Annotated in this window: 56 protein-coding genes and 1 tRNA gene (2 of these 57 only partly in view); 12 read left to right on the plus strand and 45 right to left on the minus strand. The window is 59.4% G+C overall.

The window, feature by feature from the left end; genetic code table 11:
* The 8 genes from Q1A71_RS03030 to Q1A71_RS03065 form a co-directional block, all read left to right on the plus strand.
* A protein-coding gene (locus tag Q1A71_RS03030) for a TrgA family protein (protein WP_299671613.1) crosses the window boundary here: on the plus strand, positions 1-134 show its end. It extends 307 nt beyond the left edge of the window; the window shows 134 of its 441 coding nt (coding positions 308-441); its start codon lies beyond the left edge, outside the window; its stop codon occupies positions 132-134.
* 4 nt (positions 135-138) lie between these two features.
* A complete protein-coding gene (locus Q1A71_RS03035) occupies positions 139-1,254 on the plus strand; it encodes an NUDIX domain-containing protein (protein WP_299671615.1) in 1,116 nt (371 codons plus the stop codon).
* A gap of 54 nt (positions 1,255-1,308) precedes the next feature.
* Complete coding sequence (locus Q1A71_RS03040; RefSeq protein ID WP_299671617.1) at positions 1,309-2,346, plus strand: cysteine synthase A; 1,038 nt, start codon at positions 1,309-1,311, stop codon at positions 2,344-2,346.
* Positions 2,343-4,688 (plus strand): DUF3772 domain-containing protein, encoded by a 2,346-nt coding sequence (locus Q1A71_RS03045; protein ID WP_299671619.1) that lies wholly within the window; start codon positions 2,343-2,345, stop codon positions 4,686-4,688. Before Q1A71_RS03040 ends, Q1A71_RS03045 begins: the two co-directional genes overlap by 4 nt.
* 93 nt (positions 4,689-4,781) lie before the next feature.
* A tRNA-Ser gene (locus tag Q1A71_RS03050) sits at positions 4,782-4,871 on the plus strand.
* A gap of 118 nt (positions 4,872-4,989) precedes the next feature.
* Positions 4,990-5,196 (plus strand): hypothetical protein, encoded by a 207-nt coding sequence (locus Q1A71_RS03055; protein ID WP_299671621.1) that lies wholly within the window; start codon positions 4,990-4,992, stop codon positions 5,194-5,196.
* Entirely contained in the window at positions 5,193-5,420 is a 228-nt protein-coding gene (locus tag Q1A71_RS03060) for a hypothetical protein (protein WP_299671623.1), read from the plus strand. Before Q1A71_RS03055 ends, Q1A71_RS03060 begins: the two co-directional genes overlap by 4 nt.
* Before the next feature lie 16 nt (positions 5,421-5,436).
* Positions 5,437-5,745: a hypothetical protein gene (locus Q1A71_RS03065; protein ID WP_299671625.1), complete on the plus strand. Its 309-nt coding sequence runs from the start codon at positions 5,437-5,439 to the stop codon at positions 5,743-5,745.
* Positions 5,746-6,311: 566 nt separating this feature from the next.
* Here Q1A71_RS03065 and Q1A71_RS03070 read toward each other — a convergent pair.
* The 45 genes from Q1A71_RS03070 to Q1A71_RS03290 form a co-directional block, all read right to left on the minus strand.
* A complete protein-coding gene (locus Q1A71_RS03070; protein WP_299671627.1) occupies positions 6,312-10,451 on the minus strand; it encodes a hypothetical protein in 4,140 nt (1,379 codons plus the stop codon).
* Positions 10,451-12,457, minus strand: coding sequence for a hypothetical protein (locus tag Q1A71_RS03075; RefSeq protein WP_299671629.1), 2,007 nt, complete (start codon positions 12,455-12,457; stop codon positions 10,451-10,453). The genes Q1A71_RS03070 and Q1A71_RS03075 overlap by 1 nt, the downstream gene beginning before the upstream one ends.
* A gap of 3 nt (positions 12,458-12,460) precedes the next feature.
* Positions 12,461-12,733: a hypothetical protein gene (locus tag Q1A71_RS03080; protein WP_299671631.1), complete on the minus strand. Its 273-nt coding sequence runs from the start codon at positions 12,731-12,733 to the stop codon at positions 12,461-12,463.
* A 190-nt stretch (positions 12,734-12,923) separates the two neighbouring features.
* A complete protein-coding gene (locus Q1A71_RS03085) occupies positions 12,924-13,181 on the minus strand; it encodes a hypothetical protein (protein WP_299671633.1) in 258 nt (85 codons plus the stop codon).
* Between the two features lie 3 nt (positions 13,182-13,184).
* Positions 13,185-13,910, minus strand: a complete 726-nt coding sequence (locus Q1A71_RS03090) for a TIGR02594 family protein (protein ID WP_299671635.1) — start codon at positions 13,908-13,910, stop codon at positions 13,185-13,187.
* Positions 13,907-14,401 (minus strand): hypothetical protein, encoded by a 495-nt coding sequence (locus Q1A71_RS03095; protein ID WP_299671637.1) that lies wholly within the window; start codon positions 14,399-14,401, stop codon positions 13,907-13,909. The genes Q1A71_RS03090 and Q1A71_RS03095 overlap by 4 nt, the downstream gene beginning before the upstream one ends.
* A complete protein-coding gene (locus tag Q1A71_RS03100) occupies positions 14,398-14,733 on the minus strand; it encodes a hypothetical protein (protein WP_299671639.1) in 336 nt (111 codons plus the stop codon). The genes Q1A71_RS03095 and Q1A71_RS03100 overlap by 4 nt, the downstream gene beginning before the upstream one ends.
* The gene (locus tag Q1A71_RS03105; protein ID WP_299671641.1) at positions 14,723-15,094 is read right to left on the minus strand and encodes a hypothetical protein; all 372 of its coding nucleotides are present in this window, start codon (positions 15,092-15,094) and stop codon (positions 14,723-14,725) included. The genes Q1A71_RS03100 and Q1A71_RS03105 overlap by 11 nt, the downstream gene beginning before the upstream one ends.
* On the minus strand, positions 15,091-15,417 hold the full coding sequence (locus Q1A71_RS03110; protein WP_299671643.1) for a hypothetical protein: 327 nt from the start codon (positions 15,415-15,417) through the stop codon (positions 15,091-15,093). Before Q1A71_RS03110 ends, Q1A71_RS03105 begins: the two co-directional genes overlap by 4 nt.
* Before the next feature lie 176 nt (positions 15,418-15,593).
* Complete coding sequence (locus tag Q1A71_RS03115) at positions 15,594-16,601, minus strand: hypothetical protein (protein ID WP_299671645.1); 1,008 nt, start codon at positions 16,599-16,601, stop codon at positions 15,594-15,596.
* Between the two features lie 120 nt (positions 16,602-16,721).
* Positions 16,722-29,303, minus strand: coding sequence for a PLxRFG domain-containing protein (locus Q1A71_RS03120; protein WP_299671647.1), 12,582 nt, complete (start codon positions 29,301-29,303; stop codon positions 16,722-16,724).
* Positions 29,304-29,561: 258 nt separating this feature from the next.
* Positions 29,562-29,816, minus strand: coding sequence for a hypothetical protein (locus tag Q1A71_RS03125; protein WP_299671649.1), 255 nt, complete (start codon positions 29,814-29,816; stop codon positions 29,562-29,564).
* Positions 29,816-31,696 (minus strand): hypothetical protein, encoded by a 1,881-nt coding sequence (locus tag Q1A71_RS03130; protein ID WP_299671651.1) that lies wholly within the window; start codon positions 31,694-31,696, stop codon positions 29,816-29,818. Before Q1A71_RS03130 ends, Q1A71_RS03125 begins: the two co-directional genes overlap by 1 nt.
* Positions 31,693-32,037: a hypothetical protein gene (locus Q1A71_RS03135; protein ID WP_299671653.1), complete on the minus strand. Its 345-nt coding sequence runs from the start codon at positions 32,035-32,037 to the stop codon at positions 31,693-31,695. The genes Q1A71_RS03130 and Q1A71_RS03135 overlap by 4 nt, the downstream gene beginning before the upstream one ends.
* A gap of 14 nt (positions 32,038-32,051) precedes the next feature.
* Positions 32,052-32,801: a hypothetical protein gene (locus Q1A71_RS03140; RefSeq protein WP_299671655.1), complete on the minus strand. Its 750-nt coding sequence runs from the start codon at positions 32,799-32,801 to the stop codon at positions 32,052-32,054.
* The gene (locus Q1A71_RS03145; protein ID WP_299671657.1) at positions 32,798-33,745 is read right to left on the minus strand and encodes a tail fiber domain-containing protein; all 948 of its coding nucleotides are present in this window, start codon (positions 33,743-33,745) and stop codon (positions 32,798-32,800) included. The genes Q1A71_RS03140 and Q1A71_RS03145 overlap by 4 nt, the downstream gene beginning before the upstream one ends.
* Positions 33,746-33,747: 2 nt before the next feature.
* On the minus strand, positions 33,748-34,227 hold the full coding sequence (locus tag Q1A71_RS03150) for a hypothetical protein (RefSeq protein WP_299671660.1): 480 nt from the start codon (positions 34,225-34,227) through the stop codon (positions 33,748-33,750).
* 16 nt (positions 34,228-34,243) lie between these two features.
* Positions 34,244-34,903, minus strand: a complete 660-nt coding sequence (locus Q1A71_RS03155; protein WP_299671662.1) for a hypothetical protein — start codon at positions 34,901-34,903, stop codon at positions 34,244-34,246.
* Positions 34,903-36,501: a hypothetical protein gene (locus tag Q1A71_RS03160; RefSeq protein WP_299671664.1), complete on the minus strand. Its 1,599-nt coding sequence runs from the start codon at positions 36,499-36,501 to the stop codon at positions 34,903-34,905. Before Q1A71_RS03160 ends, Q1A71_RS03155 begins: the two co-directional genes overlap by 1 nt.
* Positions 36,501-37,157: a hypothetical protein gene (locus Q1A71_RS03165; RefSeq protein ID WP_299671666.1), complete on the minus strand. Its 657-nt coding sequence runs from the start codon at positions 37,155-37,157 to the stop codon at positions 36,501-36,503. Before Q1A71_RS03165 ends, Q1A71_RS03160 begins: the two co-directional genes overlap by 1 nt.
* Position 37,158: 1 nt before the next feature.
* Positions 37,159-37,947 carry a DUF6682 family protein gene (locus Q1A71_RS03170; RefSeq protein WP_299671668.1) on the minus strand — a complete coding sequence of 263 codons (789 nt, stop codon included), beginning with the start codon at positions 37,945-37,947 and terminating at the stop codon, positions 37,159-37,161.
* A gap of 36 nt (positions 37,948-37,983) precedes the next feature.
* Positions 37,984-38,667, minus strand: coding sequence for a hypothetical protein (locus Q1A71_RS03175; protein WP_299671670.1), 684 nt, complete (start codon positions 38,665-38,667; stop codon positions 37,984-37,986).
* Between the two features lie 92 nt (positions 38,668-38,759).
* Positions 38,760-39,194, minus strand: coding sequence for a hypothetical protein (locus Q1A71_RS03180; RefSeq protein WP_299671672.1), 435 nt, complete (start codon positions 39,192-39,194; stop codon positions 38,760-38,762).
* Between the two features lie 84 nt (positions 39,195-39,278).
* Positions 39,279-40,394, minus strand: a complete 1,116-nt coding sequence (locus Q1A71_RS03185; protein ID WP_299671674.1) for a N4-gp56 family major capsid protein — start codon at positions 40,392-40,394, stop codon at positions 39,279-39,281.
* A 95-nt stretch (positions 40,395-40,489) separates the two neighbouring features.
* On the minus strand, positions 40,490-40,720 hold the full coding sequence (locus Q1A71_RS03190; RefSeq protein ID WP_299671676.1) for a hypothetical protein: 231 nt from the start codon (positions 40,718-40,720) through the stop codon (positions 40,490-40,492).
* A 4-nt stretch (positions 40,721-40,724) separates the two neighbouring features.
* On the minus strand, positions 40,725-41,747 hold the full coding sequence (locus Q1A71_RS03195; RefSeq protein ID WP_299671678.1) for a hypothetical protein: 1,023 nt from the start codon (positions 41,745-41,747) through the stop codon (positions 40,725-40,727).
* 12 nt (positions 41,748-41,759) lie between these two features.
* Positions 41,760-43,979: a hypothetical protein gene (locus tag Q1A71_RS03200; protein WP_299671680.1), complete on the minus strand. Its 2,220-nt coding sequence runs from the start codon at positions 43,977-43,979 to the stop codon at positions 41,760-41,762.
* Entirely contained in the window at positions 43,969-44,517 is a 549-nt protein-coding gene (locus Q1A71_RS03205) for a hypothetical protein (protein WP_299671682.1), read from the minus strand. Before Q1A71_RS03205 ends, Q1A71_RS03200 begins: the two co-directional genes overlap by 11 nt.
* Positions 44,514-44,699: a hypothetical protein gene (locus tag Q1A71_RS03210; RefSeq protein WP_299671684.1), complete on the minus strand. Its 186-nt coding sequence runs from the start codon at positions 44,697-44,699 to the stop codon at positions 44,514-44,516. Before Q1A71_RS03210 ends, Q1A71_RS03205 begins: the two co-directional genes overlap by 4 nt.
* Entirely contained in the window at positions 44,696-46,342 is a 1,647-nt protein-coding gene (locus tag Q1A71_RS03215) for a hypothetical protein (protein WP_299671686.1), read from the minus strand. Before Q1A71_RS03215 ends, Q1A71_RS03210 begins: the two co-directional genes overlap by 4 nt.
* Before the next feature lies 1 nt (position 46,343).
* The gene (locus Q1A71_RS03220) at positions 46,344-46,724 is read right to left on the minus strand and encodes a hypothetical protein (protein ID WP_299671688.1); all 381 of its coding nucleotides are present in this window, start codon (positions 46,722-46,724) and stop codon (positions 46,344-46,346) included.
* On the minus strand, positions 46,721-47,008 hold the full coding sequence (locus Q1A71_RS03225) for a hypothetical protein (protein WP_299671690.1): 288 nt from the start codon (positions 47,006-47,008) through the stop codon (positions 46,721-46,723). The genes Q1A71_RS03220 and Q1A71_RS03225 overlap by 4 nt, the downstream gene beginning before the upstream one ends.
* Positions 47,005-47,763, minus strand: coding sequence for a terminase small subunit (locus Q1A71_RS03230; protein ID WP_299671692.1), 759 nt, complete (start codon positions 47,761-47,763; stop codon positions 47,005-47,007). The genes Q1A71_RS03225 and Q1A71_RS03230 overlap by 4 nt, the downstream gene beginning before the upstream one ends.
* A gap of 187 nt (positions 47,764-47,950) precedes the next feature.
* A complete protein-coding gene (locus tag Q1A71_RS03235) occupies positions 47,951-48,346 on the minus strand; it encodes a hypothetical protein (protein ID WP_299671694.1) in 396 nt (131 codons plus the stop codon).
* A 225-nt stretch (positions 48,347-48,571) separates the two neighbouring features.
* Entirely contained in the window at positions 48,572-49,291 is a 720-nt protein-coding gene (locus Q1A71_RS03240; RefSeq protein ID WP_299671696.1) for a hypothetical protein, read from the minus strand.
* 1 nt (position 49,292) lies between these two features.
* Positions 49,293-49,613, minus strand: coding sequence for a hypothetical protein (locus Q1A71_RS03245; protein ID WP_299671698.1), 321 nt, complete (start codon positions 49,611-49,613; stop codon positions 49,293-49,295).
* A gap of 2 nt (positions 49,614-49,615) precedes the next feature.
* Entirely contained in the window at positions 49,616-49,948 is a 333-nt protein-coding gene (locus Q1A71_RS03250) for a hypothetical protein (protein ID WP_299671700.1), read from the minus strand.
* Positions 49,945-50,277, minus strand: a complete 333-nt coding sequence (locus tag Q1A71_RS03255) for a hypothetical protein (RefSeq protein ID WP_299671702.1) — start codon at positions 50,275-50,277, stop codon at positions 49,945-49,947. The genes Q1A71_RS03250 and Q1A71_RS03255 overlap by 4 nt, the downstream gene beginning before the upstream one ends.
* A gap of 118 nt (positions 50,278-50,395) precedes the next feature.
* Positions 50,396-50,566: a hypothetical protein gene (locus Q1A71_RS03260; protein WP_299671704.1), complete on the minus strand. Its 171-nt coding sequence runs from the start codon at positions 50,564-50,566 to the stop codon at positions 50,396-50,398.
* A 61-nt stretch (positions 50,567-50,627) separates the two neighbouring features.
* The gene (locus Q1A71_RS03265) at positions 50,628-51,692 is read right to left on the minus strand and encodes a hypothetical protein (RefSeq protein WP_299671706.1); all 1,065 of its coding nucleotides are present in this window, start codon (positions 51,690-51,692) and stop codon (positions 50,628-50,630) included.
* Positions 51,689-51,901, minus strand: a complete 213-nt coding sequence (locus tag Q1A71_RS03270) for a hypothetical protein (RefSeq protein ID WP_299671708.1) — start codon at positions 51,899-51,901, stop codon at positions 51,689-51,691. Before Q1A71_RS03270 ends, Q1A71_RS03265 begins: the two co-directional genes overlap by 4 nt.
* A complete protein-coding gene (locus Q1A71_RS03275) occupies positions 51,898-53,079 on the minus strand; it encodes a site-specific DNA-methyltransferase (protein ID WP_299671711.1) in 1,182 nt (393 codons plus the stop codon). Before Q1A71_RS03275 ends, Q1A71_RS03270 begins: the two co-directional genes overlap by 4 nt.
* Complete coding sequence (locus tag Q1A71_RS03280) at positions 53,076-53,276, minus strand: hypothetical protein (RefSeq protein ID WP_299671713.1); 201 nt, start codon at positions 53,274-53,276, stop codon at positions 53,076-53,078. The genes Q1A71_RS03275 and Q1A71_RS03280 overlap by 4 nt, the downstream gene beginning before the upstream one ends.
* Positions 53,273-53,863, minus strand: a complete 591-nt coding sequence (locus Q1A71_RS03285; RefSeq protein ID WP_299671715.1) for a hypothetical protein — start codon at positions 53,861-53,863, stop codon at positions 53,273-53,275. The genes Q1A71_RS03280 and Q1A71_RS03285 overlap by 4 nt, the downstream gene beginning before the upstream one ends.
* Positions 53,864-54,055: 192 nt before the next feature.
* Positions 54,056-54,337: a hypothetical protein gene (locus Q1A71_RS03290; protein ID WP_299671717.1), complete on the minus strand. Its 282-nt coding sequence runs from the start codon at positions 54,335-54,337 to the stop codon at positions 54,056-54,058.
* 88 nt (positions 54,338-54,425) lie between these two features.
* Here Q1A71_RS03290 and Q1A71_RS03295 point away from each other — a divergent pair, with 88 nt between their 5' ends.
* From Q1A71_RS03295 to Q1A71_RS03310, 4 genes are all read left to right on the plus strand, one after another.
* Positions 54,426-54,755, plus strand: coding sequence for a helix-turn-helix transcriptional regulator (locus Q1A71_RS03295; protein WP_299671719.1), 330 nt, complete (start codon positions 54,426-54,428; stop codon positions 54,753-54,755).
* A gap of 437 nt (positions 54,756-55,192) precedes the next feature.
* Positions 55,193-55,567: a hypothetical protein gene (locus Q1A71_RS03300; RefSeq protein WP_299671721.1), complete on the plus strand. Its 375-nt coding sequence runs from the start codon at positions 55,193-55,195 to the stop codon at positions 55,565-55,567.
* A gap of 183 nt (positions 55,568-55,750) precedes the next feature.
* Positions 55,751-56,071, plus strand: a complete 321-nt coding sequence (locus Q1A71_RS03305) for a hypothetical protein (RefSeq protein WP_299671723.1) — start codon at positions 55,751-55,753, stop codon at positions 56,069-56,071.
* Positions 56,071-57,169, plus strand: partial view of an AAA family ATPase gene (locus tag Q1A71_RS03310; RefSeq protein ID WP_299671725.1) — the 5' portion only. The gene runs 29 nt beyond the window's last position; the window shows 1,099 of its 1,128 coding nt (coding positions 1-1,099); its start codon is at positions 56,071-56,073; its stop codon lies off the right edge, out of view. The genes Q1A71_RS03305 and Q1A71_RS03310 overlap by 1 nt, the downstream gene beginning before the upstream one ends.

Consider the following 57,169-nt stretch of genomic DNA (forward strand, 5'->3'; position numbering starts at 1 on the left):
CGCTGCTGGCGATTGTGAAGTTCATGGCGGAATACGGGCTGGTGCTGATCAACCCGCTGGTGATCTTCACGCTGATTGCGGGTGGGGTGCTGTCGGGGCTGTTCACCGAATATGCGTGGCGCACGTGGCGGTAGTCGCATGGGGTTGACGACCCCGCTCTTCTTTTTTGGCACGCTGCAGCATCCGCCGTTGCTTGCTGCGGTGCTGGGTGACATCGGCCACGTGACGCTGGCCGAGGCCGCCTTGCCGGGATACCGCACCAGCGCCGCGCGCGAAGGCCCGTTTCCGGTCATCACGGTGCAGCCGGGTGCCGTCACCTCGGGCCTTCGGGCCGAGGGCCTGCGCCCGGAAGATGTGGCGAAGCTCGACTATTACGAGCAGGCCTTCGGCTACCGGCTCATCGACGCGCCGCTCGCCGACGGGCGCACGGCCCGCGTCTACATCCCGCTGCAGGGGCTGTGGACGCCTGATGGGCCCTGGTCTCTGGAGGCCTGGGCGCGCGACTGGGGGGCGTTGAGCGTGGAAGCCGCGCGCGAGGTGATGCGCTACCGCGGTCGCAAGACACCCGAAGAGGTGGGGGTCATGTTCCCGCGTATCCGCGCGCGGGCCTGGTCGCGGATCAACGCTGCGCGGAGCCGTCACGGCGCCGGCACCTTCCCGGGCGAGATCGACCTGATCGACCAGCGCCGCGTCTATGCAGGGTTCTTTGCGCTCGATGAGATCGATCTGCGCCATACCCGCTTTGACGGCGACCTGAGCGATGAGATGACGCGGGGCGTCTTCGTGGTCTCCGATGCGGCGCTGGTTCTGCCCTATGATCCGATGCGGGACCGGGTCCTGGTGGTTGAGCAGATGCGGGTGGGCCCGCTGGCCCGTGGCGACGCCACCTGCTGGCAGTTCGAGCCCGTCGCGGGCCTGATCGATCCGGGCGAGACGCCCGAGGAGACCGCCCGCCGCGAGGCCATGGAAGAAGCCGGGGTGACGCTGGGGGCCTTGCATCCCGTCGGCGAAAGCTATGCCTCGCCCGGAAATTCGACCGAGTTTTACTATACCTTCGTCGGGATCGCCGATTTGCCAGACGCGGCGGCGGGCCTGGGCGGTCTGGAGGCCGAGCAGGAGGATATCCGCGCCCATTTGATGTCCTTCGAGGACCTGATGCGGCTCTGTGACACGCTGCAGGCGGCGAACACGCCGCTGGTGATGCTGGCCTATTGGCTGGCGCGGCACAGGGAGCGATTGCGCAGCGCCTCTTGAGGTCGCGCGACCGCACGGCTAGGTGTGGTGGACCATATCAAGGGAACGACCCCGATGCATGTTGCAAGCGATCTGGCTGCGGCCATTGGAAACACGCCACTCATTCGGCTGAAACAGGCCAGCGAGGCCACGGGCTGCGAAATCCTCGGCAAGGCGGAATTCATGAACCCCGGCCAGTCGGTGAAGGATCGCGCGGCGCTCTTCATCATCAAGGATGCGGTGGAGAAAGGGCTGTTGCGACCGGGTGGCACCATCGTGGAGGGCACCGCCGGAAACACCGGAATCGGGCTGGCGCTGGTCGGCGCCTCGATGGGCTTCAAGACCGTGATCGTGATCCCCGAGACCCAGAGCCAGGAAAAGAAGGACATGCTGCGGCTCGCGGGTGCGGAGCTGGTGCAGGTGCCTGCGGCGCCCTACCGCAACCCCAACAACTTCGTGCGCTATTCCGAACGGCTCGCCAATGAGATGGCGCGCAGCACCAATGAGGGCGTGATCTGGGCCAACCAGTTTGACAATGTGGCGAACCGGCAGGCGCATGTGGAGACGACGGGCCCCGAGATCTGGGCGCAGACCGGCGGTAAGGTGGATGGGTTCATCTGTGCTGTGGGCTCGGGGGGCACGCTCGCCGGTGTGGCGGAGGTGCTGCAACCCAAAGGGGTGAAGATCGGCCTTGCGGACCCGGATGGCGCCTCGCTTTACAATTACTACACCAAGGGACAGCTGGAGATGTCCGAGGGCTCCTCGATCAACGAGGGGATCGGGCAGATCCGGATCACCAAGAACCTCGAAGGGTTTACGCCGGATTACGCTTACAACATCCATGATGCCGAGGCTCTGCCGGTGGTGTTCGACCTGTTGCAGCAGGAGGGCCTGTGTCTGGGGGGCTCGTCGGGCGTGAATATCGCCGGCGCCATGCGCATGGCGCGCGACATGGGACCCGGGCACACAATTGTGACGATCCTTTGCGACTATGGCACGCGCTATCAGTCCAAGCTCTTCAACCCGGAGTTCCTCAAGAGCAAGGGGCTGCCGGTACCGGGCTGGCTCGACCAGGCTCCGGCGAGTATCCCGGGTGTGTTTGAAGACGTATGAGGCTGGCTCTGCACGCGCTTTGCGGTCTGCTGCTGATCGCGGTTCTGACCTGGTGCCTGCCGGCGATGGCGCAGCAGCCGCAGGCTGGCCCGAATTTCCAGGCCTGGGACAATGTCGCGCGGCTTGCCGAAGACGCCATCGCAGCGGAAACGGCGAGCAACGAACGCTTTGAAAGGCTGCGCGCGGAGCTGGCCGAATACCGCTCGGATTTCACCGCGGGCAGCCGGATCAATGCTGAGCGGATCGCCACGCTGCGCAGCCAGCTCGAGGCCCTTGGGCCGGTACCGGAGAGCGGTGAGGAGCCGGCGGATGTGGCTGGCCGACGGGCGGAACTGGAGGCGCAGCTGGAGACGCTGCGGGCGCCTGTTCGCGTTTCCGAAGAGGCGTTTCGCCGCGCCGATGGGCTGATCCGCGAGATTGATGCGATCATCCGGGAGCGGCAGGCCAGGCGGTTGCTGGCGCTGGGGCCCTCGCCGCTGAACCCGGTGCATTGGCCGCGGGCCGTGGAGGACAGCCTGTCCATCCTGCGGGGGCTGGCGCTGGAATTGGAGACGCTGGAAGATCCGGTGCGGCGCGCGCAGATGCGGGAGAACCTGCCGCTGGTGCTGCTGCTGCTGGCGGTTGCGCTGGCGCTCATCATCCGCGGGCGCGCCTGGGCCGGGTTCGGTCTGAGCTATCTGCGACGATGGGGCGGGCGCGGGTCAGGCGTCTGGCGGTTTCTGGTCTCGCTGTTGCGCATCTTCCTGCCGCTCACCGGGCTTTTCGTGCTGACCCATGCGCTGCGCATGACCGGGATGGCCGGAGAGCGGCTCGATCAGATTCTCGAGACGCTGCCGGTCTTCGGCTTTGTCCTGCTGGGCTTTCGCTGGCTGGCCGAGCGGCTCTTTGCCCGAGACGATGATGATGCGCTGATCCAGCTGCCGCCGGGCAAACGCTCGGCGGTGCGCTTCTACATGCTGCTGCTGTCGTTGCTGTTCGTGTCGCGCGGGGTGGTGGAACTGCTGGTGGGGTTCGAAGACGTGGCACCGGCCACGGATGCGGTGCTGGCCTTTCCCATCGTGGTGCTGATTGCCCTGGTGCTGGCGCCCATCGGGCTGACCCTGCGGCGCTACAAGGTCGAGGCCGACCCGGAGAGCGATGACGCGCCGCGCGGCGTGGGGCTGTCGCGGGTGGTGCGCACTGCGGGTTCGGCGCTTCTCCTGGTGTCGGTGGTCGCGCCGATCATGGCCGCGGTCGGTTATGCGGAAGCGGGGAACGCACTGCTCTACCCGACGCTGGTCAGCCTGCTGATCCTCGGGTTTGTCGTGACCCTGCAGCGCTTCTCGGTCGACGTCTATGGCCTGATCACGGGAGATACGGAGAGCGCGCGGGATGCGTTGATCCCGGTGCTGGTCGGCTTTGCGCTGGTGCTCCTCTCGCTGCCGCTGCTGGCGCTGGCCTGGGGCGCGCGGGTGGCGGATCTGACCGAGGTCTGGTCGATGTTCAGCCGGGGTTTTGCCATCGGCGACACGCGCATCTCCCCCGGCGATTTCATGACCTTCGTCGTGATCTTCGCGGTGGGCTTCGCGATCACCCGGCTGGTGCAGAGCACGATGCGGGTGAACGTGCTGCCCAAGACCCGGATGGATATCGGCGGCCAGAACGCCATTGTCTCGGGCCTTGGCTACGTGGGGATTTTCCTCGCTGCGGTGCTCGCCATCACGGGGGCGGGGATTGATCTGTCATCGCTCGCCATCGTGGCCGGTGCGCTCTCCGTCGGTATCGGTTTTGGTCTGCAGACCATCGTGTCGAACTTCGTCTCGGGCATCATTCTGCTCATCGAACGCCCGATTTCGGAAGGCGACTGGATCGAGGTTGGCGGGCAGATGGGCTATGTGAAGGACATCTCGGTGCGCGCCACCCGGATCGAGACCTTCGACCGCACCGATGTGATCGTGCCCAACGCTGATCTGGTCTCGGGCACGGTGACCAACTACACCCGTGGCAACAAGGTGGGGCGGCTGATCGTGCCCATTGGCGTGGCCTACGGCACCGACACGCGGCGGGTCGAGGCAATCCTGCGCGAGATTGCGGAAGACCAGCCCATGGTGCTGCGCAATCCGGCACCGATGATCCTGTTCAACAATTTCGGTGCGGACTCCCTGGAGTTCGAGATCCGCCTGATCCTGCGGGATGTAAACTGGATCATGGCGGTGAAGAACGACATCAACCACGCCATCGCCGAGCGCTTCGCCAAGGAGGGTATCGAGGTGCCCTTTGCGCAGCGTGATGTCTGGCTGCGCAACCCCGAGACCCTGCAGCCGCGCGGCGCGACACCGCCGCCGACCGCCGAGGAGAGCTGACCGCCTTGGGCCGGAAACGTTAAGGTTTCCAAGGCGGGAAAGGCGATTTTGGCTCTTGCAATGCGGCGGGTTGCCGGGCTACACCGCCGCAACGGAGCGGTGGCCGAGTGGTCGAAGGCGCACGCCTGGAAAGTGTGTAGGCGGGAGACCGTCTCCAGGGTTCGAATCCCTGTCGCTCCGCCAGACCTATCTAATCTATATAATTTTTCCCATAAAAACTTGACGGTTAGCGTCCCGCTGTTTAGCTATGCGTATAGAAAATTGTATAGAAATTTTCAACTCAAATTAGAGGATCGAGCCAATGACAGAGGCCCAAACAGCAGCCTTGAAATGGCTTAAAGACCGGGGCGGCGATGCCTGCTTTGACAAAAACGGCGTTGTGCTCGCGATGGGAGAAAGTGCGCCGCACACCAGGACAACGTGGAACGAGCTTTCAAAGCTTGGACACGTTGAGTTTTACAATCCGAGCGGCAAGGGGCGCGGTCGCATGCGCATTGCAACGGCGTGACCTGGTTCGCCGAGCATCGCCAACAATGGATTGCGGATATGCTGGCTGTGTACGGATTTATCAACCGCGCGCATCTGCAAAGAAAGTTCGGGGTCTCTTCCGCCCAAGCGGCCATCGACTTCCGCACTTTCAACGTAGCTCACCCCGACGCGATGACCTACGACAATCGCAAGAAGATATACCTCTCGACCACCGCCCCCAAGGCGCTGATCGACAAACTGTAATTGGAGGATCGACGCAATGTCACAGATGCACAACGTCACTGGGCCGGAGCGCCAAGAGCAAGCCGAGCAACTAGTTGGCGAGATGATACTGGCACTTGCTGACCACATGCACATGACGGTCCCTAGCGCCGTTTTCATGGTCCAGCAGATCACAGCCCGACACCTCGCACACTGGCATAAGCCATCCGCCATTAAGAACTTGAGGCTCACAGCGCGGTACTTCAACGGCGATCTGAAATACGCAGACTTCTTCAAGAAACAGGGCGCGCTGTTTGATCAGATCACCGCTGGATACGAAGCCGAAGAAGGTCCCGAAATTCACTAACACCGAGAAGGATCCCCAGTTGGTCGGGAGTGCGGCAGCGGCTCCGACCGGCAACACCCCAAAAATACAACCTTGGGCAATCTAGACGTAAGGGGTGACGCTAATTAGATACAGGTGAATTCTTTGAAAGAGGTGGCCGGAAGTGCTCGCAACACCCCCGGCCCGCCAAGACGCTCCCCTGACAGAGGACAACGAAATGGACAACCGCTCCCATACCACAAAGTTGATCTTACGGCGCATCGCTATTTGTGTTGGGCTATTTATTGCCTATACGGTCTTTGTATACCTGATTGGCAGCCGCGTTTCGCTACCACCTGGACCGTGATAGAAGGGCTGCACTGTCTGGAGGATCCCGCGCCTGATAAGCCCACTGCCTGCGAAATCATGGAGCGCGTCGGCGAAGAACGGCGGTGCATTAAGGAAGCTGCGCAGTATTTGCTTGACCATGCAGATTTAGTGCCCGGACGATGCCTCTGCACAGGCCCTCAGAACGGCGATCCGCTGCGTCCGTGCGCTATGCGTGCCGAGACGGTGAAAGTCCTGCAGCATTTGGCGGAGGGCGGCTCTTAAGCCGCTACGCTCTCCACAGCCCCTCTCGTGGGGTTCACCCGGTCCCTGACGGTATCAAAGCAATCCTCATACGGTAGGAGCGCCCCCGCATCGCTGCTGTTGTACGCCGGACTCGACTGTAGCGGAGCATAGGCATAAGTCGAAGCCAGCGTATGCGCGAACCTGGTGTCAGCAGTAACGTTCTGGTGGGTGCCTGGGCTCCAAGCTGTCACAACCGCGGAGTTTCCATTGCTCATGTTGATGGTTTCACCAACAATGAAGTCACCACTACCCTCGGCGTTCATGTAGACCGTGCCAGTCTTGGCATCCTTGTCAAAGTTTGATCGCTTGACGTATCCGGTTGCGCCACTGGTCGCACCAGTCACCAGAACATTGCTGTTTGAGCCCGGCAGTCCATTCTCCGCATTGGAAACGGACAGCTCATCATAGGAGTAGTAGTACGGCCCTTTATAGATCGGCGACCACATGGACGTCAGATCAAAAGGACCGCTGTCCACTCCGTTCGAATATCCCGGCGTGTGTACAAGGTTGTTCTGGTTTTCGATATTGGTATCAAGGCAGTTGCCGTAGTTCGAGTTGGACTCTTCGGTGATCCCATCGAACACGCTGGTTTCTTGATTGGCTCCGGTCTTGAGGCAGATCACGCTGCACGACCGCGCGGTGCGCGGGAAGTGGTCCATCTCGTAGTACAGAGGCTTATCGTCGTTGAGCTTGCCGAACAGAATACCGGCCTTGAACTTGGCCGAGCTTTCCGGCGGAATGTCCTCGGAGATCAGCAATCCGTTCTCCAGTTCGATCCCGGCCGCGCCGCTGGTGAACAGCGCAACGTCGCCATTCATGTCAGCGAAGATGAACTTCTTCATCATGAAGCGAGTAGGTTTCTCAATGGACCCGGAAGTTGTCGCCTGAACCGATATGCGGCTGCTCACGCCCACAATCTTGCTGACTCTGATCTTGTAGGGATGATCGGCCATCTGGCCAAACCAGCGAACAAGGTTCTGCACAGAGCCGTTGGACTGCCAACCAGTGTTCGAGACGACATAACACATATAGAAGCAACGGTCGCCGAAGTTGCGCGAGAACCGCCCTCCTGCATGGTTCGCGAGGTAGGGCGTCATACTGTCTTTCTTCTCGCCAGTGCCCGGGGGAGAGCGCTTGATCGCGTCGGGCTGGCTGTTCCAGCATCCGATGAAGTAGCAGATCCCTGCGTTATCCGCGAACCAGCCGAACTCTCCATAGTTCGTGGTTCGCACGTCAATCCCAAAGGTAATCGTGCCCGCGCCATTGCCCGGCTTGATGCAGGACGACACTCCGGACACAGACAGGTTGTAGAGCGTGGCGTAGGCGCAGTTCTGTGTGTCTATCCCGGTTCCGTAGAAGCTTTCCATGTCGTCGGGTGCCGTGCCATCATATGGCTTGGCGATATCGAATCCCTCAAGGGTGGCTCTGGTAGTATTGCCGAGAATGAGTTCTTCTGTCGCGTTGGCCTGATCCGCTGGGGCGAGGATCGCCGGATTGCCAAAGCCAAGCGTGTCGAGACAGTCCAGGCAGAACAGTTCGAAGTTTGAGAATTCCAAGTCGCTTGGCACATAAGTGTGGCCATTGGTCAAGAACAGCCGGCGACTTGTGCCGGACGATCCCGATTTGATAGCGGCGATAGCGGCGTTGATGTCGGTAAACTGGTTGTCGGACGCAGGTGCTCCCGAGTACACTCCATCGGGGTCAACCACGTAGGTATTTGCAGCAGAGAACGCCACCGACTTGGGTGTGACCATAACGCTGACCGCCGCAGTTTGACTGCCAGCACGATCATCGTGCTTAAAGACCTCGCATTGGTACTGAACCATTCCCGTGGTGAGAGGCCTATTGCCCCACATATCCATCTCACCGAGGGCCATGTTCTTATTCCATGGCATCGGGAAGTCATTGCGCGCAAAGTCCCGATCATTGCCGGGCGTCACAACTGACCATTTGAAGTTGCAATCAAACGCCGGGTTATCTGTATCGAACCCGTGCGCCACGGCGTGAAACCCGATTGCTTCTCCTTCTACAAAGACAGCCCGATTGTCTTCGACAATGATCTCAACTGTGGGTGTGCCGACACTGGTTGTCAGATTGACCGGCGTTTGCCATGTGCCTTCTAGCACCTCATTATCTGGTGCGGCCCACCGGTAATGTGCGTCGTTCTTGTTCAGCCGTGCAACACGAACTCCATTCAGTTCAAGCCAACCCTCCCCTTCGAGAAATCCGGTGCCACCGATATTGCTGACGTAAATGGTTCTGACCCCACCAGCATTGATCTCGAAGCCAGTGACTTCGCACGTGGTGCCGTTGTCATGGATGAGAGTATCGCCGACCTGGAATAGAACGTTTTCGGGGTCGTTCGTGTTGTTGCCGTTAACCGATGAAATCCATGTCTGACAGTAGGCGGAGGTGATCTTCTTATCGACTTGACGGATCTCGAGGGGGTTGCTCGCTGAAGTCAGGCCTCTGATGATAGAAATGATGTCCAGTGCCGCATTTCTGGTGCGCCCTGACAGATAACCGCCTTGGCCATTGGCAATGCGCCAATCGAAATAAGCAGGAAGCCAGTCAGGTCCGTTGTCTTCGTGCGCTGTCGGCTTGAATTCGATAATGTCGCCGGACACGCTGGGCGGTGCTGAAGCGTCGAAGGCGAGCGTGCCAGAGCCACCGGAAATGACCGGTGTTGTGTTGGTCAGGGTTGTGTTGATGTTCAGGGAAACGACAGTCGCGGAGATCGTCACACCCTCGATCACAAAGACGCCGGCCACATCGTTGCCCGCATCATCCGTTGCCGCCACACACAACTTATATCCGCCGGAGGTGAGCGACGAAGACAGTGCTGGAGTGTCGGTGGCACTTGGCCCCGTGACCGTCCAACTGGCGCTTTGCGTGGCCGCTCCGCTGGCGTCCGTGCCTGCCTTGACTTGCGGGACATCCGGGTTGGGCGCCGCCGCGGGCACAGCCACCATCCAGAAATTCACCGGCCTGCTGTCCCGCTCAGTACAACTCACGGTGAGCGGCAAAACGCCCCCGTTGTCGGCGTCGACCGTCCCGATGTCTATGACCGGGCGTATCGTGTCCGATGGCGTGACAACAGGGATGGTGTAGATGTCGGAGAATATGGATTCCGACCCATATTCGCTGGTGCTGGTCTGGCGGAACTGCAGAGTTTGACCGCCAACACCACTGGTAGGGATCTGATATATCTCGCCTGTCGCGACATCCGTGCCGTTCAAAAACCACTCAACCGTGGTCGTGATCGTGCCGCCGCCTGAAGGCTCGGCAAGGTTGGCGCTGACCGAGTTGCCTTGCGCAACCACCCCATCAACGGTGGGCTCGTCCTCATCATCGAAAGAAGGCGGATCGGTGTTGACTGTTGGCGTTGTAATGTTGGTGCCGCCATGAACCAAATCTGGCCATGACCCGGTGTTCGCACCAGTTTGCCAGGCATCCTCGCCACCGTTGATATCCACGATGGGTGTGCCAATCCGTCTCACACTGGTGCGCGGACCTGCCGACCGGCGACGGGACGCGAAGTAGTTACGGACCGCCGGGTCCGAGATGTCAGCAACGGGGGCGTTTGATGTGCCGCGCCATAGCGCGAAGCGGTTCACTGGCCCGCCAAAGTAGTGGTTGCCATCGGCGCGCCGGAACAGATCCCAGGGTGTTGTGCCAAGGTCGAGCGTCGAGCCAGGCGCAACGTTTCTGGTTTCGTTGATGACCTCGACCCAATCGGTGCCATCGAATATGTAGGCAAGCGCGTGCATCACATCACTGCCGTCGATCCAGATTGAAGCAATAGGTTGGTACTTACTACCATCGGGGACCGGCTGGGAGGTCACATTGATCCGGGTTCCGTCTGACGCCCTAACATCAATCCTGAGACCTGATGACCCATCGGTGTCCGACACCGCATAGAACCCATCTGTCGAACCGGTCCAGTTGGCAAAGGCAGCGCGCGATGAGATTGCCGCGCTCTTTGCCACACTCAGGTAAAGCAGAATTTCCGTCTCATCTCCTGCCATCGCCTGCGGGAAAGTCAGAAATGCTCCCGAGGGGATTGTGACGACTGGCTCGGAACGCAGCGCGGTATTGAGTTCAATTCTGCCCATCAGGTCGTGGCCCCTGTTATCGTGTAGGTTGCGCTGCCATCTTGGGTCGCAGCGTTGTAGTCAGCGGATGTGCCGTTGAAGTCGTAGATCGGAGTGCCGTATTCAGCTTGGGCGATGGCAGGATCAACGATGGCATCGCCGTCCGTGAAGCGATCCTGAACAGCCACAGTGGACACATCGGCGAGTGATGCCCCTGTTGGACTGAACCATGCTGCATTGCGGAACGCCCGACCTTGGAAGTCCTGGGCAAGACCTGCGCTCTCGTTGAACACCCTCGGCGCGCTTGCAACATCGACCGCGAGCGTAGCAACACCGGTAACACCGGTGTTGCTATCCGATACCACGGTGTAGGTTGCTCCGGTCTCATCTCGGACGGCCAACTGACCATAGAGACCGGTGCCATCGTTATGGGCGGCTGCGATGACGTGAAACCGGTCAGTAACGCCAGCGAACGGGATAAACAGCGCTATGGCGTTACCCAGGCTGTCCTCCATGTCGAAGCGGATATTTACCGTTCCTGCAGAAGAATTGTAATCAGCATGCAACGCGTTCGAAGACGAGTTGGCGCCCCAACCTGAGAGGCATTGCCGCGAACCGTTTTCGGTTACCTCAAAGGATGCCATGAAGACGGCGGAACGGATGTTGGACGGATAGGGGGCAGTTGCAGTGAAAAACGTCTGCCCGTCGAAATTCACCGCGTTTTCGGTGAAGCCACCCGCCGGCAGGTTGTTGGTGACGACTTGTCCCGAGATGTCGGTAATCGTATTGCCATCTTCATCCACCAAGTCGCCGCCAGAATAACTGGCAGTGAGTGCGTCCCCGGCCTCAGGCAGATCCCCGGACAGGTTCAGAACAACGGTTGTGGTGCCATTCACGATCACGCTGTCGATGGTCGGGCTATCACCCAAACTCGTGACTGCCCAATCCGCCGGATCACCTGTGCCATAGATCGGCTTGTCGAACGTCAGCGTCCATGTGCTGGCATCAACGATATCGGTGACTGCGGTCTGTACAGTCGCGGCGGTGAAGTTGATACCTGAGACCGCAAGCACCTCGATCAGAGAGGATTGCGGATTGGGGCCATCCTCCTCGATGAAATAGTGATGGCCGTCTGCGTCATTGGATATGCTCGTGAAACCGGACAGCTCAAGTCCGGTACTCGGCAGGGAGATCACCTGCGAATACGCCTCCAAGATGCCGCCGCCCGTTCCTGCGCGCAGTTGGGCTTTCGTAGGAGTTCCAACGCTGGAGTCTACGAACGCACCGTAGACGGTCAGAGTCCGCGCACCATCGTAGGTCAATTCGTGACTCAGGGACGGTGGGTTACCTCCGCTGGCTGGATCGAAAATTGCGCTGTCGATCAGGATCGGCGCGCTGAGTGGCAAGTCCGTGACGCTGAACGAAACAGTCTGAACAGCGGCGCCGCCGGAGTCCTCCGCAGTGACATCGAAACTTCCAGTTGTAACTTCAGTCGGGACGCCGGACACTTCACCAGATGCAAGCGCCACACCAGCCGCCGGAGATCCGCTTGTGATCGTATAGGCGACATCTTCCCCGGTAGAAAAATACGTGCTCAGGTTGATAGGCGTAATCGCTTGGTTCAGGAACCATTCCTGAAGCGGGATAACGCCATTGGCGGTTGGTGGGGCGTATCGGACCACGTAGGACGGTGACACAACCGGTTGCCCGTCGATGAGCCCCGTCATGCGGACCCGCGAGAGGTTAACCACACCATCGACGCCAATCGTTGGATTGTAGTCAAACGCCGTCGCCCCGGCGATGTCAGAAAACGAGCCGCTCGCGTTGGACTGCCACTGCGGGTTGGTGATGGTGTCGGTGCTCGTTCCGGTGAGTTGCACCCCCGTCTGCGCGGTCAGGCCATGCGTGGGGTTGTTGGTCAGGCCGTCGAGCGTAATCCGACCAACAACCTCCAGCACGCCAAATCGACCGCCGTTAAAACGGCTACCGGCAAACCGCCCTGCGCGAAACCGGCCCAGCGCGCCCATTGATCAGGACTCAAGCATTGCAAACAGCCCATCGGGGCCAATGAACCACAAGCGCTCGCCGAGAAGGAGCGTGAATGGCACGCGCTCAAGCGGCTTGATCGGAGTCCACAGACGGGGATCAAGCGCTGGTTGCGTATCATTTGTGGTGCGCGCAAATCGAATGAGGGCACTTGCTCGCTCATATGGATTGACGAGCATCACATCTATATCGCTTGCAGCGGTGTAGTCGGGACCCGCCTTGGGCGTTTTGGTGAGTGGGAACGGCGTTGAGGCCATGAGCGATCTCCTTTTCGCTTATGCGGGCGCTTGGTCGGCGCTGGGTTCGGGCGGACATTCCCGCTCATGCGTCAGGTTGGTCTTAAAGTCCTTGCGCAGGTTCCAAGGTGCGTTCGCGGCTCGCCAATCGAGTTCGTCTTGCGTGAAGCGGCGCGGCTCCTCCACGTCGCAGAACTTCGCGTCTGGCGCCTCAACGATCACCGGGGGTGGGCGCAAGCAGCCACTCGTCAGGAACAAGACGCAGATCATCATCGGGAAGCAAATCAATCGTTTCATCGCTTTCTTTGTCCTCTATGAGGTTGGCAGCGCGCGCGGTGCAGCCGGTCAGTTTGACTTCCAGCGCGGATTTCTCGGCCGTCACAGTTTCAAGGTCAGCAAGGGTAAATTGCAGTTTGGCGCCAAGGCCTAAGACGGCGAGAAGAGCGACTGCGAGGGCATACTTGATCATCCGCTATGCCTCGTTGCTCAGGGTTCGCCCTGCCGCATCGACAAGGGGCAGGGTATCCATTCCGGTCTTCTCGGGAAGCGGGTAGCCGGTTGGGTAGTAGTAGCGAGCGTCGCGTGCAGTCGGTGAATACGGGTTGACGCCAACCCGGTTACCTTGATTGCCGCCCAGCCCGGCGATCATCCATTTGGACGTTCGGCCTGCCACGAAGGTCATATGGCCGGACCCCGGCTTTCCGGGGCGTTCCATGTCCATGATTGCGCCCAGCGCAGGCCCCGGTAGCCGAACGCCGTTGCCGGTCCAGCGCCAGCCCAGCGCGGCGGCGCGGTACTTGTCCGGGATTTGAAACCCGGCCTTCTGCACCATCCGATTGGCGAAACCGGCGCACCACGGGGTTTCATCGTCGCGGAAGGGCAGCTTGAGCGCCTCCCACCATCCGACGATAGCCGTGTTGTGGTCTGGGCCACGTATTTCCCGGAGCCCCATGTAGCCGTAGGCGAGGCGCAGCCATGGGGGCGCGTCAGCGGGAGCGCCTTGGCCGGTCGCGACGGCACCATCAAAAAGAGCAGCCAGTGTCAGAGGTCCGAGCAGTGGACGCGGCTTGTAGTTGATGGATTTCTTGAAAGCGACGATGGCCTTATCAGTCAGGGGACCGCGGATGCCGTCGAGAGGCCCCGGATCAAACCCTAGCGCCTTCAACCGCTTCTGAACCTGCAGAGTGGTCGGGGTCATTTCGGCCACTCCTCTGGGTTCGTGTAATCTGAGCAGAACACCGGCGTTTCATCATACACGCCGGTATCGCGCGCCTCGATGATATAGCGGACGCAGACCTTGAATACCTGGTCGGGGACACGAGGGCTTGGCGCGCCGCGCTCATTGTCGAAAAACGTCTCCCACGGCCAAGGCTTCGGATTGTCGATGTTTGCGTTGTAGGACCCTGGTCCGCGCCGCGTGAAAAGCCTTTGGCCGTTCTCGGCGTGAATGGTGGCAATCCAAACGCCATCGACCGGCTGCGTTGCATCGGCGTCATACATGATGACGGGCGGCACATCAGCAAACACTGGCCGGATTTCGAGGTGAGCAGATACAAATGGCCGCTCCGCAAAGCGCTTATCCCACAAGACCTGCAACTGATCTTTGGCGATGATCACACCGAACATCATGAAGAGCACTGCCGCCCATCGGCCCTGCATCTTGTGGCCCATATACAGACGTTGCATCACCGGCCTCCTCCAAAGCGCTTTTCGAGAATTTTGCTGATGAACTGCGGGCGCATAAGCTCGCGGGCGACGTGCTCACCGGCAAAAGCGAGAAACACCGCTGACATCCACGTGCCGGTCTCTGGGTTGATCGAGAAGAACTCCATGAACGGCACGTGACCGGCATATGCGAACAAGCCGCCCGCCAAGAGCCCACCAACAGTCTTGCGCTTCCGCGCGCGGCGCTGGGCATCGGTTTCATCTTCGGGCGGGATCACCTCTGTCATGAGGTGTTTCACAAGCAACGCCACACCGATGATTGCGGCAAGTTTCAGTGTGTCGGGGTTAAAGCCCATCGCGACGCTCCTTTATGCGGAGCAGAACCCCGTTTGCCCAGAACACGAGCGCCACTGGAACGATCAGCAGCGTCATAATCCAATGCAGACCGGACAAGGCGCCTGCTGCGACGAAACACCAGTCCTCCACGCAGTCGTATGGGTCGGCGCCGCGGAAGTGCCATTGTGTCACTTCCCACACGCCAAAGCCGATAAGCAGGATCAGGATGCTGAAATCGAACACGGCGACGGGGATGAACCCTACGGCGACGAAATGTCCGGGGCCTTGGTTGATCGCGTACTTGATCGGGCGGCCATAGTAGCCGTCCGGGTTCTTCCAAAGGTGGGCAATCCAGTCCCAAGCTTTCCGCAACCAGGTCATGACGTCGCCTCCGCATCTGCTATGAGGTCAATCACAACCTGACTGTCTGTGGCGTTGCCCTCATCAATTGCGATGGCCACCCGAAAGATGGCGTCTTGCTTTTCTGGCGAGAGATCGAACGCCACACGGAAATCTTCCATGTCCGGATGATTTCGGAGAACGATTGTCACCTTGTCCCACCAGCGACCAAGCTTGTCTCGCGGATTGAGGACCCGGGCCGCAGCGATGGCCTTGATCAGCGTGTCGTACATGTCGAGATCACCGGGCACCGGAGAAGACAGCAGCGTCAGCGCCTCTTCGAACGCCAGAGCATACGGCCGCATCCGCACTCGCTCTTGCGCGAGGATCTCCTCTGATGTCCTGTTGGGAACCGGCGCCGTGAACTTCGCGCGCGCAGCGTCGTACTCATAACCAACTTGCACGTCCGCGGCCGCAGCAGGACCATCTGCGCTATCCTGGCTAAAATCCGTCACCAGACCGCTAGATATGATCGCATACCTCAGAGCCATGCATAGACCACCACATCAAAGTTGGCGGCATTGGCCCCGAACGATCCTCCCGTAGCGGATGATATCGCGACACCCGACGCGCCGATTATCACGGATACGTTCGTGTCGTCGCGCGCAACACCGATACCCACACCGCTGCCAACATCATTGAAGCCCGGTGCATCCACCTCTTGCCCCACTGAGTAACCATTTATCGCGACCTTGCATCGCAGACGGACGCTCACATGGGTCGGGATCGCGCCAAGACCGTGCGGCACGAAGTATTTCTGCCCTGGCGTCAAGCTATATTCGGAACTTTCGAAATCGGGCAGAAGGCGGGCAGAAATAGCCGCATCTACAAACGCTTTGGTGTCCCCGCGAGTTGCGCGCTTTGTAGTGTCTACGGACCAATCTGGATTGGTGGATGCCTCAACACCCAAAGTAACTCGCTGGGCAGCGGCGTCAGCATCATCGAGAAGACTCCGCGCGGCGGCGGTGAAATTAGTTAAGGACAGTCCTGTTTCTGATGTAAAATAGGCAATCTGATTGTTGGCGGGGTTCAATGCTGACAGAGACTCTAATTTTTGGTCGAAGGCTTGTACGTCTGTGCTTATTTCCAAGCCTAGTGCTGTTCGCGCAGAGCTGGCAGTATTGGCGCCTGTACCCCCCGTCGAAATAGGTCGTACGCTGGTTCGACCCGTAGTATTCGCTGCAACCTCGGCGGCTTGGGCTGCCACGGCGGCTACCGCGTTATTCGCTGAAGTCGTTGCATCATTCGCGGCGGTTGTTGCAGCAGTAGCGGCCGCAGTTGCAGCATTTGCCGCTTCGATGGCGGTTTGCAGGTTCAGGTCGGCGACGATGGTCGGAAGATCGAGCCAATTACTGGTTCCATCGCCTATGCGCAAAACTCCGGTATCAATGGCATACCCCGGCTCACCTTCCTGAAGCACAGGATTGGACGCCGCGAGTTCTGCTGCGGTGCCACGAAGCAATTGAATGCGAAGTGTGTTTGTCGCCATCCGGGTCTCCACGCGGTTCGGGAAATTCGGATGGCACTGCGCACGGCCAGATCAAAGATCCCAAGCCGCACATCATGCGCGTGGCCGGACGGTACTCTGAATTCTTCGGCGTTTCAACAATCAGTTGATGTAGAGCGTGGCACCGTCTTCTGAGCGGATGCGGTCATTCAGTCTCGGGTTGATCTGAACGCCAAACTCATTCCGCTGGCTTGCTCTCATCCGACCACGCACCGACCGCCGGATCGTGTCCGCGTCGATGGGCCATGTCGGATACTCCCGATTGAATTCTCGTATTGCCGCAATCACGTCTGCGCTGATCGGTTTTCCGTCCCGCAACAGCAGCGCCGCGTCTTTGACAATACCACGGCGACGGTCCCCGATCCTCTTTTCGCGGTTCTTCATTCGCGTGTTGGCTTTGTAGCGCTCCGAAATCTCTGCAGGTGTGAAGCCGAGCGCCTGCGTGATGGCTTGGCGCGCATTCACATCCTCAAGGATCGGATCACCATTGATTGTGGTCACACCATCCTTTGTGTAGCGGATGCCGCGGGACACGTCGCGAATTGCCTTCGGGACCGATGCCTCGAACCCACGCCAGTACTCCCCTTTGCTGACGTAATCGACGCCGCGCACCATATTGGCCGCGATACCCGCAACAGGGCCGAGCAACTCACCGACCCAATGGTTGAAGAGGTCTTGTCCTTCAAGCGGACGGTCGGAGCCTCGAAACCACAAATCAGGCATACCGATACGCTCATTTAGAGAGGTCTTGGTCATGTGTCCGGGCACACCTTTCAGAGCCATACCGGCAGCGTAATTCCAGGCGGACGCGCCTAGGCTGTCGCTCTCGAGCAGCAGGCTATCCTGCAACCATTGATCGACCTCCTCATCGTCCTCCCAGCCACCTGGTAGAAGGGCGAGCAATCCTGTGATCAGACCATAACCCCAGGTGCCGGTGATGCCGGCATGAGCCATCATCGACAAGGTGATGCCGGTCAGTTGCGCGCGGGCTTCCTTTCGTTCGTCCGGGTTTGCGCTTTTCAGAGCCTGGTGGCTGTCGCGGAAGAGGCGCCATAGCATGTTGATTGTGAACGAGCGGAACACCAGAAGCACCTTGGCTGTGTCATTCTGCATGATCCGCGGGCGCGCGGTGTTCTGATAGTCGAAGTGGGTTTTCCAAGTTGCCGATACCGCAGCGTCCACGGCGTCAGATTCCGCAAGCCCACTGGACCGGCCCATACGGTAGGCGGCAAGAAAGGTCACTTCGCGGTTCATACGCTCCGCATGGTGGAAGAAGAAACTGATACGTCGCATCCACTTTTCGCGAACCCCTGAATACTCGACCCCGGACTCCGCGACCGAAGCCAGTTCATGCGCCTGGGTCTTGTCGACGGTTCCGCGCTTGTAAGCCTCCTCAAGAGCGCGTCGTTCTGACGCTTTCAGGTTGGCGCCAAGCAGACCGCGCTCGCCGTCTTTGCCTTGTCGGACGCCAGCGGCAAAGTCCTTCATTGCCTTCATGAGGAACCGCGCTGCGCCGCTCGCCCCATACTTGGTGTAGGCCGCGCCGAGTATGGGAATGCCAACTACGGTTGTCTGCGACAGGTTTACAAGCGCCGCCGCGGGCGTGACGCCGAGATACCAAACGAAGGCGAGGGATGTGGCCGCCGTTGCAAACCGACCACCAGTCGGTTGCATCGTGAACTCATGGCGCTTGCCCATCTCGTTCACGACCATCCCGGCGCGTACAGGGTCTGAGTGCTTTTCCACCTCGATCCGGGCGTCGTCGAGCGCATCCTGCATCCGCATGCCGAATTTGAGCCGCGCCAATTGATGAGCGCCGTGGAAGTTGTGATGTGAGAATGCCCGGATCGCATCTCCGCTATATCCCGCGCGGCCCTTTCGGTGGATGCGGCTGGTGCGAATGGACTGGTCAGGAAGGGTCTCAAGCCACCGTTGCCAGACCGCATCCATCACCTCGACAGGTGTTCCGCTGTCGCCGAGCAACTCTTCAATGTCGGCGACAAAACCGGGGTCGACCTGCTCTTTGAGGGCCGCGCTGTCACTCATCACTCCGAACGTCACCTGCTGGTTCTTGTTCTTGCTCTGCTGGGCGACGAAGGCGCGTTGATCCTTACGGCGCTCGAACTTCGAAAAGCTGATGACTTTTCCTTCTGCGTTGCGGACCGTGACGAAATACTGACCGAAGCGGGCCAGCGGGAAGTATGGACCATCAAGTCGGTTGCTTTCGAACATCTTGCGCATGGCGGCCATGCGGGCTTTGCCCGCCCATCCCGCGCGCTTCTGAGCAGCAGCCAGTTTCGCGTCGGCCTCGGCAATCGCGTCGGCGCGCTCTTGCCCCTTGAGGCCTTCATCGTTTATCCGGCGGAGCGTGGTCTTGTGTTGTGTTTTCGCGCGCTTCAACCCGATCTCCCCGGCCAGCTTAACCTGATCGAGCAACGCCTTTTCAAAGTCGTCGCCGAGTTTGTCATAGGTGTTGGACACGTCCCGCCATACCTTTTGGAGGTCTTCGGGAAGGGCGAGCCAGCGCTTACGCAGGTCGGGGTCTGGCTTCACGGTTCGGTTGGCATTCTTGGGGTCCGGCATCTGCTCATACATCGGATTGACCCCACCTAGCAGCGTGGCATCGTGCATGAGTTTCATCATGTCGACATTGGCTTGGCCGTGCTTTGCGTTCGCTTTGAGCCAGCGGTCCACCACCTCTGCAGTGTTGGCCTGCATATCGTTGCGCAGCGCGTCCATTCGCTCTTTGCTCTTGAGATAGCTCTGCGCCGATGGCAGGTCTTTACCCAACTCCTCGAAGAGCGGACGCCCAGGCACCAGCGACAGAAGCCCGGGACGACCACCCATCGCATCAGACATCAGATCAGAAAGGAACGCGCTGTCGGGCTTGCGCCAGTTCTTCACAGCGGTCGGCAGATTTTCAAGGTTGTTGCGCAGTTCCAGATCGGTGCCAGTCGCCCCTGAACGCATGTCCGGGCTACGCCCGCCAACCTCACCATCAGCAATTCGTTGCATCACTCCGCCGGCGGAGACGAAGCCGTTGCCGCGTAGCGCGTTGGCCAGCGCTTCAAGGAACTGCCGCACTTTCTGGAAAGGCCCAGCTTCCGCGTTTCCGCTTCGCCATGCGCGATATGTCTCGGCAACCGCCTCCTCGGTAAGGGCGGCATAAGACAGGTCTGGGTAGAGCGGCTTTAGCCGATCTATGAGGGCTTTATCCGCCCGGGCTTTCCGAGCCAGCGCACGCCACTCCTTCTGAGTGAAGAGCCCATAAGGTCGTTGCCATAGTGTGCTGTCGCGCAGCGCATGGATAATCTCGTGGTTGAGCGTCCCCATTGGGCCTGCGCCGCTGTCAGCCGCCACGCGAATTGCGCCCTCTGTGCGCCTGTATGCACCCTGCACCGGCTGACCAGTGACGTTGCTCATCACCTGACGCAGCACACGAGCCGAAACCTTACCCGTCAGGCCCACCGCGTCCATTTCAGCCTGCACGTCCGCGCGCAATTGGCGCATGTCCTCCCGCGAAATCTCAGGGAATGGGTCAACCATATCCCAACCTTCGAGCGCTTGATCCGTGTCCTCCTGCGCCGCCGCCTCCTCGGCTTCCGACAGCATTTCGCTTTCAATGGTGTCGATCTGCTCGTTAAGTTCGGCCAGCCAGCCATCGTCTGCGAAGTCCTTCACGCCCGCCGCCGTCTGGCGCACATCGGCTAAGGCCTTCTCCGTGCGATCGAGGTCAGCACGGATCAGAACGGGCTCGCCCTTGATCTTGGCCAGCGCGCCCTCCAGGCGTCGCACAAGGCCCACGGGATCTTCGGTAAACCCAACATCAAACCCCACCTCATCATTGGCGCGCAGCGAGACGGAAATCTTCTCTGCAGCCTTGGAATAGTCGGCGCGGATTTTGAACCCAGAAATCTGACCCAAGGTCTTGCGACGTTCACCCGACCCCGCCAGTTCAGCGGCGGCGTCAAAAAGTGCGTTACCCGCGTCTTTGCGGTCGACAAACTCAGCCCCGGCTATGGTCGCGCGAAAAGCGTCGCCCCGGGTGTTTTCCACCTTCCCAGCCAACGCCTCCCATTTCGGCAGGTCGGCGCGAAGGCTTTCGATGGTGGACTGCGCAATCCGCTCTTTCCGGCGAAGGTTTACACGCTTGCGGTCAACCGCATCGCGGCGGCGGGTCAGTTTGTCGCGCTCGCCCTTGAGTTCCGTGATCTTGAGCACGCGAGGGTCAGATGTGGACATAGCCTTGGCTTGCTCGTAGGCGCTCGCCTCTCCCAAATCTTCGATTTCGCGCATAGTAGGATCGCCGCGGAAGAAGCCCTCGATGAACCCGGCCTTGCGGCCCATCATCTGCCACATGGTCGCGTCGTAGGTGCCCTTGGTCGAGTAGTCGTTGATCTCGATCTCGGGGTTCATGTTGCCTTGCCGCAGGCCGCGCCCGTTGCGCTGTTCGTCAGCTGCGGGATACCAGAGCGGGTCGAGGTTGTGCAGCGCGGCCAAGCGCTTCTGAGCATTCACGCCGGTGAAGATGCGTTCGGAACCGATCAGGATGCGCTTCTTGCCATCGTTGAGGTCGTTGAACGCGCGCTGTCGCTGCACATGCGTCTTCAGGTCGCTGTAGAGCACGATATCTGCGGGCTTGACGCCGCGCGCGATCAGTTCCGACCGGATGAACTCATGGATGCGGAAATCGGCGTTGTGCTTGGACCCGTTGAGGCCCAGCGTGGAGAAGATCATCTGTGTGCTCGGGCCGCGCATGATCGGCTTATCGGTGTAGCCACCTTCTGGCTTCACCCCGTGAAAGCCAGTGTTTGCGCCCTTCTTGTAGGTGCGCACCGTGTTCGAAATCATCCTCTCCAGTTTGGAGCCGTGGCCGGTGGCGGTCGGATCGACTAGACGCATGTCGATGGCAGACAAGCGGCCATCATTGATCACCGAGAGGATGATGTCATCGCCCTTTTGGGGCGGTTTTGTGCGGTTTGCGATTATGCGCATACGCGCGGCCAGCACCTGCTGGTATCTCTTCACCTCGTCGGAAGGCTCGACCACGTTGAGGTTTCGCTCACCACCTTTGAGTTTCGGGCGGGTGACGTACTGCTCGAGATCCGGACTCGACACCACATCCATGACCTGACGCACCATCAGGGACAGTTCCGGCACGTTCACAAATTTGGAGAACCGCGCTACCTGCTTGTACGTGCCGTCTGGGTTCTGTTCCAATTCTGCCGAAGTCACCCCGAAGGTCTGCGCCCAGGCGTCGAAGGCCGCAACGCCGCGCTCCTCGAGCGCCTCGGGCTGCAGGTAGCGCGATAGCGAGAAGAGTTCCGCCATGGTGTTTGTGATCGGCGTGCCGGATGCAAAGATCAAGCCACGGCCTGGCGTCCGATGGTTGATGGAGCGGGCTTTGATGAACAAGTCCATGGACGCTTGGCTACCCATCGGGTCGATACCCTTGATGTTGCCGTTGGTGGTTGCAAACGACAGCTTGCGGAACAGGTGAGCCTCATCGACAAACAGCATATCGGTGCCGATCTCGTCGAAATCGAACACTGCGTCCTTTGACTTCTCATTGAGCTGGCGGCTCATGCGTTGCTCGGCAGCCTCGAGCATCTGCTCAATTTTCTTGCGGGTCGATACCCCTTTTTCGCCCGAAATCTTGTTGGCATCGACGCCCATGACCGACGCGATGGACCCCAGCGCGCCGAGAATGGAGCGATCAATTGCCATCTCCTCGCCGCGATCCGCGCCGCCATCGTTGCTGTCAACAACCTCGCGGATGTCGTTGAGCATGCCCTCGACAGCACGCGCCTTCGAGGCCTCGCTGGGCGCGATTTTGCCAAAAGCCGAGTGGGTGATGATCACTGCATCGTAGTCGTTGAGAGCGATGTCAGCGATAAACTGCTTGCGGCGCGAGGTGTGGAAGCGCTTTTCATCAGCGATGGCGATGTTGGCCAGCGGGTACTGTTCATAGAACTCGATGGAGAACTGCGCCAGCATGTGGTTGGGCACCACAATCATAGGCTTCTTGGCCAGGCCGAGGCGGCGGGCCTCCATCGCCGCACCGATCATCGCAGAGGTTTTCCCGGCGCCGACAGTGTGAGCCATGTAGGTGTTGCCGGATTGGAGGATGCGCGCCACCACCGAGGATTGGTGCGGCCGCCATTTCCAGTTGGAGTCAATCCCGGGGGTGGTGAGGTAGCCCCCGTCATAGTTCGGCGCCACATCGCCATTGAACGTAGCGTTGTAGAGGTCGACCATGGCATCCGAGCGCGTATCGTCCGACCAGAACCAATCAGAAAACGCCGCCTGCACCTCGTTCGCCTTGTCGACAGCCGCTTGTGTAGCGGTCTCATCGGTATACGTCTTTGTAGACCCGTCCGCGTCTTTGATGGTGCGTGTGACTTTGATGGTCTTGTTGTTCATCACTGCAAGCATGAGTTTGCCGAACGGATAATCTTCAGTCCCGTGCTCGCTGGTGGCGTTTCCACCGCTCATGGTGCCTTCGCCAGTCCAGACGCCCAGCGCCCGTTGGTATTTCGCGTTGAGGTTTAGGCCGAGGCTCTTGGCGAAGTCTCCATAGACTGATGGATCGAACCAATGCGCCCCGATGGGCACAATGATTTCGGACGCCGGGATCTGCTCTGGCTGCACATCCTGCAATGCACGCACATTGGGCTTGTATTGAGGGTCTGTCTTTGCCGCTTCTTCGGCGATCTCCAGTTTCTTGCGTACCGGCCCGGAAAGGTACTTGGCAGCGGTCTCCCACTGCGCCCCATCTGGGTTGCGAAAGATCTTGCCCGTCAATTCACGGGTGACGGCCTCGACATCGGAGCCCGACAACTCTGCAATGCGATCAAGGTCAACACGCCCGGTGTCGCCCAGCACATACAGAAGTGCGTCTTCCGGGCTGTCGATCTTTGGCGTATTTGCCCGCGAAATCACGCTCTCACGGAACACGCGGCCTTTCTTGGCCTGACCGGTAACATCGTCGTAGTGCTCAATGGCGCGCAGCCGATAGCTTTCCTGGTCGTCGGCAAACGGGTCGATGTTTGGACGTTTCACGACAATCTTGTCGGGCACGCTTGCAGGATCGAAATCGCCATCGTCATAGCTGGGATCACCGGCGATATCGCTGCGTGCAGCAGCAATCGCGCTGAGCGACGCTCCACTTTCGATCATGTCGCTGGGGTCAAATGAACCTTCGTTAAACGCCTCGCCGCGGCGGCGTGCCTCCTCGCGCAGGGACTGCCGCATGCCTTCCAACTCGACACGCGACGGCTTGCGATAAGATATTTCCGCCTTGTTGATTGGGCCGTAGGTCCCAACAAAAGCGTCGTATGCCTTGTTCAGGGCTTTCCGGGCCGCTTTGGCGTCGCCGCCGTCCGCATCAATAGCGTAGACGTCGCGCAGGGCCGTCTTGATGGGTAGGATGGCCTTCACGCGCTCCATGGCGGCCTTCGGCATACCTTTGGTGTTTTCGCGGCTGCGCGGCTCTACTTTGCGGCCCGTGTTGCCGTCGAATTGGTATAGGTCGTCGCCTTTCAGGTAATAGCCACCCGCCTTGGTTTCGTCTGCCTCGCCGTCGACGGCTTCAAGCTTCTGCGCTTGTGTGGCTTCGGTCATGACATTTGAGGGCAGGGAAGCAATAGCGGCTTGAAGATCGGCGCGGAGATCACTGTCGGGCTTCGGTACAACGCCGATACGCGCGCGCCCAGGCACGAGCGTGTCAAATAGACCTTGCTCACCAAGCACCATGTTGGGGTTTTGAGCAAAATACAGGTTCAGGTTGGCGTTTCCTTCATTCCCGTCTTTGTCTTGCAAGACAACACTGTCTGCTGTCCGCCACGAGCGATCCGTTTCGGTTTCCCCGGGATTGCGCTTGCGCAACATCACAATGTCGGTGGTGACCTTTGTGCCGTTCTCCTCGAATGCGGTATTCGGCAGACGGATGGCGCCAACCAGTTCTGCGCGGTCAGCGAGGTAGTCGCGCGCCGCGCTGTCTCGCTTGTTCATGGTCCCCGCGGAAGTGACAAACATCAGCAGCCCGCCGGGGCGCACCGCATCCAGTGACTTCGCAAAAAAGTAGTCGTGGATCATGAAATTCTGCGGGTAGTCCGGGTCCGACTGGATCTTGGTGCCGGAGAAAGGCGGGTTGCCGATCACCAGGTCATAGTAATCCTGCGGCAGGCGCACCTTGGTGAAGTCGCCCTGATCAATCCGGCTCTGCGGATAGAGGGCTTTGGCAATCCCAGCGGTTACCAGGTCGAGTTCGAGGCCTTGGTACTTGGTGCTGCCTCGGATGTCGCCAGGGATCGTGCCTGCGAAACCGCCCACGCCCATGCCTGGCTCGTATACCCGTCCGCCCCGGAACCCGAAATGTTGAGCGGCGGCCCACAAGTTCCGCAGCACGGGTTCGGCTGTGTAGAACGCATACTGGCTGGTGCGCGATAGGGTGGCTTTTTCCTCGTCCGACAGCAATTCGTTCAGATCGGCGGCAATATCGGCAAATCGGACGCGTCCTTCGCTGTTTGGCAGCGCGGCTGCCAGAGTGCCGGCACCTCCGTAGAGCGACAGGGTTTGCCGCTCCTCGGCCGTCGCGGGACGGTTTTCGCGCTGCAAGGTCTTCAACACGCGGATCGCCGCGACAGAATTCCGCGCGCGCGTTTTTTCGCCGCCTTTGACCGCAAGGCCGCCGGGCAGGATTACATGGTTGGTGGGTTGGGTTAGGCTGTCGCTTCCGCCAGCGCGCCCTGCATCGCTATCTCCCGCACCATCCGGTGACGGTTCGGGTCGTTGCTCGGCACCTTCTGGCGCCGTATCTCCGCTTCCGCTTTCTTGATCAGATGATCCGCGTACTTCTCGAGTGCGTCGGGACTCTGGTTCTGCAGTTCCCGGGCCTTCGCTGGGTTCTGCTCGATCATCGCCTGCATCAGTTCGATTTTCATCCGAGACATCCTCACTCTGGGCAGGGGAAATAGTACCACTTTCGGGCTCCTTTGTCGATGTGGTGCCCGCTTTGATCGCGTTCAAGGCTTCGCGCACAGCCTCGGCGTCGTCCATGCCCTCAATGGACAGATCGCTGTCCTCCATCAAATCCCGCGCGCCGTTGTACCAGCTGCGTGCGAAGCGGGTCAGCTTGTCGGGCGTGGTGCCCAGGTCTTCGGCAACTGCGCCTAGCGCCTCGGTGAATTTCCGAGCCCCGGCCTCAATGTGAAACACCATGAGTTCGGCACCCATGGCGAGAATTTCGGGGTCGATGCCCGCGTTGATCTGCCCTTTGAGCTTTTCGGCCAGTTTGGCGCGCAGTTCGGCGGCGCGGTCCTGCGTCACCAGCGTGTTCGAGGCGCCATAGGTAGGTTTGGGCGCTGGTTTAGCCTTCGCTTTGGTGCGCCTCTTCGTTGGTGCTGTGGGCTTCTTGGTGTCGCCGCTCTCCAACCAGGCCTTGAAGTCGGCCACCGTGGTTTCCGTGTACGATCCCAGCCGATCATCAGCGCGGCCATCCGAGAATCCGGCGCGGTACGTGTCGAGTGCTTCGGCCTTGTCGCCGAAGCCAAGCATGACCTTGTGTTCATCGAACGCGCTGGTGTCTGCGTCGATTTGGTTGACCACGAGCACGTAGTCGCTATCGGGATCATCACCCATGTAGATGTCGACATGATCGCCATCTGCGCCGATGGTCCCTTTGATCCGCCCGTAGTGGGCTGGCATGGTGACGGACCATTCGGACCCATCCGGCCCTTTGCCGCTGCGGATAGAGCCCTTGGCATTCTCGATGCTCATGTCGAGACCGTTCCACTGAATGTGGCCCATCTTATAGTTTTCGGCTTCCTTCTGCGCGTCGGTGGGATTTGGATCTGCCTCGGCAGCAGCGGCAGTCACTTCTTCGGCGCTTGGCGCGGCGGGCGCAGGCTGTGCCTCCGGCGCTTGGTCGGAATTGCTTTGTGCATCCCGCAGGGCCTTGCGCACCTTCCGCATGATCTGGTTGGCGGGGTAGTCTCCAGAGATATCGGCGACGGCATTGGTCAGGTCGCCATCGCGATAGATCGTCAGCCGCCCTGTGTTGTCGCGCGTCCCGGCGCCGATGATGCGAAACCCGTCGATAGTCTCGTCCACATCGGCGATGTATCCGCCGCGCAGCATGCCGCCCATCTTGCCCCAGGCGCGCTTATCGCGTTCCGCGCGCGCCATTTCATCCTCGGTGACGGTCTTGGCGCCAAGAAGGTCGGGCTGCTCACGCTCCTCTGCCGGACGCATGGGCGTCGCGGGCTCGCGAGGGCGGGCGGGTGGCGAAGTGTCCGTTTTGTCCAAATTGGCCATTTTGGGCACGGCGACAACGCCACTGCCCTCGGGCCGAAACTCGTAATCATCCGGGTTCAGGCCATCCTTCTTCAGCCGCCCGCGTGCGCTGCGCTCGCTGGCAAAGGGATTGCCCGACCTGGTGCGGATCGGCTCTTGTGAGGGGTTGCCCCGATCAGAAGTATCCTGATCGGGGCGGGGGGCGGTCGAAACCGCCTGTGATCCTGCCTGTGGATCATCTTGAGGTTCCGGCTGCGGAGGGGATGTGTCGTCCTGCGCGTCTTCCGGTCGCGTCTCGAAAGTCGTGTCTTCACCACTATCAGGCCGTTCATCATCGCTCAAGGGATTTTGGGCTGCGGTGCCCGGTTGATCCGTGCTGCCACTCGGATCAACCGGGCTGGCTCCGGGGGTATCCTGCGCCACGGCTTGGGGGGACGTGTCTGCTCGCTCAGGATCGCCAACGCCTTCGACAATATCGAATGCCATATCCTCGATCAACGCGGACCTATGGTCAGTAAGGTCTTTGATCCGTGCCATGATGCGGCGGTCGGCACCGTTGGTGCGTTTGATCTCTTCCAGACGCGCGAGCATCTGGTCGGTTTCCTCAAGCGTCTCAGGAAACTGATCTGGATCAGCTTGTCGTTTGCCTCTTGGCATTGCCTTGGAGCCCAATGCGTTTTCATCGGGTTCCGCGGCGCGCGCGGCTTCCTCGAACTCTGCCGCGGTGAGTTCGAATTCCTCACCCATATAGCGCACCATCACACCACCTTCGGTTTCGCGCAGGAAGGTGGCGGGCAGGCGCTGGCCTCGCTCGTCGATCAGATCGACACGATCGCCGGGCTTGTAATCGGGAAACAGCGGGTCTTGTTCGATGTTCTCGGCGGCCTCTGGTGGCAGGTCAGGGATGACCCTTGCCGCGGCCCCCAACGGCCCCTGTGGTTCGGTTGGTGCTGCGCCATCCGAGCGTCCCCGCCCAGAGTCACCCGGAGGCACAGCACCGTCCTCCCCGCCACGAGGACCGGCGGGATCTGCAGTTCCGTCACTGCCCATGAACATCGTGTGTTCGAGCAACAGCGGATCATCTGGTCGTTCATCTTCTTCGTTGGTTGCGGCTGGCAGCGCGCCACCTGCGGCACCGGCGACACCACCCGCCAGCGCGCCGAGTATGAAATCTCCGAATGTGCCTTCGGTCAGATCAAGGTCAGTGCCGATGGACGCATTCACGCCGTAGCGGGACGCGATGCCCTCCACGACCTCTTGCACACCTTCCTCGACGCCCGACAGCGCGGCGGTTCCGGCAATGCGCGGGGCGATGGTCCTTTGCTGAAGCGCCGACACACCACGCCCGAGTATCTTGGATGTTGCAAAGCCGCCGAGTGCAGCTACGGGAGCCGCCATCAGACCGGCCATTTGCGCGGCTGCGTCCTTGGTGCGCTCGACTGCTTCATCGTGATCCGCGCCCGACTGGCGCAGTTCGTTGTAATAGGAACTCTCTTGCGAGAGAGTGTCTTTGCGGTCCATTTCGTCGACTGCGGCCCGGGCCAGCTCAGCGCCACCGCCTGCACCTTGCGCGCCGCCGACAGCAGCCGCACCAGCGCCGCCCGTTGCAATGCCCGCGGCGACCACGGGCACCAGAGAGCCAAGAACATCGACGGTCAGCAAAGCATATCCGCGCAGCGAGGCGTCTTCGCCCAGCGTCCACGTCGATGGATCAAGCAGTTCACCATCCGGGGTTGAGGCTTCAATTGCCGCGCGGCTTTCCTCAGACACGCCGCTTTGTATCCAATCTCCGCCCTCGCGAATTCTGGTACCCACGACCTCACCAAGCACCGCCATGTGAGTGTCGCGACCAATCATATCGGTCAGCCGTTCGTAGCGCTCCTCTGAGAGGGCACCGGCAGCATTCAGCCCTTCGACGACACCGGTATTGACAAGATCCACCCCGGCCTCGGCCAGTCGCCCGGTGCCTTCGGCAACAGCGCCAACACCTTTGACAACCGATCCGCCGAAGGTTCTGCCGAGATCACCGACGAAAGATGAGGATTTCGCTTCGGTTTCTGGCTCCGCCGGTGGCGCTTGGTACATCTCATCGGCGATGTCGTAGGCCCGGTTGATGATCTGCTGTCCTGCGTCTCCGCCGACCATGCGAGACAACGCAGCCCCTAGGTCTTCGCCTTGTGTCGCAGATTCCGACAGTGCCTTGGCATTGCCTTCCGGATCGCCGATCCCGGCCTCCTCCATCGCGCGCAGGACGTTTGCGGGGACGCGGGTTTCGACGGCGAGCCGGTCAATATCGAGCGGCTGTTTAGGGCGAAGTGCGCCGCGCCCTTGCGGATCGGTATCGCGCAGTGCGCTGTCAACAAAATCGGTAGGGGACAAACCGGCCATGTGTGGACCTCCTGGGGCAGGGTGGGCCGCACATCATGCGCTGGACTGGCCAGATTGTTACACGCAACCCGATCTAAATGCCAAGGTTTCGATCAGCCGCAGCGACGCATCGGTACCAAAAGCGCCAAGCCCGCCGATTGGTCTTCACAGAGTTTCCAGCCTTGTCGTTTCGTTTGCATGCAAGGTTGAATAACCGCCGCAGGTGCTTGGGCACCATCGCCCAATGGGCTGGACAAAGGTACACGCCCCGCGGGCTGTCTATGCGGCAGGTGTACCGCTTGCAGCCAAACGCAGAACAGGTGGTCTTGTAGGGGTAGACAGCCATTCCAGCGCCTCCGTGATTTCGCCAGCCACCTCTTCAGAGACGTAGAGGGTGTTGCCGATCAACGCGCCTTCGGTTTCTGTCACTACGGCTCGTTGACCTGTCTGAGGACAAATGACCGGTGTCCCAACCTTGACCCCGGCCACGCGCAGGCCGGGAATGTCGGGCAGGCTGTAGCGCACGAGCGCCATCAGTTGGTCGGACGCCGGAGCACCGGAACCTCGCCGAGCGGCGCCGGGGCATTGCCTGCGGCCTGCGCGCCACGGACCAGTGCAACCGCTTCCTCCAGCGCCTGCTCGGTGGTCTTTTGCCCGGCGATGTCAGCTTTGAGGATTTCCTGCGCGGCCTTGCGGATGCTTTCGGCGGTGGAATTGTCGAACTGCTGCTCGAGCAGCTTCTTCTGTATCCACTCGTCCATTTCCACGCGGCGGTTGGCCGATTCCGCCCGGATCGCCTTGCCCGCGGCCTGCTGCTGCAAATACGCATCGAAAGCGGCCTCCGGTGACAGCATCGAAATCCCGAGGTTCACGATGTTGTCCAGGTCGTAGACCCTTTCAATCGTGTTGCCGGTGTCGTCTTCGGTGAAGACCACACGCATGCCGACGCTGCGACCGCTATCGTCGGTCACAAGACCGCTCTTCTTGCGGTCGATGCTCATGTTGTCGGGATAGTAGCCCTTCGCATTGTAGGCTGCTGCCAGCCCATCCATGAAGCCATCTACATCACCAATGGTGGCAGCGAACGCAGCGCGCGCCCAATGCTTCATGCCTTCGCGGGTTTCCGACCGGTCGATGAAAGCCATGAACTCGTCAGCCTCGGCCACCATGCCTTGGCTCAGCAACTCCTTCACGACCATGGGCGCCCCAACTTTTCGGTATTGGGCCATCCAGGCTTCGCCAGCCGATTTCTGCTGCGCTTCGGTCGGCGGGCGGTTGGTGCCGCGACCTTTTGGAGCCGCGCGGTTTGCGGCAGCCTCTGTCGCATCCATGGCTGGCGTAGAGATTGCATCTGTCGCTTCAGCTGCGGCATCTGCAACGGTGTTCGCTACATTCGCCTCGGCGCGCTCCTTTGGCTCACCTTTCAGCGGCGCTTCAACCTCAGCAGGCGTGGGTGGTGGGGTCAGATCTGCGTCACGAGAGTTCAGTCCTGTGCCAGTGGTTGTGGGCAACGTTGCAAAAGACTGGCCAGGGGAAGGCGTGGCTCCGCGTCCACCGCGGCGTTCGGGATTTGCTACACCAGAGCGCGGTTGCGGCAGTGGCGTGTTCTTTCGTCCATCACGCCGGGAAACCTTTGGACGGGCAGGCGGTTCGGATGCCGGTTCGGGCGCGCGCGGATCGTTCCACGGCTGGCCTTTCTGCATACCAACCAAGCGATCTTGGCGCGCCTCGAGATCCTCGGACATGCGTTCGCCAGTTGCGCGCATCTCTGGGGTCTCGGCCCCGCGGCTGCCTTTGGGTCGGTCGTACGTGGTTTGGGGCATTTCGCCCACAACGCGATCATCCTCGGCCATTTGATCAACCTCGTCACGGGTCGACCGGCGGACGAGCGGTTCAGCCGGCGGGTCGTAGACCATGCGTTCAGCCTCAGAACCGCGCATTCCTCGACCGCGCACCTCAGCGTCGCCTTCGTTACGTTCGCGTGAGGGGCGCGCGACAGGGCGTTGGGTGCCACGACCGTCTGGCTCACCCCGGCGCGTGCGGTTCGATGTTGAGACACGCGGCTCAATAGGGGCAGTGTCAGGGCGGCGCTCGACGGCTTCAACGATCTCTGCAGGGGGTGGCGTGCCTGTTGTGGCCCCACGCCCCAGACTGGCGTCAGTCGCGTCCACAGCGTCGCTGAGCGTGTCTCGCAGGGCATCTTCTCGACCATATGCACCTCGGGCACGTGCGCGTTGCTCACGGCGCCAATCACGCTCTTCATCTTCATACTGTTGGCGGCGGCGGCGATCCTCCTCGAACATCTCGTCCGAGCGCTGCTCACGCTTGCGTTGCCGCTTGCGCTCATCGCGACCTTCGCGCCAATCAGCGCCCCGGAAGCCGCTTTCCACAAAGGCTGCAAGAAACTCGCTCATGGTCGATCACCTTCTGTCATCTGTCGCATGGTTTCATTGACCCGGCGCTCCATTTTTGTAGCCGAAAACCGCACAACATGTGGGTGCAGTTCATTGGCTTCCTTGGCCCATTCTTCGGTGGGGATGTGCCAAAGATAGAACTTTCGCAGCGCTCCATCTGGCTTGCACACATAGCGCTTATAATACTTGGTCGTCTGGTCGATATACGTTGGAATCTCAGGGTCGACCGCCTCGCGCATGGCCTCCATGAAGTCGTCTGGGTGCATTGACCCGCAAAAAGAGCAGGTCCGGTCCTCACGCCAATGAGCATCATGGCCTTGGCACTTCATTTGCATGTCCATTGCGTGTCCCCTTATCAGTAAGCGCCGCGCCCAGCGCCTTCGAACTCATTGATGGCCATGGCCAGTTCCGCGTCGGGCACTGTCTCGAACGCTTCCCACTCTTGCCGCAGCGCCGCGATCTTGCCTTTCATCGTGCGTTGGCCGGAAATCCGCTGCCGCGCTAAGTGCTCGGCAATGCGATCCTGCGTTTTGGCGTCGAACACCGTGTCATCGCTCAGACCAAGTTGCTCAGCCGCCCGGAAGAGCGTAGTTCCCACGATCTGGTGCGCGCCCATGGGCGTGGCCACGCGAGACCACTTACCGGCCCGGGCAAGATCACCCTTCACATCCTGCGCATATGCGCCCCTCGGGTTTGCGAAATCCCGCAACTGGCCGATGGTCATCTGAGACACGCGCACACCCTCGAAATCACCGCCCGGGCGCTGCTGGTGACCAAAGAGGGTGTCATACCCACCGCCAGCGCTTTCATACTTGTGGGTCAGGCCGAACAGGCCACCACGCGAACCGCGACGGGTCTCTGTCGGCCCGGTCGGCTGCCCACCAGCCGCGCGCCGCGGATCGCCCGCGTCGATGTCGTGTTCGGCACTGTAGGGCACAGGGGCCGGTCGTGCGCCGCGCCCACGGCCATCGTCGATAATCGGCGGTGTACTGTTCGGCGTGTATGCTCCGCGACCCTCCTCGAGGCGCGCGTTGCGCGCGTCCCGTTCCTGCCGATCCACGTAGGCATCGGAGAAGTTCTGGAGGAGGCCCGCGGTAAAGCTCATGCGGCCACCCGCATGCCGCGTCCGGCCTTGAGGTCTTTGACCTCCGCGCTCAGGTCCTGAATGGCGCCCGTGATAACGCCAATCGCGTCTTGCACCTCAATCTTGGTCCCGTCGCCAGCGCCCGTGGCCGACTGGAAATCCTGGGCATAGGTGCCAATGTGCTGACCTTCGTCTGCAACGCCGTCCTTGTAGCGCCAGGTCTCGACCGGCATATCTTCGACGGCCCTGAGCGCAGCACCGCGGCCCACCGGCTTCTTATCGGTTTTCATGTTCTCATCGGAGAAGAACGCGCCCGCTACACTGCCAAGAGCGCCACCGATGGCGCCCATCCTATCCTGATTTGCACGCCATTGGCCAAGTTGCTGCTGGTGCTGCTGCGCGAGGATACTGGACTGCTGACCAAGGCCCCGCATCGCGCCACCGAAGCCGCTGGCGCCGGCGCTATTTGACAGTGACATGGACGTTGCCGGATTGACCGCGCCGCCTTGGCCGAGGTTGATTGCCTCCATTCGCATCCCGCGCCCGGTGGCCTCGGTCGTGCGCCTGGCCATATTACCTGCTCCTGCTGCGGCGAGAGCAGTGTCGACTGCACCCCGTTCGCGGGCGGTGGCCGCGCGGCCCGACCGGGGGTCGATACCGCGAGCCATAAGATCGCGATCCTGCTGCGCCTGTCGGGCCGCTGCGGCTTGCTCAACATCGGCCGTCGCGCGCTGCGCCTCGGTATTGCGCCGAGCCAGTGTGTTGTAATCCTGCGCTTCTTGGATGAACTGATCCTGCAACGGGACAAAAGTGTCTTGGTACCGTGCGCGGTCTTGCTCAGCCCACGCATTCGTGACCTGAGCCTGTTCCTTCATCCAGTCCAGCATCTGCTGGCCGGTCTGAGCCGATTTTAAAGCGGCATAGCCCATATTCGGATCTGGTGGTGGTGCGCTTCCTCCGCCCATGCTTATGCTCCTTTGGCAAAGTTCTCTTCATCGAGAACAAGCTCTACGGGTGTGCTGGGCGGTAATAACCGACATTCGTCGGGTGTCATGGTCATGATCACTACCTCAAAACCGTTTTTCGCGCCAGCCCGGCGTCGCCCGTCAAACCGAAACCCGTTCTTCAATGCGAATATCTGAACATCCGTGCGGTGCTCGGGGATAATGGCTGTCAGCATCGGATAGGCCATCATCTTCGGATCAAACGCGTAGCGGTAGAGGCTGCGCATGACACGGCTGTTGTTCCAACCTGATTGTACCCCCGCGAAGTGGACTTCCGCGCCTGCTGTCGTGATGTTCTGAAATACGGCGATGGCGCAGAGTTCTTCGGTTTCGGTGAGATACACACCAAGCGCCCAGGCATCTTTCATGAAGCCTTCGGTGTCGGTGCGGTCGCGGGCTTCTGCCAGAAGCTCGGCTTGGTCTTGGCGGGAAAAGGTATACATTGGGCGGTCTCCTCGTTTACGGCAGTAGGTGGGCGGTGATCAGCACAGTGCCGGAATAGGTCCCGGTTGTGTCTGTGCCGATCGAGGCGGTGATAGTTCTGGTCCCAGCATTGAGTGTTTCGATAGTGGACAAGCCTTGCAATTCGCCGGGGGCGTCCGGGCCGATCACGTCAACGCCATCTATGGTGACAGTGTGAATGGGATCATACGTGTCGGGCAGAGTGATGGTCCGGTTCAAAACGGACACAGTGATCTGGACGCGGCTATCATCGACAGGCACGGCGAAATCAAGCGATGCGGTGTCGACACCACTGGCGATGGCGGGTTGGGTCAGATCGGCCAGCAGGTCGGCGGTGATGTCGGCGAGATTGAGGGCGGGCGGTGTATCAAGGTTGGTAAGGTACGCAAGGCTGCTCAGAGAGACCTCACCTGTATTGGGGTCGACAACAAAGGCCACGCGATCTTGGGTCGCAAATATAACGCGCTCCTCCAGAAGCCGAATACGCTCCGTGAAGACTGCGTTCAAGCGACCGGAAACCACTTGGATCTGCTCTTCAATAGCCAGGTTCAGTTCGCTCCGGCGTAGCGCCGCATCCTGAGGGCGGCCACGCCGCCCCGCCAAGATCTCCACATCTTCCTTGATGCGGCTGATTTCGATATCGCTCAATCTGCGCATCAGCCAGCTCTCGCGAGATCTTCTGGTGTGACGGCCATGGCAAGATTGGTGATGTTGGCTTGGCCCTCCAACTCAATCTGCCATTCGGCGGCTCGCTTTTGCGGCAAGCGGTGGATGCGGTTCAGCCCGGAGGTAGTGTGCAGCAAAGCGCCATCGGCGTAGACCCGGATCGTTACGCTGTCGTCGCCGCCCACGGCGGCGCGCCCCTTCGCACGAACAGCTCCGAACGTCCGAAGCGACGGAAAGTCGACTGGCTTTGAGCGCCATGTGAACGTGAGCCGTGCAGCATTGGGATCATCGACGATTGAGATCGTGCGCTGATCCTCGCCCAAAGACAGCATGTTGCTGGTGGCCACGTCGAAGCGCAATTCCAGAGATGGAATGGCAATCTCCGCGTAGAACCCCAGATCTCCGCGCAAGTCGATCAGGCCAATGCGCACATCAGCGGCCCCGTCTGGCAGGTGTGCAAAGGCATAGCGCTGTTCAATGCGCGAGGCGTTGAAGGTATCTGGGTTCAGACCGCGCCATTGTTCGCGCGTGAAAATGTCCTGTGTCACCAACTGCGCACCTTGGCCGGACACCATGACCAACCCATCGTTGGATGGGTAGGCTGCGGCATAGCCCATATCAACAATGCCCGCGCGTGACACGCAGGGATATTCCTGCTCGGTCTTCTCCATCGCCATACTGTCGGGATGAAGGCCCTGCACGATGTAGGGCGTCCCGGTTGTCATGACGGCAACGGTTGAGCCAAAGGCGGCAAGCCCCACGATGTCGTCATTGGTGAAAAGCGAATACTTTCGGGGCCACGCATGGGGCAGGTAGGGTTCGCAAAACAGAATTTCACGACCGTCAAAGGCTACCATCATGCCGTTCGGCATGGCGATCAGCCCGTCCATGGTGGTCGGCGGTTGATCAAAGTCCAGGTTGGGCGCGACGCCGGTCAGGGCGGTCGTCGTGTCTGTATCGGTGTGGCTGATAGTGGCGGCAGGCAACTCGACGAGAAAGTACAGATCGGTGATGCCCGATGCTGAAGTGACCGACCGGTAGATACGCATATTGGTTACGCGGCGATTGGCCGGCGGCGCCTCAAAGCCGTCGATCTGCACCTGCTCACCTGGTGTCACAAGGATTGGCCCAGCCAACAGGCTCATGGCGGACTCTTCACCAAGATCGGTCACCCAAGAGTAGGCGTAGAGCAAACTCTGTTCGAGCGCTTGGTTTTCGGATCCGGGGTCTGCGGCCGGGATCAATGTGAGCGTGGGCGCGGTGCCCGGTTTTGGCACGCCCATACTGTAGTAGGTGCCCTGATAGAACATCTGCGGCCCGGCGGCTTGGCCGGTCAGGTACAGGCGATCCTCTGCAATGGGTCCGGGCACGGCGCTGACGTTGGGCTCGGGGAACCCAAATGGCGTGTCGTTCCAGATCGTGAAGGACTGCACGTTCTCGGAGAAGGCATGGCGGGTCGTCAGGCCTCGGAACGCCTTGAGCCCACCGCTATTCATGCGGGCGTTGCTGGCGACTGTGGCCGCCATATCAGGAAGGTTGCGGTCTTCAATCCGCGGGATCTGGCCTATGAAACTCGTCAGCTCCAGCATTACATGAAGTGCCCGGTCACGCGCGGCTTGGCGCGCTGGTTGCCACGGATATACAGGTCGGATGCACCCGCTACACCGTTTTTGTAGAGCGACATGGCAACCGCGGCACGTTCGGGGTCAAAAAGGCTCTCGTCACGCACCATGAATGCCCGGGCGAGTGCGCCCTGCGCTATGACATCGCAGTGTTCCTCGATCACGTGGTCGGGCAGTTGGTTCTGGGTGTCGGCGTCGATGCCATAGGATGGCACGCGGTTCGGCTTGATCCAGTAGGAGATCGTGACGTTGAACGGCGCGCTGCCGCTGGTGCGGTCTCGGAAAGGGTGTGGAATGACCTCTTGGGTATTCTGCTGCGTGATGTAACGCGGAATTGTGCTGCTGTTGTAGCCCTCCCCCACGGTGTCTGTGAATATGATGGGCGTGAGTGTGTTCCAGGGCTGCCCCGTGACGTGCGCCCACTCGATGGCGACCAGCGACTGATACGCTGGTGTGAGCCGAAGCGCTTCATTGATAAATGACACCTCTGACACCTCGCGCCAGCACCGCGTTTGGTGGCAGAAGTCGCTGGCCGCCTGCCGCAGCATGTTGAGCGCGACCGGCTCGGGCGCGTTCGGGCAGTGGATGCGAAACTCGGGCAGGCAATCAGTCAACGGGCGCATGTCATGCCTTTCGGTCGCGGCGGTAGCTGTTTGGGTTGAGCGCTTCGCCCTGCAGTTTGAGGCCGAGAGATTGAGCGAACATCTGATAGTGCTTCATGGCCTTCATGGCTGACGACTGCACCTCATCGTCAATCTCATAGGCGCGATAGATCACGTAGTTGACGAGCGTCTGCGTCATGATCTCCGGGCAGTTGACTCGGAAAGCCTGACCGGCGGCGGTCGTCTCGCCGTCCGTCAGTTCGCAGTCGCGCAGGATCGGTACAATATCCGCCTCAATGAGGCCGGTTCCGTCATTCGGCGGATAAACCATGTAGGTGCGGGGGCTCGCCGGATCATAGATCACGTGCTTGACCTTTGCAGCGCGCGGCACCACGTCGCTGTCACTCCAGTCCGGGTTGAAGGCGTCGAGCACTTGGCGGGATATGGTGGTGATTGCACCAGCACCAACCCGGGCCGGGCCGCCCTCGGTGGTCAGCGTGGCGAGGTTGCGGATAAACCGCAGCGCCTGGGCATGATCATTGGAAAGCGTCTGGTGTGCTCCGGGGATCAGCACCAGTTCTGCGGATATCTGAATTTCGTTGGGCTTGTGCAGCGCGATCTCGCGCAGTCCTGCATCGACGTATTCGCATAGGTCGGCCAGTGGAAACCGCACATGATCGGTGTCCATGAGGGTCTTAGACGCGGGTACCAGAATGTCAGAAAGCCGAATGGCATATTCGGCGGTTTGAAGGGAGCCAGCATCGTCCGATGTGATTGACGCGCCGGTCAGGCCATAATCAAGATCGGGCATGGTGGCTCCCTCAATTCTTCATGTGCTTGCCTGGGCTTAGCCCGCGCGTTCGGCGCGAGCGGCCTTGATACTGGCGATCATCGTCTCAGGCTTTGCCTTTGGGTGTGGTTTCCGCCCGGTTTCGGTTTCGTGCAACTTCCGCAGGTCGTCTTCCGAAATATTGCCAAACTCGGGATCGGCGGCGTCGTCATCTTCTTCTTCCGGGGTCGGCGGTTCTGCGGGGTTGTTCTCACCATCGGTGGCCGCCTCGGTTTCGGTCTCTGTCCCTTCCTGCGTGGTAGCAATGGGCGCGCTGGTGGTTGGCGCAGGCGGTTCGGCGGGCGGTTCGGCGGGCGGTTCTTGCGGAACGGGGGTTGTCGCGCCACGGCCTTGCTCGCCGTCTATGGGTTCGACCACCTCGGTATTCACTGCCGCGTTGTCGGGCGCCGGTGCAGTCGCTGGTGTCTGCGTGGGTACAAATGGATCAATCGCACCTCGGAGAACGCCCACGGACGCCTGTGCGGCGGCGGGCGGATCGTGTGCCGGTGGCTCTTCTTCCTGCGGCTCGTAAATGTCATAGGCGCCAGCGCTCAACAGCCTCTTGATGTGCGAAGCCTCTGTGACGGTCGCAATATGCGGGCTGGTCGGGAGTGCTGGGTCAACTGGCTTGAAGTGGTACTCTTTGTCCTCAATCGGGACGATGGAACCGCCTTCGCGCTTGATGGTGCATTCGATTTGCATGGGGATACCTCTGTGGCTGGTTTCGGGCGGGCGGGGGCCGGAAACTGCCGTACCCCATACGGCGCGCGCGACCAGTGCCGCGCGCGCCGGTCTTACATGGAGATGTAGCGGACGCGCAGCACGATCCGCTTATTCGCGGCGGCGGCCTCGTTCTGACTTAGCTGAACGCCGATGCCGCGGTGCTCCATCGACTTTTCGATGTCAGCGAGCGTCAACAGCGGTGTGCTGGTTTCTGCGGTCGACGGCGCCGCGGCAAGGAACTCGGAACCGAGCGTCCGGGCGTCGTCGGGTTCTTTGAACACACCGGAGACCAGGCCAACCTGAATGGTTGTGACGCCAGCCAGATTGTCAGTGTCGACCGTGACCTCGGTGGGCACCATGTAGGCAGGCAGGCCGGCCATCTCGATAATGTCGGTGCCGCTGTCGGCGTTGAGGGTGTGAACGAAAATGCGCTCTGTGGACTGACCGGCCTGACCGGGGTTCGAGAGCGGCAGCTTGAGGGCTGCTTTGCTGATTTGAAGTGCCATGTGTGCGGCTCCTTTGGGTCTGCGGCTTGTGGCTCAGTGGGTCGGAAAGATGGAGCCGCCCGCATCCCGCGGGCGGCTCATGGCTTATGCAGCGTTGGGATCAGCGGCGGCGCAATCCACGGAGATCACACCGTAGTCGCGGTTGTTGAAGCGGGTCTTCTTCATGCCGCAGATCGTGCCTGCCGCGATGCCCACCGAGTTGCCGTAGTCTTTGGGCTCTTCAACCCAGGTATAGCGCCCGGTGTTGGTCTCGCCGTGGGCTTTCATGCCCGCCTGCGCGCCCATGAAGAGGGACCGGGATGCGTCGATGTTGGCGCCCACGCCGTAGTCATCGAAGCGACGCACACGCGAATGATCGTGCAGAACCACGTTGTTGATCATGCCCAGACCACCCTTGAAGATCGGGTTTTTCCGGCCTTCGGCACCTGCCGCGGCACGCTGAATGGCGTTCCACTCGCGATCACCGGCGCCTGTGCGCAGGTTGTGGGAGTCGAACGGCGACATTGCCATCACGTAGTGGTCGGCGCCTTCCACCTTCACCGGACGGATCATGATGTTGTCGCGGTCCAGCGCGTTCATCATTTTCGCCTTGGTGACGGTACGCTCGATCAGAGCAACCGACATGGTGTCAGCCGCGGTCAACGTAGCTTTGGAGGTCGCCGAACCACCGTAGAGGATGTGATCATCATCGGGTGCTTGGAACGGGTTCTGCGCGAAGCCTTGCAGCAACTCATCATCGTCCATGATGAGGCTGTCCTGGTTGATGGCTTCGTTCGGGCCGGTGCCGGACAGATAGGCGAAAGCAATCTCGTCCATCCACTCAGCCAGATAGGTGCCTGTGTTCTGCCGAACCTGACTGCGGTAGTTGTGCAGCGTGCGCTTGCGCGTCATGCGGCCACCAACGTCGCCACCTTTGCGGACCTGATCAATGCGCACCACGTCTTGGTAGAACTTGAGCGCTTCTTCGTTGCCGTCGAGGCGTGCGTCGCCGTAGGTCGGCTTCTGGCGGAACCGCATGTTGATGTCGAAGCGGACTTCATCACCGGCATCGCTTTCCAGATCCGACTTCACTTCAATGATGTTGTTGGCACCCTTGCCGGTGAAGCGCTCCATGTACGCCTGTTCGGCGACATCGGCTGCAAGGCTAATGGCCCAGCGCTTGACGGCTTGAGGGGAATTGATGCCTGTCTGCGTCTGCATGATGTGATCTCCGTTGCAGAATTGCGTTGGAGGAAGCACATCTTGCGCGTTCCGGCGTTTGATGACGCGGATACTGTATCAGGGTTTGAAAATTTTCAAGACCTATTGCGATCTCGCGGCGGGGTGTCCATCGCGTCGATGGTGTCGTCCGTGATGCTTTCGAGGTTTGCTGACACATCCTTGTGGTTCAACAACTCGATAAGCAGATCTGGCGGGGCGTCGATGTTCACGCGGGACTCATTGGCCCGATAACGCTGAACAGTCAGCGTAAACGGGCCAATGCGCACGGTGTCCGCGTCTTTCACCCTGAGGGTCAGACCAGCCATGAAGTCAAAACTCGTTCAGGAACGCGTCTTGCTCTTCGGGTGTCATCTTTGCGAAGGCCGCCTCGGCAACTTCACTGCTGCCTGAACCGATCTTGGCGTCGATGTTGTAGAACCGGCTTTCGGTTGCACCGCCATTTACGTCAGTCGCAGGCATATTCGACAGGTTTTCGGGTGTCTCCGGTCGCGGATCAGTGCGCGGTTGAGGCGTGGCGCCTTTGCTTTCGGTTTTGATGGGCGGCGCCGGGTCGGCTGGTTTGGGATCAGCAGGATCGCTGCTCGCCTTTGGCAATGGCTTTCCGCGTGCCTGTCGGTCGATCTCCAGCAGAGTATACGCATGTGCGATTTTCTGATGGTCGTCCAAGTGGGAGTAGTTCGGGTTCACATCGACCGCGCGCAAGGTCCGGTCGAATTCTGCGAATACCTCTTGGTCGGCCTTCAATATCGGGTGGGTGGCCACCATGCGGTCGATTTCGGCGAACCAGCCTTCATTCTCGATGTCGGCGTTCTGCTGTGCAATCTGCTCAGCGTCCCAGACCTTCCGGGTGGCTTCCAGAAGGCTGTCTTGGAGTTGCTTGTCGCGCCTCTTGAACTCCTCGTCGTCGATATCGCCGTCCATGACCTGTTGAAGCAGGGTTTCGCGCTCTTTTTCGGCGTCAGCGATCTTGGTCTTGTGCTCGGTCACGTCCGGCACATCTTGAAGCTTGGGCGCTTCAACCTTTGCCTCCTCTGCTGGCGGATCAGCACCTTTCGCCGCTTCGGCTTCTTCGGCAAGTTTGGCTTCTTCGGCTGCCTTGGCGTCTTCGGCCTCCTTGGCCTTGGCGGCTTCCTCATCTTCCATGTCCTTGAGGAGTTTGCGCTCGTTGTCGGTCAGATGATCAAGCTCGGCGTCGGTCATTGCCGCCGGCATATCATCCGGGCTCTTCGGGGCGTCCGCTTCGGCCTTCGGCTGCTCAGTCGCTTGATCCTTGGTTTCAGGTGCAGTGGCTTGATCAGTCTCAAGCGTTTTTTCATCAGTATTTCCCGACATGGTGTGTCTCCTTTAAGCGGGGATGGGCTGGGGTGGTTGCTCCGGGGGCATTGGCCCCTGTGGCTGTGCTGCAGACTCCGCAGAGCGCTGGGCGGCGTAGAGGATCTGATCGGCCGCGTCCGCAACAGCCGGTGCTCCAATCATCTGAATGGCAACCTCGAGGGACTTTTTTATGTCCTCGAGAGAGCCGGAAGCAAGGGATTGCAGGGTCTTGCGCGTTTCGGCCTGTGTCTTCTTTGCGCGTGCGGCGGTTTCCATGGCCTTGGCTTCGGTCGAGGCAAGCTCGGCCTCTGCTGCGCGCGCCTGCATCGCTGCTTGAGCGTCTCGCTGTGCCTGCAGGGCCATGGTTTCCTCGTCCGGGTTCTCCGGGTCGGCGTCCGGGTCGTTCTGGCCGGTGACCTGCCGGATGCGCTTCACAAGCTCTTCTTGCTTCGGCACGTCCAAGGCTTCGACAACCAAATCGAGCGTCGCAATCACGATCTCCGGGGCGGTGGCGGCCAATTTGGTCATGAGGTCGAGCAGCGTCTCGGCTTGGGCTTGGCGCGCTGTGGCCGACCAATCAGTTTCATCCAGCACAAAATCAGCTTTGGTCATGGTGATGTCGCTGATATCATCTCCAGGTACTACGTTGATCTCCTCCCAGTCAGGATTGCCCCGCATGTTGGTGATGCGGAACATCTTATGCTCGGAGAAGAACTGCTCGATCAAACTCAACAGTTTGTCGCCGTGGTGTTTCCGCCCGGATCGCTCAGCCTCAAAGTAATGAGAGGTGGACAGTTGGCCTTCTGTCTGTCGGGCAATGATAGCCTTACCAGAGGATGCGTTTGTCTCGCGGCCCATGTTCTCGTCGGTCACGCCGGATATGTTCTGGATAAAATCCATGTCCATTCCCATGAGACCGATATGAGCCTGTGAGAGGTTGTAGTCGGTCTCGACTGTGGGGGGCTTCCCCCCAGGGGCGTATCCGATCATCGCATCAGGACGGGCAGCCTCGTCGCGCAACTCTTCAACGTCAACATCTGTGGTCTTCTCGTAGAACACGCGTGCGCTCGACAGAATATGCAGCGACTTCGATAGGCGTTTGTTGAGATCGCGCTGCGCATCGCGAATGTGCCGGATCATGCCATAGGGCATGCCTGTTTCGGCGTCTCGGTTGGCCCACATGGGCGTGAGCGGAAATCGGTTATGCCGGTATGGCGTTGGGCCGTGGTAAAGCAGCCCTTTGTCGGTGAAGACAGCGACATGCATTATCTGGCGGGGTCGCCGCATAAGCTTGGCTCGCCCACTGTCCAAGTCGGCGTAGTGGCCGCGGCTCCAAGGGTCGTAGATCTCCCCGGAGAAATCGCCGCCTTTGATTACGTCAGTGGTCATGGTGCGCTTGTACCAGCCTTCAACGAGGCGAAGGCGGCGTCGGGTCATCGTGCCTGGCCGCAGCACATAGTCGGCCTGATCCCAATACTCGTATTCACGCGCGTCCATGGCGTCGTCGCCCATAGCGTCGATGATCGAGATGTTGTTGCCGGTCGTGGACATGACATAGGAAGTCTGGCAACTCTCTTCGAGCAAACGCTGCCGTTTCGGAAACTTTGCTACGCAGCTGTCAAGATCGGTCCAGCGGCTTCGGAATAGATATCGGCCGTCAGACAGATCGTCTGCTTGGCCGCTGCTGTCCCAGAGCACGTTGCGCCAGCTTTCCCACCCTTCGAACACAGGCTCGCGGTCGTAGTCGACCATGTGTCCGGTTTCGAGCCAGCCTATACCCGCGCGCACCAGATCCTTGAACGCTTTGGCGTAGTGTGCGTGCGCGTTTGAGGTGTCCGAGACATACTTGAGCAGTTCAGTTTTCAACTGCGATGCGGCCAACCCGTCTTTGCGGCGCGGCAGGACGCGGAAATCCTTCGGTGCCCGGCGCTGCATGCCGAGCATGTAATTGATCGCGGACGCAATCACGTTGAACGTAAGTGGCGCTTGCCCGCGTGATGCGAGGACAAGAAGTTCATCGTCGCTCCATTGCTTGTTGTCGTAGAAAGCCTCGTCCATCTGCATCTCAGCGCGTGACGCGGCTTGCCGCTGAAGCTCGGACGTAAACATGCCGACCAGTTCGGAATGCACCATCGTGAACAGCGAGTTGTCCAGTTTTCTCGGATCGGTGACGACGCCCTGCAGCGGCTTGGGAAACGCGTCAGGGTTGAATATCACCTCGTTGTCGCGGCGATCATCGCTATAGTTCATCGGTCAGTTCCCCTTCCATGGTCTTGCCCGTGTTGACGTTTGTGATCTGGTAACTTCCAGTCTCGGTGAGGGGGCGGAGAGGAGGCGGGGGCATTTTCACAAGGTCGTAGGTCCGCTTGCGCACGGCTGTCAGAATGCGGAACAAGGCCTTGGGGTTCTTCGGGTTCATGCCGAGGTAGGGCGCGAAGTCCAGACACAGGCGGGCCACTTCACGCGCACCATCGGCGGCGACACTGCGCTCGGCCTCGGTATTGAATTTGGCGTCGCCGTAGTCTTCCCATTTCCAGATGTTGGAGAGCCGCACAATGCAGGGCACGCACTTCGGCACGCTGCGACGCGGATGCAGCAGGACAAGGCAGGGCTCAGGGTCTTTGTCGAACACCCATGTGCCAACAACCCGGATGCCTTCGACCATGTGATCGAACGTACGATAGTTCAGATCGAGGACTGGCCGCGTGTAGGTGCGCACGTCCACAACTTCATTGTCGCTGCCAGGCGAGGACAGCCCGATCAGTAGGGGGCCTTTGGCGCTGCTCATTCGCCGTACCCCAAACTTTCAAGCACTTTGGAAACGTCATTCAGCCAAAACTCAGATTCACGAAGATTGAGCCTAACTCGAATGACGGCAGGGCTTTCTTGCAGAACTTGGTCCAGATGAACATATGCTTCCTGAATATGCTCAATGGCCGTTTTGATCTTTTTCAGCTCTTCGCTGCTCATGCGGTCAATCCTGTCGCTCTGCGCTTGGGTTTCTTGTTCGTCGGGCCGGACACTAGGTCGGTAAGTGCTCCACCAGGCATGCCTTGCGCTTTCTGGCGCAGCGCATCTGCAGCGTGGCTGTGCTCGTCGTGGCGAGGCTGGTTACCCCAGCAGTCGAGGCGCTGGTTGTATTCGCGGCTGTAGGCTTCGATGTGCGTAAGGCCTTCCTTGGTTCCAGCCTCATCAAAGCAATACGTGGCGAAGTCCCGGCGGGTGAGGTCGATACCGTTCTGGATCGTGTCAATCTGGGGGACGATGCGGAATGACCATTGCGGTTTCATCTCGCGCAGCATCGTGATCGGTTTGACGATGCTCTCTTTGCCCTTGATGCTGTTGTTGCCATCGTGGGGCAGGAAGTGATCGCCCCAGAGCACCTCTTGCTGCTCCATCCACAAAATCATGGGGAGATAGCCTTCGCCGGCTGCCTCACGGAACCTCACGAAATGATCCATGTTCCGCACCTTCTGGTGCAGCCACACGCTCGTTGTGTCGGTGGCGCCGATGTCCCAGAAAGAGTTCACCGGCAAGTGACGTATGATCGGATAGGTGCCTATACGGCCTTCCTTGCGGGCAGTCGCGATCACGTGAGCGAAATATCGGCCCTCTGTGGATGCTTGCCATGCCTCATCGGGTGTGGATGGGTATTCTCGCAGCATGTCATGCGGGACGGCGCGGAAATCGGCCTCCCGCTTTGCGACGTACCAAGCGCGCTGATCTAGGTCGATTGACACGTCCATCTCGCCTTCGATCCGGTCGAAGTACGCATGATCGGTCGAGGAGATCACAACAGCCTTGGGCTTCATGCGGTAGCCTGGGTCTTGCCACCACGGGAAGAAATGGAACTTGTAGTCTGCCCACGAGAGCATTGAGCCAGCGTCGTGCTTGGCTTTGGCGTCGTTGCTCATGTCGTGGAAGGTGCCGCCCATGCCCTCGGCGGTGGATTCGATGAACACGAGCGCGGACTTGGACGCCGCTTGCAAACTTCCTGTGACAATCTCGCGAGCGTGCGCCGGGCGCTCGGCTGAAATCTTGCCCATCTCGGACACGTGGATGAATTGGAACGTACCGCTTCGACCTGAGGAGCTGACCTCAATGGTTGAGCCGTTTGCAAACTCGATTGTCGTGACCGAGTTGATGGTCAGCGGGCACAGCAGGCGCACCCATTCTGGCAGACGGAAATACGCGAACTTGATCTTGTCGCGCATCAGCTTCTTGGCGACGTCGAGTGTCTGGGCCACGATGAGGACCGACTGATTGGCGTTCCACACCGCATGATCCAGCGCCATGATCTCGATGAGCGTTGAGAACCCGATTTGCCGCGCCTTCAGGATGATGTTGCGGTAGTGCAGTGCGTTGAGGAAGTCGCGCTGGGCTTTGTTCGGAATGAAAGCCCCAATCATGTCGGGACTGCCATTGTGACCTATGGATGGTGCCTCGTCTTGGTTGGCCGGGTCCAGCGGATCCATCCAGTCATCGTCAAGGTCGGGTTCCTTCAGGCGGATCTTGTAGAGGTGGCCGCCGAATATGCGCCATTCCCAATCCGAGACCAACTCGCGGGCGTGGTCGTCGTCTCTCGGAACGTCATATGCGGCGGCCCCCATCATGTCAGTTGATCAGCGCCTTGGTCGGTTCCGGCACTTCATCGCCGTTCTCGTCTTCCACAAGCTCTGACTGTCGCCGCAGGGAGTCGTATGCCTGAATTGCAACAGCGGCTAAGGCTTTCGAACTAGCCAGGGCGTGAGGCACTACGCCACGAATATAGCCATAGTGCTGCTCATTGCAGTTTGGATTGTTGCACTTGTACGAATACCTGACGACTGCAAAGACGCCGTTATCCGCAACGCCAACCTCTACGATCATCTCTCCATTCGGAAATCCAGCGACATCAAAGTATCTACGCACCTCTGTGAGGTTGAGAGACACACAATTCGGCTTTGGTGGCAAAAAGCTATATGCCAACGCATCCTTCATGTCATTGAAACTCATGGCCGATGCCCCTTGAACAACGGTCGGTTGCCTTTGATCAACGCGGGGTGGCGAGTTGTGCCTTTGCGTCGCCTCATCTTCTGAGGCGTGCCTCTGTATGCGTGAGGCGCCTTGTAGCGGTCGACTGCATCAGGCGCGGCGCCGAGCGTTGACGTGGTAACGATGGCTTGCGCGTGACGATAGGGCTCGGCCTCCCGCATGGATGCGACCTCTTTTTTGAAGAGTGCGGCGGCCATGCGGGAGGCGATTTGTGAAAAGATCGTACCGAAGGTGTTATTGGTCATTTGGGCGGGGTTTCCTTCTGTGGTTGGATTGGCGCCCGGGAACCGTTCTGCGAGAAGGTCTCGTACCATTCCTGCAGCTTGTCTCCGGGCGATAGGGTGCGCTCGTTGTCTTTGGCGAACATGCCGAGCGTGCGGGCGATGTTGTTGAGAGCCGCGGCGCGGTCCTCCATCTTGATCTCGATGCCGTGCTGGGTCTCTTTGACGCCCGCGTAGAGCGTCTTCGCCGCGGGACTGAGGCGCGTGGTGTCGTGGGCAACTGTGCGCTGCCGACCGAAACCATCGCATTGCGGGCATTCGATGTTTGGTTCGCGGCGGAACCGGTAGCCGTAACCGCCAGCGTTTGACGGCTCTCGCATGCTATCGCGCGCTTTCTCGGGCAGGTCGGACCATGCTTGGTGGTGGTCCTCGAATTCGTCTTGATCACGCCACTGGTACTTGAACCCCTTACCGTGACAGTGACGGCACGATCCCACGATGTGGGAGATGAGTTCGTTGGGATCGGCGAGCGCCAAAGTGGTCCAGCGCTCAAGCACGTCCGCCGTGTCCAGTTCCAGGGCTTTGGCGTTTTCGCTTTGAAGGAAGGCGACGCGTTCTTGCACTGCAACATCTTTCAACAGCCTTGCGCCTTGAGATCCGGCTGTTTTCTGCGAGTAACCGGCTTTGCGTGCAGCCTCGGACGCATTGAAGCAGCCAACATAATGTTGGCAAAACAATTCTTTACGGTGATTTTTTAGAGGGACTTCGCCGCTCGACATGCACTACCCCTTTGATGGCCGGGACAATGCCTGTTGAAAAATTTCAAGTCAATGCTGTTTAGAGTTGCAAATATTATGTTTATAAGACATACAAATATCACGTGGGACACCTGTTTCACTGTCTTACTCCCTGATGGAAAACTTGCCCGGCTCTTGAGCCGGGCCTTTTTTTGCGCTGGCGCCCCTTTTACTCGAGCGCAGCTGAGAGAAGCGTGTACCAGATTGGCCAGTTGAACGCCGCGTGGTTGCGGGTCAGCAAGGCCCGACCTCTGGATGGCTTAATGCCGATATGGCTCCACGCGTCAGCTCGCGACACGCCGCCCAGGCGAAAGGATAAAGTATCGACCATGAAACTGATGCTGTCCGGCGTGGGTGGCATAGCATCAGGCTCGCCGTACCTGATGATGAAGCCGTGCGCTAAGGTGCGAGCCGCAGAGATATCAAGATCAAGAGTCATTTCCCCGATGCGGCGGCGCTCAGATGCGCTTTCGGCGCCGTTCAGACCATCAGGGTAAATGTTGCGGAAGATCGTAGCGCGCTTGATCGCGTAGAGGCCGGCTGTGGTAGGCTCAATCGCTCTCATGGATCGACCGGTCCTTGCCGAGAGACTCAATGTCTACCAAAAAATGCGATGCGATACGGTTTTTCTCGCGCTGCAATACTCTCATGGCATCCCGATGGGTCCCTGCGTCAAAGTACGGTGATGGGAACACGAGTGCGGGCACAACCGGTCTCGGCGCGATGAATGGGGACGGTAGCGCGGCGGCTACCGGCACCGCGACAGCGGTCGAAAGAAACTGGCGCCGGTTCACAGCAGTTCCTCCTCAATGGCGCGCTTCAAGTCTATGTCATGTGCCATCCCAAACTCCGAGACAGCATCAATGTACTGTCGATAAGCGTTATCCATGATCTTGTAGAAATCCAAGCCCGACAAATCGCAAAGATGGCGAATACCCTCGAGCATTTCCGACAGTCCAGCCTCTAAACCGCTTTCACCATAGTCGGGTACGATTGTCAGCAGCGCGCTCGCCGCCGTGGGCGCTGGGGAAGATATGCTTGCAGAGTCCTTCGTGGCAAATGCTGTTTCATACCAACGCTCGCGATCCGCTGGTTCCATATGATAAGCCCGCTCGGCCAACTGCTGCGCCTCTGCGGCGGCCGCACGCTCCTCCTCGGCAATCTGATCCGCTGTAGACGCCATATCACCGTAACGGATGAATAGAGGTTTCGCGATGATCTTCGCGCCGATCCGCGTGAGATACTCCATGCCGGTTTCGTCGTCTCCAAATCCACCAAGCAGCGAGCGGACTGTGTTGTCGGAAATGTACTGCGCAACCCATCGCGAAAAGTCGCCAAACAGTTCTCGCTTCACGATAAATGCGACGTTCATCTCCCCATACTTGACGATGAACATGGAGAACGTATTGACAGGGGGGTGGCCTTCGAACCAAATCCCCGCGCGAAACGGATCAAAGGTACTCAAGATCGGTTCTCCGTGCTCATCCCAAGCTTCAATAAGTGTCGGCATGTCAGGTCTCCTTCAGGTGTTCGTCTATGCGGTTCAGGTACACCGCCATTGCGTAGGTTAGGTCCGGCAGGGAAGCTTCCTCGGCCATCTGCTTGACGGTCATGTATGGTGCCGGTTTCCCATTACCTGCCCGCGGGGGGCTGGGCGCGTCCTCGGTAATTGCCGCTCCCATGCTCATGATATGGTCAACCACAGGCTTGAGCAGGTCGGTAACCTGCTCTGGCCCCGCCTTGTTGGCTCGGGCTGACTTTTCGATCAAACGGAGGTTCTCCAGTATTTTCTGAACGCGCTTATCGTTGGTGTTGTTCTGAAATCCGGTCACGATCAGACCTCCTTCATCTTCTCTGCAAGCGCTTGGGCTTCTTCGATGAGCGAAGCCAGATCGTAGGTGTATTCCGTCACAACCTGCTCGCCTTTCCCGTGGGTGAGTGTGATTTCGCCGGCATATGCGCGCGACCCAACACCAAAGGTGCGCCGAACGACAAGTCGGGTTTCTGGAGTGTGGCCGATGCTGGCCTCGATCATAGCCCGGTTGCGGGACTCTGGCTGCACCAGGCTGTGATCGTCACAGACCGAAATCCGACAGGTCTTGTCAGCAAGGATCGCGCGCGTCATGGCGCCGATGACACGTTGTTCCTGAATGGGAAGGTGTTTCATGACACCATCTCCGCGCCCAGAAGCGCAGGGCGCAGCCAATTTTCCTGCATGATCGCCGCATACTCGCGCTGCTCATCTTTGAAAAAATGCAAGAACGACAAGACGACCATGCAGCCCTCGCAATCCTCCTCGAACCACGGACACTCAAGCGTGTTTCGCGGAGCCTGGCGCGCCATTCGCCATTCCATCGGGACTGCTTGGAGGCGCCATAGGGAAAGGTGCAGCCCGCCGTGGCTTAAAGTCGAAACAGCCGTGATGCCGTCCGCGATATAAGTGCAGGTTTCGATGATGCCCCAGGGGGACACATCGTTGATTTTGGGTGTGATCACTTGGAAACTCCTGTGTTTGCGGCCTACGGCTGATCCGTCGCCTGCTATACATTAGGAGTTATATTATAGCTCTGTCAATGCGTGGGTATTGAAAATTTTCAATTATTGGTTTTTGAAGTCAGTCTTGGCGCTGGTTGAAGGACCAGAGCAGTCGGCCTGCGGTGATCAGCACCAGAACGAGCGTGACAAATCCGCCCAGCGCACCGGCGCCTGACATCGCAACGTTGACCGCAACGATGATCGTGAAGATCACGAGCAGCAGATCGACAACGGGAGAGTCCCAATCCATATCAATGTTCCTTTCATCCAATGTTATGAATGAAGGGACTCGATGCGAGTTTTACAAGGCTTCAGTGTTCGACAAAGGCGATGGGGCGATCAGTAGACCAGCATATTCCGCAGTTGCCACAGTGCCGACCGTCCGGCGATCCTTTCATTCCATCCAATTGTTCGGGACATACTATTGCGTCGCCGATTGTCTTGGCCTCAGTCGGGAAGGGTAGGGTGAAACTGCCCCATGTGCCTGTCCGGCCCGACACTCGAACCATGAAGCGGTCCGGGTACTCGCAACGCAAGTTCGCGACAGCTTGACCAATACGGCTATCTTCTGGCCACGCTGTGAATCCGAAGACATGGAGGCCAGGATGTTCCTTATGCAGCCCAGCCCAAAGATTCACGTACCCAACGCTGTAGAAATCTCCGAGGATGTGGAGCCGGACAAGGACAAGTTCATATGAGGCACATAGGGCTTTAATCTCAGACTCGATCTGGCGTTCGAGTTCGGGGCCAGGTGCCCAGCGCCGAGCATAGTGCATCGAATTTCCATAACAGCCCCGCCACATTTTGCAGCTGCTCGGGCAGGTGGTACGTTCTGGCAGGGTCAGTGTCACGATGTGAGCACCTTTGAGCCGCCCAACCAGAACGTCACCGCCAATCTTCGAGTTGTTGCATCCGTCTTTCAGAACGGTCTCGTTGCCATCGACCTGAAACACGCGATCTTTGAAAACTGGACCATCCTCCGACGCGTCAACCATTCGGGACGGCTCACCAAACGGGACAGGCGTGGTCTTGAACCGTCGACGGTCGAACACTCTCTTGGCGTGTTCTTGCGCGCGGGCGCGCTTCACCTGACTGATAGAGGGCTTTCCACTCCCGTCGCGCGGGGTCTCCCGAACCATTCCAATCTGTTTAAGGTCCATGGCCACTGTTGAAATTGTAATGAACCATCCGCGATCTCGCATGCTGTCGACAATCTGCGTGTAGGTTTGCCCATCTGAGCGCAACTGGCCGACGAGTTTTCGGCGGCGCGCAATCTTGTCAAACCGGCTTTCGTTTTTGACAACAGAAACCTGTCCGCCATCGGCCATATAGGCATCGACTGCCGCGCGTTCCTCTTCGGTCAGTTGGTCAGTCATGATTGGGCCCTCCGGCAACGTTTCCGGCTGGCCGCAAACAACTGTCGGCGCTCCTCTTTGGTGATAGTCCTGATCTTTGCTTGCAACTCGTCGATCTGAGCCTCGCGTTCGCGCAATAGATCGAGAATATCTCCATGGACCTTTGCCTCTAGCCGCCGACCGTAGTCGTGCATGTTGACTTCGACGCTAATTTTCTCTCGAAAATTCATGCTTGCTCCTCCTCTGCCCACAGGTCGCCCTGCGGATTATTCTCATCACCAATCCTCGGAAGCGGTTCCGCTGGCCGATCCAATTTGACCAGCCCGTTGGCCAAGCGCGCCCGGGCGAGTGCGGCATATTCAGGGTTCAACTCGATCATGATGCAGGACAGGCGGTTTTTATGCGCAACCAGCCCGGTTGTGCCCGCGCCGCCGAACGGATCAAGGATCACATCACCTGGTCGGCAGGAAGCGTCTATACATCGCTGTACGAGTTCCGGCGGGAAGGTGGCGAAGTGCGCTTCTGTGAAAGGTGTGGTCGACATTTCCCAGACCTGCACCGCCGCTGGCTCGTAGTTTCTCAGGTTACGGCCTTCACACTTCGGCACATCGTCCAACTGCGTGTGGGTGTTTTCAGGCGTATGCCTGGGCGTGACAGCGCGGCCCTGGCGCGGGCCGCGCGCCTTCTTGAAACTTCCATGTGTGCCAGACCCCGTTTCCCAACTTTCGGGTATTTTTCTGTTCCCTCGGTCTTGTCTGTACCCCATGGTGGCGTTGTCTTGAGCACCGTTGACGTAGCACCCACCGCGAAACGTTGGGGCATCTTCATCGCTCGACCGCGCCTGTCGCACGGCCTCGTAGTTGTAGAAGTACCGCGCGGACTTCGTGAACATGTAGATCTTCTCGAACGCCACGGCAGGCCGGTCCTTGGCGCTGTCCGGCATTGCGTTCGGTTTGCCCCAGATGATCTCCGAGCGTATCCACCAGCCGTCTGCCTGCATCGCGATTGCAAAGCGCGCGGGCACCATGCAGAGGTCTTTGGGTTTGAAGTCCTCGCCTATGGTTGAGAACGGCTTATCGCGAAACACGCGATCGTCATGCCCGCCCCTTTTGACTTCAGCCGCCGCGCGCCCGTTTGGCGTGGTCGCATAGCAATCGCCGTAGTTGACCCAGCAAATGCCATCGTCTTTCAGGACGCGATGGATTTCACGAAACACCTTGATCATCGCATCTACATGGCGCCCAACGCTGGCCTCAAGGCCAAGCTGCCCCTCAACGCCATAATCTCGAAGACCCCAATACGGTGGGGATGTGATCACGACCGATACCGATTTATCCGGCATTTTTCTCAGTGTCTTGAGCGCGTCGCCCACCAGAATTGTGACGGTATGGTCGGAGTGATCCGTCATGCATCCATCTCCTTTTTCAGCTTTTTGAGGGCTTCCAATGTGTCGGCATAGTGCTGCCTGTAGCGCCCGCCGCGGCGGAGCTTGAGGCGGCTGTACAATTCGATGGTCTCGTCAAGACGGGAGAGCGGGTAGTTGGCAGACCAGACGGCGCCTTGCAGCGCGAAAGACTTACCATCGGGCAGACGCACGGCTTTCATCTGCGTCCTCCCTTCGCGCTTCTGTTCAGGGCGGCTATGATTTGTTGTGGGTCGCCTGTCTTATTCTCTGTTTCAATCTCACTCTCTGTCTTTGTCTCTTTCTCAATCTCTATCTTATCTCTTTGTATCGGTATGGCTTTCGATACCCCTATCGGTAGATCTATAGGGAGGGATATGTTGAGGGCTTCTTGAGACTCCGGCGGCAAGTCACTGAATGCCGCTTCCCAAGATGTGACGCCGATTTGTGCGCGATGTTCGACAAGCGCGGCGGCCAGCATGTTGAGCGCATCTGCGCGGTTCTCGATCTTGTTCCATGAAGCGACGCGGGCGATCATGGCTGCCGAAATACCAAAGAGAGTGTGGGTTCTGATCGGCGACATGACAGGCAACTCGCCCACCGATTTGAGGTATCCGGCAAGCGTCTTGCGGCTGCCGATCTCGTTGAACTCGAACCAGTTGCAGATCGCGACAATATCCTCATCGGGATCGTGCTTGATCAGGCCGACATCTGCGATCTCTCGTATGACACGATACGCTTCGTCGAGGTCGGCAATTCTGAGGTCCGCGGCCAGATAGGCAGCGGGCAAGTAGAAAGCTCCTATGGGCGGATTATGCCTGCATGTGAGCAGATACAGGTAGGCATATCGGCAGCGATCATCCGGCAGCGCGCGAAACCTGCGGCTCTGCCAGATGCCCTGACCGACCATCCTGAAGCGTCGCTTAGCCATGCGGAAAAAGTGTTAACAACGTCCATTGAATTTTTTTTACAGAATTCATATCTAACGCCCTGTATCCAAAGTTGTTTTGGAAGTTTCAGGAGGTTTTTTCCGAATATGATCGTTCGCGGCCATCCAATCGCGAAGTGCATCGACCTCCCTTTCCAGACGTTGGATCTTCCGTTGGTGAAACGCGGCCCAGGCGCCATATCCCAGCGCCCAGCCGCAAATCGTGGAGATCGAATAACCTGTTTTTTTCGAGAATGCCTTGAGGTCATCCATGATCGTAAGGATGGTCTTCGGCTGGCTCTCGGGTTGCTCGGGGTTGGTTTTTATACTGCTCATGAGGCGAGCAGTATAAAATTTTCAACAACTAGGCAATTGAAAATTTTCAACTTGGTAATGGTCGGTTTCTAGTTAGGATTGCAACACTATGAAGACATTCGTTGAATCATTTATTGAGCACGTTCGGGCAAGCGAAACTCCGATAGCGGAGTTGTCCCGGCGTACCGGCGTATCAAAATCGAAGATGGATGCGCTGATGAACAGGCGCGCAAAATCGACTACTGTCGATGATGCGATGAAAATCAGCAAGTTTTTCGGAAAGAGCGTGGAGGAGTTCTGTTCAACACCACCTGATCCGAAAATTCTGCAGATTATCAGTCTTGTGCAGAAGCTTTCACCTCAGGAGCGAGACTTGGTAGAGGGTCAGCTAAGAGGGCTTCGCGCTCTTCGCGATGCTCCAAGGAACAGACCTCACTGAGCCATTCCAACACTTCGTCCGCTTCTTCGTCGGACATGCCTTCGAACAATTCTATTTTCATATTCCCCACACTACGTTGTGCGTACCGAGCACCCAAATCAGTGTAATATTTTCAACATCACCGATTGACTATATAAAATTTTCAATTTACGCAAGGGTCGGTAAGTGCGATTTGACACTCACTGACCGCGGCCTTCCCCAAGTCCATCATGCGGTCGAGTTACATACTCTACAGTTATCACTTGTGGTCTGTGGAGTGGCTTTCAAGAGGTACCAGCATGCGCGGCCTGCAATCAAGGATTGACGAGATCGACAAGATAAACTCCCGTAGGTTTATCTCCTTAAGGCAGATCACACTGTACGTGCTGATATCCCTGTGCGTGTCTTCACTGACACCGGTTCTTTTTTTGTGGCTGGCGGGTTGAAAATATTCAACTATGCGTGAGCCAACTTCCCTTTCGACACTTCTTGAATGGTACAACGCGTGCATCGAGGGCGGTGTTCCGCCGAGGGTGTATGACGACGAGCCGCAATGCGGCTGGTTCAAGATGCGGTTCCGTAAAAACAGCCCATGGCAACCGTGTCGCATCTGGATGGATCAGGTTTGCGAAATCGACGAGCCTGGGCGTTTAGCTCAGCCAGAAGAATTGCGCGCAGAGGTGGCTGGGCGTCGTTGGGACCCGATCAAGCTTTGGACCTGGTATCATCCTCGTCCAATTCCGCGCGCGGACTACAACGCGCTGACAGCAACTCTGCGTCAGCAGAACACGTTTTTGAAGCCCGGTGACTACCGGGCGCCGGCGCGCCTGTGATCAAGCGCGCCACATACCGAGATGAGGTCGAGCAGATTGAGCAGACCTGCAGCACCAAGCGTCGCAGAACGACAGTGACTGCCAAGAACGCGACCCGAGGAGAGTCGCCACGCCCGCATGCGCCGAGGAGCCGAAAGCTGACGCGCATGCGGGCACCATTCACACCAATGCTGGAGCAGCGATATGCCTGAACCGAAGTTTCACAATATGACCGCCGCGGAAACAGCCGCGATGATGAATGGCCGAACGAAGATGGTTCATGACATTCTGATGGCCGCCGAGGCATCGGCACGGGAACACGACCTTCCGGCGCACATCGCAGTGACCGCCTTGGGCGATGCCTCTGCGAGTTTCGGAGCAGCTGTGGCAATGGAGGCTTCAAAGGAAGATAAAAACCCGCCGATAGCGGCGGAGGGTATGCTTGAATACCTCATCGCAGGATTCCGCCGCTCGTTCAGAAGCCGGGTGAAACACATGCTCAAGGCTGGGGGTTTCACCCACTAATGGCGGTTGCCCTTTCTAAAATGCAGGCCGAAGCGCGCGACTTTGCCCAGCGCTGGTTTAAGGCCGGTCAGGACCAAGTGTTTCGTATTTGGGGTTATGCTGGCACGGGCAAATCGACCAGCGCTCAGGCGATCGTATCTGCGACCGAGGCCGCGCCGTGCTATGGGGCTTACACCGGAAAGGCAGCCGCGGTTATGCGAAAGCACGGCTGCGAGGGAGCGGCCACGCTGCACAGCTTGATCTATGAGCCCCGGCAGCGACCGGATGGCGGGTTTGATTTCGAGGTCAATAAGGACGGGCCGCTCTCCGAGTGTGATCTGATTGTGGTCGATGAGGTCTCGATGGTGGACCGAGACATTGGAGAGGATCTGCTGTCCTTTAAAAAGCCGTTGCTCGTCCTGGGTGACCCCGAACAGTTGCCACCACCGAACGACAAAGGCGGGTACTTCACGCAGGCCGATCCTGACGTGTTCCTCACTGAGATACACCGTCAAGCAGAGGGCGATCCAATTGTCCGCCTGGCGACAGAGGCACGCTTAGGCCGCAGCCTGCCGATGGGGTGGATGGGCAAAAGCCGCGTCGTGCGTCGGAGCGACATGACAGGCGTCGAGATGATGAACAACATGGTTGATCACGACCAGGTTATTTCAGGGAAGCGCGATACCCGGGCTGCCATGAATTCGAACATGCGTCGCAAATTAGGTTTTCAGGGACTGTATCCACTTACGGGGGAGCGGCTTGTATGCCGCCGAAACAACCGCGACCTCGGTATCTACAACGGCGGATCGTTCACAGTCATGAGCGACGCGAAGGAAGTCCTCGACGAGGAAAAGGGGGAAACCTTTCTGCACTTCCTTGTGCGCAGCGAGGACGAGCCGGACCTCCTCTTGGAGGTTAAGGTGCATCCCTGCCACTTCCCCGGCGGTGGTGACAAGCCGCACTGGAAGACGCTCAGAGGCAGCGAAGAGTTTGAATACGGGTACGCGCTTACATGCCACCTGTCTCAGGGTAGTCAATGGCCCAGCGTGTTGATCAAGGATGAGAGCCATGTCTTTGGCCAAGACGCCAAACGGTGGCTTTACACGGCGATCACGCGCG

This window comes from uncultured Roseobacter sp., assembly GCF_947493125.1.
Taxonomy (GTDB): domain Bacteria; phylum Pseudomonadota; class Alphaproteobacteria; order Rhodobacterales; family Rhodobacteraceae; genus Roseobacter.

Bases quoted from the DNA above. Each gene is read 5' to 3' on its own strand.
- Q1A71_RS03035 (WP_299671615.1), top strand. From the start codon at position 139: ATGGGGTTGACGACCCCGCTCTTCTTTTTTGGCACGCTGCAGCATCCG.
- Q1A71_RS03040 (WP_299671617.1), top strand. From the start codon at position 1,309: ATGCATGTTGCAAGCGATCTGGCTGCGGCCATTGGAAACACGCCACTC.
- Q1A71_RS03045 (WP_299671619.1), top strand. From the start codon at position 2,343: ATGAGGCTGGCTCTGCACGCGCTTTGCGGTCTGCTGCTGATCGCGGTT.
- Q1A71_RS03055 (WP_299671621.1), top strand. From the start codon at position 4,990: ATGACAGAGGCCCAAACAGCAGCCTTGAAATGGCTTAAAGACCGGGGC.
- Q1A71_RS03065 (WP_299671625.1), top strand. From the start codon at position 5,437: ATGTCACAGATGCACAACGTCACTGGGCCGGAGCGCCAAGAGCAAGCC.
- Q1A71_RS03070 (WP_299671627.1), bottom strand. From the start codon at position 10,451: ATGGGCAGAATTGAACTCAATACCGCGCTGCGTTCCGAGCCAGTCGTC.
- Q1A71_RS03075 (WP_299671629.1), bottom strand. From the start codon at position 12,457: ATGGGCGCGCTGGGCCGGTTTCGCGCAGGGCGGTTTGCCGGTAGCCGT.
- Q1A71_RS03080 (WP_299671631.1), bottom strand. From the start codon at position 12,733: ATGGCCTCAACGCCGTTCCCACTCACCAAAACGCCCAAGGCGGGTCCC.
- Q1A71_RS03085 (WP_299671633.1), bottom strand. From the start codon at position 13,181: ATGATCAAGTATGCCCTCGCAGTCGCTCTTCTCGCCGTCTTAGGCCTT.
- Q1A71_RS03090 (WP_299671635.1), bottom strand. From the start codon at position 13,910: ATGACCCCGACCACTCTGCAGGTTCAGAAGCGGTTGAAGGCGCTAGGG.
- Q1A71_RS03100 (WP_299671639.1), bottom strand. From the start codon at position 14,733: ATGGGCTTTAACCCCGACACACTGAAACTTGCCGCAATCATCGGTGTG.
- Q1A71_RS03105 (WP_299671641.1), bottom strand. From the start codon at position 15,094: ATGACCTGGTTGCGGAAAGCTTGGGACTGGATTGCCCACCTTTGGAAG.
- Q1A71_RS03110 (WP_299671643.1), bottom strand. From the start codon at position 15,417: ATGCGGCCGTATGCTCTGGCGTTCGAAGAGGCGCTGACGCTGCTGTCT.
- Q1A71_RS03115 (WP_299671645.1), bottom strand. From the start codon at position 16,601: ATGGCGACAAACACACTTCGCATTCAATTGCTTCGTGGCACCGCAGCA.
- Q1A71_RS03120 (WP_299671647.1), bottom strand. From the start codon at position 29,303: ATGGCCGGTTTGTCCCCTACCGATTTTGTTGACAGCGCACTGCGCGAT.
- Q1A71_RS03125 (WP_299671649.1), bottom strand. From the start codon at position 29,816: ATGGCGCTCGTGCGCTACAGCCTGCCCGACATTCCCGGCCTGCGCGTG.
- Q1A71_RS03130 (WP_299671651.1), bottom strand. From the start codon at position 31,696: ATGAGCGAGTTTCTTGCAGCCTTTGTGGAAAGCGGCTTCCGGGGCGCT.
- Q1A71_RS03135 (WP_299671653.1), bottom strand. From the start codon at position 32,037: ATGGACATGCAAATGAAGTGCCAAGGCCATGATGCTCATTGGCGTGAG.
- Q1A71_RS03140 (WP_299671655.1), bottom strand. From the start codon at position 32,801: ATGAGCTTTACCGCGGGCCTCCTCCAGAACTTCTCCGATGCCTACGTG.
- Q1A71_RS03145 (WP_299671657.1), bottom strand. From the start codon at position 33,745: ATGGGCGGAGGAAGCGCACCACCACCAGATCCGAATATGGGCTATGCC.
- Q1A71_RS03150 (WP_299671660.1), bottom strand. From the start codon at position 34,227: ATGTATACCTTTTCCCGCCAAGACCAAGCCGAGCTTCTGGCAGAAGCC.
- Q1A71_RS03155 (WP_299671662.1), bottom strand. From the start codon at position 34,903: ATGCGCAGATTGAGCGATATCGAAATCAGCCGCATCAAGGAAGATGTG.
- Q1A71_RS03160 (WP_299671664.1), bottom strand. From the start codon at position 36,501: ATGCTGGAGCTGACGAGTTTCATAGGCCAGATCCCGCGGATTGAAGAC.
- Q1A71_RS03165 (WP_299671666.1), bottom strand. From the start codon at position 37,157: ATGCGCCCGTTGACTGATTGCCTGCCCGAGTTTCGCATCCACTGCCCG.
- Q1A71_RS03170 (WP_299671668.1), bottom strand. From the start codon at position 37,947: ATGCCCGATCTTGATTATGGCCTGACCGGCGCGTCAATCACATCGGAC.
- Q1A71_RS03175 (WP_299671670.1), bottom strand. From the start codon at position 38,667: ATGCAAATCGAATGCACCATCAAGCGCGAAGGCGGTTCCATCGTCCCG.
- Q1A71_RS03180 (WP_299671672.1), bottom strand. From the start codon at position 39,194: ATGGCACTTCAAATCAGCAAAGCAGCCCTCAAGCTGCCGCTCTCGAAC.
- Q1A71_RS03185 (WP_299671674.1), bottom strand. From the start codon at position 40,394: ATGCAGACGCAGACAGGCATCAATTCCCCTCAAGCCGTCAAGCGCTGG.
- Q1A71_RS03190 (WP_299671676.1), bottom strand. From the start codon at position 40,720: ATGGCTGGTCTGACCCTCAGGGTGAAAGACGCGGACACCGTGCGCATT.
- Q1A71_RS03195 (WP_299671678.1), bottom strand. From the start codon at position 41,747: ATGTCGGGAAATACTGATGAAAAAACGCTTGAGACTGATCAAGCCACT.
- Q1A71_RS03200 (WP_299671680.1), bottom strand. From the start codon at position 43,979: ATGAACTATAGCGATGATCGCCGCGACAACGAGGTGATATTCAACCCT.
- Q1A71_RS03205 (WP_299671682.1), bottom strand. From the start codon at position 44,517: ATGAGCAGCGCCAAAGGCCCCCTACTGATCGGGCTGTCCTCGCCTGGC.
- Q1A71_RS03210 (WP_299671684.1), bottom strand. From the start codon at position 44,699: ATGAGCAGCGAAGAGCTGAAAAAGATCAAAACGGCCATTGAGCATATT.
- Q1A71_RS03215 (WP_299671686.1), bottom strand. From the start codon at position 46,342: ATGATGGGGGCCGCCGCATATGACGTTCCGAGAGACGACGACCACGCC.
- Q1A71_RS03220 (WP_299671688.1), bottom strand. From the start codon at position 46,724: ATGAGTTTCAATGACATGAAGGATGCGTTGGCATATAGCTTTTTGCCA.
- Q1A71_RS03225 (WP_299671690.1), bottom strand. From the start codon at position 47,008: ATGACCAATAACACCTTCGGTACGATCTTTTCACAAATCGCCTCCCGC.
- Q1A71_RS03230 (WP_299671692.1), bottom strand. From the start codon at position 47,763: ATGTCGAGCGGCGAAGTCCCTCTAAAAAATCACCGTAAAGAATTGTTT.
- Q1A71_RS03235 (WP_299671694.1), bottom strand. From the start codon at position 48,346: ATGAGAGCGATTGAGCCTACCACAGCCGGCCTCTACGCGATCAAGCGC.
- Q1A71_RS03240 (WP_299671696.1), bottom strand. From the start codon at position 49,291: ATGCCGACACTTATTGAAGCTTGGGATGAGCACGGAGAACCGATCTTG.
- Q1A71_RS03250 (WP_299671700.1), bottom strand. From the start codon at position 49,948: ATGAAACACCTTCCCATTCAGGAACAACGTGTCATCGGCGCCATGACG.
- Q1A71_RS03260 (WP_299671704.1), bottom strand. From the start codon at position 50,566: ATGGATTGGGACTCTCCCGTTGTCGATCTGCTGCTCGTGATCTTCACG.
- Q1A71_RS03265 (WP_299671706.1), bottom strand. From the start codon at position 51,692: ATGACTGACCAACTGACCGAAGAGGAACGCGCGGCAGTCGATGCCTAT.
- Q1A71_RS03270 (WP_299671708.1), bottom strand. From the start codon at position 51,901: ATGAATTTTCGAGAGAAAATTAGCGTCGAAGTCAACATGCACGACTAC.
- Q1A71_RS03275 (WP_299671711.1), bottom strand. From the start codon at position 53,079: ATGACGGATCACTCCGACCATACCGTCACAATTCTGGTGGGCGACGCG.
- Q1A71_RS03280 (WP_299671713.1), bottom strand. From the start codon at position 53,276: ATGAAAGCCGTGCGTCTGCCCGATGGTAAGTCTTTCGCGCTGCAAGGC.
- Q1A71_RS03290 (WP_299671717.1), bottom strand. From the start codon at position 54,337: ATGAGCAGTATAAAAACCAACCCCGAGCAACCCGAGAGCCAGCCGAAG.
- Q1A71_RS03295 (WP_299671719.1), top strand. From the start codon at position 54,426: ATGAAGACATTCGTTGAATCATTTATTGAGCACGTTCGGGCAAGCGAA.
- Q1A71_RS03300 (WP_299671721.1), top strand. From the start codon at position 55,193: ATGCGTGAGCCAACTTCCCTTTCGACACTTCTTGAATGGTACAACGCG.
- Q1A71_RS03305 (WP_299671723.1), top strand. From the start codon at position 55,751: ATGCCTGAACCGAAGTTTCACAATATGACCGCCGCGGAAACAGCCGCG.